The 50,869-nt window shown below is 38.5% G+C and carries 57 protein-coding genes and 4 pseudogenes; 35 read left to right on the top strand and 26 right to left on the bottom strand.

Annotated elements, in window-relative coordinates; all coding sequences use genetic code 11:
* Positions 1–184 precede the first annotated feature (184 nt).
* From LS74_RS08635 to LS74_RS08650, 4 genes are read right to left on the bottom strand one after another with little or no spacing between them, the layout of a single operon-like run.
* Positions 185–1,072 carry a hypothetical protein gene (locus LS74_RS08635; RefSeq protein ID WP_034589715.1) on the bottom strand — a complete coding sequence of 296 codons (888 nt, stop codon included), beginning with the start codon at positions 1,070–1,072 and terminating at the stop codon, positions 185–187.
* Positions 1,065–2,312, bottom strand: a complete 1,248-nt coding sequence (locus LS74_RS08640; protein WP_138129033.1) for a replication-associated recombination protein A — start codon at positions 2,310–2,312, stop codon at positions 1,065–1,067. The genes LS74_RS08635 and LS74_RS08640 overlap by 8 nt, the downstream gene beginning before the upstream one ends.
* A gap of 9 nt (positions 2,313–2,321) precedes the next feature.
* Positions 2,322–2,684, bottom strand: a complete 363-nt coding sequence (locus LS74_RS08645) for a heat shock protein transcriptional repressor HspR (protein WP_034589225.1) — start codon at positions 2,682–2,684, stop codon at positions 2,322–2,324.
* Between the two features lie 30 nt (positions 2,685–2,714).
* On the bottom strand, positions 2,715–3,611 hold the full coding sequence (locus LS74_RS08650) for a DnaJ family protein (protein ID WP_034589223.1): 897 nt from the start codon (positions 3,609–3,611) through the stop codon (positions 2,715–2,717).
* Positions 3,612–3,783: 172 nt separating this feature from the next.
* On the opposite strand from LS74_RS08650, the gene LS74_RS08655 reads away from it, so the two are divergent.
* The 9 genes from LS74_RS08655 to LS74_RS08695 all read left to right on the top strand — a co-directional run bounded on the left by LS74_RS08655 (position 3,784) and on the right by LS74_RS08695 (position 16,060).
* Complete coding sequence (locus tag LS74_RS08655) at positions 3,784–6,753, top strand: RecB-like helicase (RefSeq protein ID WP_138129035.1); 2,970 nt, start codon at positions 3,784–3,786, stop codon at positions 6,751–6,753.
* 236 nt (positions 6,754–6,989) lie between these two features.
* Positions 6,990–8,501 (top strand): Na+/H+ antiporter NhaA, encoded by a 1,512-nt coding sequence (gene nhaA / locus LS74_RS08660; RefSeq protein ID WP_034587236.1) that lies wholly within the window; start codon positions 6,990–6,992, stop codon positions 8,499–8,501.
* 28 nt (positions 8,502–8,529) lie between these two features.
* Positions 8,530–9,861, top strand: a complete 1,332-nt coding sequence (gene nhaA / locus LS74_RS08665) for a sodium/proton antiporter NhaA (protein ID WP_034587238.1) — start codon at positions 8,530–8,532, stop codon at positions 9,859–9,861.
* 64 nt (positions 9,862–9,925) lie between these two features.
* Positions 9,926–10,219, top strand: coding sequence for a preprotein translocase subunit YajC (gene yajC / locus LS74_RS08670; protein ID WP_034587239.1), 294 nt, complete (start codon positions 9,926–9,928; stop codon positions 10,217–10,219).
* Complete coding sequence (gene secD / locus LS74_RS08675; protein WP_034587241.1) at positions 10,220–11,995, top strand: protein translocase subunit SecD; 1,776 nt, start codon at positions 10,220–10,222, stop codon at positions 11,993–11,995. It begins immediately after the preceding gene.
* A gap of 2 nt (positions 11,996–11,997) precedes the next feature.
* On the top strand, positions 11,998–12,969 hold the full coding sequence (gene secF, locus LS74_RS08680) for a protein translocase subunit SecF (protein ID WP_034587243.1): 972 nt from the start codon (positions 11,998–12,000) through the stop codon (positions 12,967–12,969).
* Positions 12,970–12,991: 22 nt separating this feature from the next.
* Positions 12,992–13,333 (top strand): DUF6394 family protein, encoded by a 342-nt coding sequence (locus tag LS74_RS08685; protein WP_034587245.1) that lies wholly within the window; start codon positions 12,992–12,994, stop codon positions 13,331–13,333.
* A 9-nt stretch (positions 13,334–13,342) separates the two neighbouring features.
* Positions 13,343–14,038: a hypothetical protein gene (locus LS74_RS08690; RefSeq protein WP_034587253.1), complete on the top strand. Its 696-nt coding sequence runs from the start codon at positions 13,343–13,345 to the stop codon at positions 14,036–14,038.
* 9 nt (positions 14,039–14,047) lie between these two features.
* Positions 14,048–16,060: a hypothetical protein gene (locus LS74_RS08695; protein ID WP_034587247.1), complete on the top strand. Its 2,013-nt coding sequence runs from the start codon at positions 14,048–14,050 to the stop codon at positions 16,058–16,060.
* A 92-nt stretch (positions 16,061–16,152) separates the two neighbouring features.
* Here LS74_RS08695 and LS74_RS08700 read toward each other — a convergent pair whose 3' ends face one another.
* The gene (locus tag LS74_RS08700) at positions 16,153–16,617 is read right to left on the bottom strand and encodes an acyl-CoA thioesterase (protein ID WP_034587249.1); all 465 of its coding nucleotides are present in this window, start codon (positions 16,615–16,617) and stop codon (positions 16,153–16,155) included.
* 259 nt (positions 16,618–16,876) lie between these two features.
* On the opposite strand from LS74_RS08700, the gene LS74_RS08705 reads away from it, so the two are divergent.
* On the top strand, positions 16,877–18,397 hold the full coding sequence (locus tag LS74_RS08705; RefSeq protein ID WP_138129037.1) for a flagellin A: 1,521 nt from the start codon (positions 16,877–16,879) through the stop codon (positions 18,395–18,397).
* Between the two features lie 167 nt (positions 18,398–18,564).
* On the opposite strand, the gene LS74_RS08710 is transcribed toward LS74_RS08705, so the two are convergent.
* Positions 18,565–18,894, bottom strand: coding sequence for a c-type cytochrome (locus LS74_RS08710; protein ID WP_034587450.1), 330 nt, complete (start codon positions 18,892–18,894; stop codon positions 18,565–18,567).
* Between the two features lie 75 nt (positions 18,895–18,969).
* Between LS74_RS08710 and folD the strand changes: the two genes are divergently transcribed.
* The 13 genes and pseudogenes from folD to LS74_RS08775 all read left to right on the top strand — a co-directional run bounded on the left by folD (position 18,970) and on the right by LS74_RS08775 (position 29,598).
* Positions 18,970–19,824, top strand: a complete 855-nt coding sequence (gene folD, locus LS74_RS08715; RefSeq protein ID WP_034587448.1) for a bifunctional methylenetetrahydrofolate dehydrogenase/methenyltetrahydrofolate cyclohydrolase FolD — start codon at positions 18,970–18,972, stop codon at positions 19,822–19,824.
* 14 nt (positions 19,825–19,838) lie between these two features.
* Positions 19,839–20,699, top strand: a pseudogene (lepB, locus tag LS74_RS08720) (signal peptidase I); the annotation flags it as partial.
* Positions 20,700–20,878: 179 nt separating this feature from the next.
* A complete protein-coding gene (gene rpiB / locus LS74_RS08725; protein ID WP_034587445.1) occupies positions 20,879–21,343 on the top strand; it encodes a ribose 5-phosphate isomerase B in 465 nt (154 codons plus the stop codon).
* Positions 21,344–21,358: 15 nt separating this feature from the next.
* Positions 21,359–21,712 carry a hypothetical protein gene (locus LS74_RS08730; protein ID WP_034587442.1) on the top strand — a complete coding sequence of 118 codons (354 nt, stop codon included), beginning with the start codon at positions 21,359–21,361 and terminating at the stop codon, positions 21,710–21,712.
* Between the two features lie 36 nt (positions 21,713–21,748).
* The gene (locus LS74_RS08735) at positions 21,749–22,297 is read left to right on the top strand and encodes an adenine phosphoribosyltransferase (protein WP_034587441.1); all 549 of its coding nucleotides are present in this window, start codon (positions 21,749–21,751) and stop codon (positions 22,295–22,297) included.
* Complete coding sequence (locus LS74_RS08740; protein WP_034587439.1) at positions 22,298–23,044, top strand: DedA family protein; 747 nt, start codon at positions 22,298–22,300, stop codon at positions 23,042–23,044.
* 17 nt (positions 23,045–23,061) lie between these two features.
* A complete protein-coding gene (locus tag LS74_RS08745; RefSeq protein WP_034587437.1) occupies positions 23,062–24,480 on the top strand; it encodes a leucyl aminopeptidase in 1,419 nt (472 codons plus the stop codon).
* A gap of 2 nt (positions 24,481–24,482) precedes the next feature.
* Positions 24,483–25,583: a redox-regulated ATPase YchF gene (gene ychF, locus LS74_RS08750; protein ID WP_034587435.1), complete on the top strand. Its 1,101-nt coding sequence runs from the start codon at positions 24,483–24,485 to the stop codon at positions 25,581–25,583.
* Positions 25,584–25,791: 208 nt separating this feature from the next.
* Positions 25,792–26,226, top strand: coding sequence for a flagellar basal body rod protein FlgB (gene flgB, locus LS74_RS08755; protein ID WP_034587433.1), 435 nt, complete (start codon positions 25,792–25,794; stop codon positions 26,224–26,226).
* An 18-nt stretch (positions 26,227–26,244) separates the two neighbouring features.
* Entirely contained in the window at positions 26,245–26,736 is a 492-nt protein-coding gene (flgC, locus tag LS74_RS08760; protein ID WP_034587431.1) for a flagellar basal body rod protein FlgC, read from the top strand.
* Positions 26,737–26,745: 9 nt separating this feature from the next.
* On the top strand, positions 26,746–27,051 hold the full coding sequence (fliE, locus tag LS74_RS08765; protein WP_034587429.1) for a flagellar hook-basal body complex protein FliE: 306 nt from the start codon (positions 26,746–26,748) through the stop codon (positions 27,049–27,051).
* Between the two features lie 8 nt (positions 27,052–27,059).
* Positions 27,060–28,841: a peptidoglycan D,D-transpeptidase FtsI family protein gene (locus LS74_RS08770; RefSeq protein WP_138129039.1), complete on the top strand. Its 1,782-nt coding sequence runs from the start codon at positions 27,060–27,062 to the stop codon at positions 28,839–28,841.
* Positions 28,842–28,902: 61 nt separating this feature from the next.
* Positions 28,903–29,598 (top strand): thioredoxin domain-containing protein, encoded by a 696-nt coding sequence (locus tag LS74_RS08775; RefSeq protein WP_034588064.1) that lies wholly within the window; start codon positions 28,903–28,905, stop codon positions 29,596–29,598.
* Between the two features lie 57 nt (positions 29,599–29,655).
* On the opposite strand, the gene rmuC is transcribed toward LS74_RS08775, so the two are convergent.
* Genes rmuC through ribA form a run of 8 tightly spaced genes read right to left on the bottom strand, consistent with a single transcriptional unit; the run spans position 29,656 to position 35,221 of the window.
* Entirely contained in the window at positions 29,656–30,999 is a 1,344-nt protein-coding gene (gene rmuC / locus LS74_RS08780) for a DNA recombination protein RmuC (RefSeq protein WP_034588061.1), read from the bottom strand.
* 9 nt (positions 31,000–31,008) lie between these two features.
* Complete coding sequence (gene moaC, locus LS74_RS08785; protein WP_034588060.1) at positions 31,009–31,485, bottom strand: cyclic pyranopterin monophosphate synthase MoaC; 477 nt, start codon at positions 31,483–31,485, stop codon at positions 31,009–31,011.
* Positions 31,486–31,506: 21 nt separating this feature from the next.
* Positions 31,507–32,037, bottom strand: coding sequence for a molybdopterin adenylyltransferase (mog, locus tag LS74_RS08790; protein ID WP_034588059.1), 531 nt, complete (start codon positions 32,035–32,037; stop codon positions 31,507–31,509).
* Positions 32,025–32,603 (bottom strand): molybdopterin-guanine dinucleotide biosynthesis protein B, encoded by a 579-nt coding sequence (mobB, locus tag LS74_RS08795; RefSeq protein ID WP_034588056.1) that lies wholly within the window; start codon positions 32,601–32,603, stop codon positions 32,025–32,027. The genes mog and mobB overlap by 13 nt, the downstream gene beginning before the upstream one ends.
* Positions 32,594–33,088 carry a molybdopterin synthase catalytic subunit gene (locus tag LS74_RS08800; protein ID WP_034588053.1) on the bottom strand — a complete coding sequence of 165 codons (495 nt, stop codon included), beginning with the start codon at positions 33,086–33,088 and terminating at the stop codon, positions 32,594–32,596. Before LS74_RS08800 ends, mobB begins: the two co-directional genes overlap by 10 nt.
* A complete protein-coding gene (locus tag LS74_RS08805; RefSeq protein WP_034588051.1) occupies positions 33,088–33,312 on the bottom strand; it encodes a MoaD/ThiS family protein in 225 nt (74 codons plus the stop codon). The genes LS74_RS08800 and LS74_RS08805 overlap by 1 nt, the downstream gene beginning before the upstream one ends.
* A gap of 58 nt (positions 33,313–33,370) precedes the next feature.
* Positions 33,371–34,624: a molybdopterin molybdotransferase MoeA gene (locus LS74_RS08810; protein WP_034588050.1), complete on the bottom strand. Its 1,254-nt coding sequence runs from the start codon at positions 34,622–34,624 to the stop codon at positions 33,371–33,373.
* 12 nt (positions 34,625–34,636) lie between these two features.
* Positions 34,637–35,221 (bottom strand): GTP cyclohydrolase II, encoded by a 585-nt coding sequence (ribA, locus tag LS74_RS08815; protein WP_034588046.1) that lies wholly within the window; start codon positions 35,219–35,221, stop codon positions 34,637–34,639.
* A 210-nt stretch (positions 35,222–35,431) separates the two neighbouring features.
* Here ribA and LS74_RS08820 point away from each other — a divergent pair, with 210 nt between their 5' ends.
* Both LS74_RS08820 and LS74_RS08825 read left to right on the top strand, forming a co-directional pair.
* On the top strand, positions 35,432–36,868 hold the full coding sequence (locus LS74_RS08820; RefSeq protein WP_138129041.1) for a catalase: 1,437 nt from the start codon (positions 35,432–35,434) through the stop codon (positions 36,866–36,868).
* Positions 36,865–37,353 carry an ankyrin repeat domain-containing protein gene (locus LS74_RS08825; protein WP_034587862.1) on the top strand — a complete coding sequence of 163 codons (489 nt, stop codon included), beginning with the start codon at positions 36,865–36,867 and terminating at the stop codon, positions 37,351–37,353. The genes LS74_RS08820 and LS74_RS08825 overlap by 4 nt, the downstream gene beginning before the upstream one ends.
* A gap of 75 nt (positions 37,354–37,428) precedes the next feature.
* Here the strand turns inward: LS74_RS08825 and LS74_RS08830 are convergent, their stop codons facing one another.
* Complete coding sequence (locus LS74_RS08830) at positions 37,429–38,106, bottom strand: DedA family protein (RefSeq protein ID WP_034587864.1); 678 nt, start codon at positions 38,104–38,106, stop codon at positions 37,429–37,431.
* 147 nt (positions 38,107–38,253) lie between these two features.
* Here LS74_RS08830 and LS74_RS08835 point away from each other — a divergent pair, with 147 nt between their 5' ends.
* The 10 genes from LS74_RS08835 to LS74_RS08880 all read left to right on the top strand — a co-directional run bounded on the left by LS74_RS08835 (position 38,254) and on the right by LS74_RS08880 (position 44,539).
* Positions 38,254–38,910 carry a carbonic anhydrase gene (locus LS74_RS08835; RefSeq protein WP_034587866.1) on the top strand — a complete coding sequence of 219 codons (657 nt, stop codon included), beginning with the start codon at positions 38,254–38,256 and terminating at the stop codon, positions 38,908–38,910.
* On the top strand, positions 38,910–39,728 hold the full coding sequence (kdsA, locus tag LS74_RS08840) for a 3-deoxy-8-phosphooctulonate synthase (protein ID WP_034587869.1): 819 nt from the start codon (positions 38,910–38,912) through the stop codon (positions 39,726–39,728). Before LS74_RS08835 ends, kdsA begins: the two co-directional genes overlap by 1 nt.
* Positions 39,725–40,195 carry a 6,7-dimethyl-8-ribityllumazine synthase gene (gene ribH / locus LS74_RS08845; RefSeq protein WP_034587872.1) on the top strand — a complete coding sequence of 157 codons (471 nt, stop codon included), beginning with the start codon at positions 39,725–39,727 and terminating at the stop codon, positions 40,193–40,195. The genes kdsA and ribH overlap by 4 nt, the downstream gene beginning before the upstream one ends.
* Positions 40,196–40,200: 5 nt before the next feature.
* The gene (nusB, locus tag LS74_RS08850) at positions 40,201–40,698 is read left to right on the top strand and encodes a transcription antitermination factor NusB (RefSeq protein WP_034587886.1); all 498 of its coding nucleotides are present in this window, start codon (positions 40,201–40,203) and stop codon (positions 40,696–40,698) included.
* Positions 40,695–41,402, top strand: coding sequence for an orotidine-5'-phosphate decarboxylase (pyrF, locus tag LS74_RS08855; protein WP_034587895.1), 708 nt, complete (start codon positions 40,695–40,697; stop codon positions 41,400–41,402). The genes nusB and pyrF overlap by 4 nt, the downstream gene beginning before the upstream one ends.
* Entirely contained in the window at positions 41,389–42,216 is an 828-nt protein-coding gene (gene panC, locus LS74_RS08860; RefSeq protein WP_034587897.1) for a pantoate--beta-alanine ligase, read from the top strand. Before pyrF ends, panC begins: the two co-directional genes overlap by 14 nt.
* Before the next feature lie 7 nt (positions 42,217–42,223).
* Positions 42,224–43,480, top strand: a complete 1,257-nt coding sequence (locus LS74_RS08865; protein ID WP_034587901.1) for an Opr family porin — start codon at positions 42,224–42,226, stop codon at positions 43,478–43,480.
* Between the two features lie 6 nt (positions 43,481–43,486).
* Positions 43,487–43,732 (top strand): hypothetical protein, encoded by a 246-nt coding sequence (locus LS74_RS08870; protein ID WP_138129043.1) that lies wholly within the window; start codon positions 43,487–43,489, stop codon positions 43,730–43,732.
* Positions 43,722–43,964 (top strand): hypothetical protein, encoded by a 243-nt coding sequence (locus LS74_RS08875; RefSeq protein WP_034587902.1) that lies wholly within the window; start codon positions 43,722–43,724, stop codon positions 43,962–43,964. Before LS74_RS08870 ends, LS74_RS08875 begins: the two co-directional genes overlap by 11 nt.
* A gap of 131 nt (positions 43,965–44,095) precedes the next feature.
* Positions 44,096–44,539 (top strand): hypothetical protein, encoded by a 444-nt coding sequence (locus tag LS74_RS08880; protein WP_034587903.1) that lies wholly within the window; start codon positions 44,096–44,098, stop codon positions 44,537–44,539.
* A gap of 71 nt (positions 44,540–44,610) precedes the next feature.
* Here the strand turns inward: LS74_RS08880 and LS74_RS11450 are convergent, their stop codons facing one another.
* From LS74_RS11450 to LS74_RS11460, 11 genes and pseudogenes are all read right to left on the bottom strand, one after another.
* Entirely contained in the window at positions 44,611–45,078 is a 468-nt protein-coding gene (locus LS74_RS11450) for a hypothetical protein (protein WP_236096892.1), read from the bottom strand.
* A gap of 12 nt (positions 45,079–45,090) precedes the next feature.
* Positions 45,091–45,516 (bottom strand): annotated as a pseudogene (locus LS74_RS11730) (bacteriophage T4 gp5 trimerisation domain-containing protein); the annotation flags it as partial.
* Complete coding sequence (locus LS74_RS11700; RefSeq protein ID WP_034576387.1) at positions 45,509–45,751, bottom strand: phage baseplate assembly protein V; 243 nt, start codon at positions 45,749–45,751, stop codon at positions 45,509–45,511. The gene LS74_RS11700 and the pseudogene LS74_RS11730, both read right to left, overlap by 8 nt.
* A 31-nt stretch (positions 45,752–45,782) precedes the next feature.
* Positions 45,783–48,023 (bottom strand): N-acetylmuramoyl-L-alanine amidase family protein, encoded by a 2,241-nt coding sequence (locus LS74_RS08895; protein WP_138129047.1) that lies wholly within the window; start codon positions 48,021–48,023, stop codon positions 45,783–45,785.
* A complete protein-coding gene (locus tag LS74_RS08900; RefSeq protein ID WP_034345506.1) occupies positions 48,016–48,753 on the bottom strand; it encodes a hypothetical protein in 738 nt (245 codons plus the stop codon). The genes LS74_RS08895 and LS74_RS08900 overlap by 8 nt, the downstream gene beginning before the upstream one ends.
* A gap of 20 nt (positions 48,754–48,773) precedes the next feature.
* The gene (locus tag LS74_RS10940) at positions 48,774–48,938 is read right to left on the bottom strand and encodes a hypothetical protein (protein ID WP_004084747.1); all 165 of its coding nucleotides are present in this window, start codon (positions 48,936–48,938) and stop codon (positions 48,774–48,776) included.
* On the bottom strand, positions 48,928–49,527 hold the full coding sequence (locus LS74_RS08905) for a hypothetical protein (RefSeq protein ID WP_167480478.1): 600 nt from the start codon (positions 49,525–49,527) through the stop codon (positions 48,928–48,930). Before LS74_RS08905 ends, LS74_RS10940 begins: the two co-directional genes overlap by 11 nt.
* The gene (locus LS74_RS08910) at positions 49,470–49,778 is read right to left on the bottom strand and encodes a hypothetical protein (protein WP_034589323.1); all 309 of its coding nucleotides are present in this window, start codon (positions 49,776–49,778) and stop codon (positions 49,470–49,472) included. Before LS74_RS08910 ends, LS74_RS08905 begins: the two co-directional genes overlap by 58 nt.
* Positions 49,771–50,220, bottom strand: a complete 450-nt coding sequence (locus tag LS74_RS11455; protein WP_236096893.1) for a bacteriophage T4 gp5 trimerisation domain-containing protein — start codon at positions 50,218–50,220, stop codon at positions 49,771–49,773. The genes LS74_RS08910 and LS74_RS11455 overlap by 8 nt, the downstream gene beginning before the upstream one ends.
* A 60-nt stretch (positions 50,221–50,280) precedes the next feature.
* Positions 50,281–50,658, bottom strand: a pseudogene (locus tag LS74_RS11735) (bacteriophage T4 gp5 trimerisation domain-containing protein); the annotation flags it as partial.
* Positions 50,651–50,869, bottom strand: a pseudogene (locus tag LS74_RS11460) (bacteriophage T4 gp5 trimerisation domain-containing protein); the annotation flags it as partial. The pseudogenes LS74_RS11735 and LS74_RS11460, both read right to left, overlap by 8 nt.

Genomic DNA, 50,869 nt, shown 5'->3' on the forward strand with positions numbered 1-50,869 from the left:
TTTTTTATAAAAGGCTAGGGCAGTTTTTTCATATAAACTTCCTTTTGCAGAATCTTGCAGGATTTTGTTAAATCAATGCATAGGACTTGGGATTCTGCAGCTTGTTAAACCCCTATTTACCTACTTTGTGAGATTCTATTTTTAAAATTTGTATTGTTTTAAGATTCTGTTATTGGCTTGGGCTTTACATCGGGGTGAGTTCCTGTTTTTTTGTCGCATCAAGGAAAATATGTTCAAATGAGAATGAGAATCCAAGCAGGAGATTATCGCCTTTTGTTGGGATATTGCGTCCCTGCAGGGCATAGTATTTCACAAATGGAGCAATAGCTAGTCTTTTGTAAAATTTTGTATCCAAACGCACTTCTATTTCTAGCTGATAGAGTGGATTGTATTCCTGTGGGGCGGAGCTGTAAAGATAGTGGCGAAAGTTTGTAAAGTAGTAAAACTTTGAATCTTTATTAAATTTATATTCAAGCTTGATACCGCCCTCCCAGCCGTAGTTTTCAGATTCTGTTTTCAGTGAAAAGTCCTTTTCCCCAAAGGCGTTAAAATGTAAATCTTTGATATACACCCCATCAAAAAGTTTTACTCCCGCATTAAGTCGTGTGATTTGTCGCCTATTTTCAAAGCCGGTTTGGTAATTTGCCTTGAGAAATGGACCGATTTCAAAGCCCCCTGCAAATGTTGGGACATACCAGATTCTGTGTGTGTAATCGGTGGTAATTAAGATTCTATCTAATGTGGTGTTGCTAATTCTTTCATCATCTCGCACAAGAATGGTGCGTCCATACTCGGCAAGAGTGGAGTTAAATACGACATAACGCGGTGCATAAAAGTCAAGCCCTAAATCAAAGTAGCCTTGAGCGATAAGCTGTGAATCGCCCTTAATACGGCTATCTGAAAACTTTACATACTCATCTTGCCCTTGGATTGTAGTAGAACTTAGATTTGTTGAGAGACGCTTTAGCTCAATATGCCAGCCGCGTTTATCGGGATTGACATCAATACCCGCTCCCAAGGTATAGGATATGGCACAAAGCATAAGCAAGGCACAAAAATAGAATCTAGTCATTTTCTGTTCCTTTATCTTTGCTTGTGTTTGTGATTTTCTCTTTATTTTTAATTTTCTCTAGCCACTCATTGAGCGTTTTTTCAAAGCCTTTGGTGGTGGATTCTACAAAATGTAAATCTTGTGCAAGGTAGCTTTGCTCCACCCAGCCGCCAAAATTATGCGGATAGAGATACGAGCTAGAATCTGGCAGAATTTGACTTGGCACTTCTAGCACACAGCCTTGCTTAATGCTGTCAAGGGCGGCGTTTATGGCGTTATAGGCGGTGTTGCTTTTGGGTGAAGAGGCTAGGTAAATCACGCATTGAGATAAGATAATGCGAGATTCAGGATAACCGATTTTACTTACAGCCATCATTGTGCTAGTGGCGAGATTTAGGGCGTTTGGGTTGGCATTGCCTATATCTTCACTAGCTAGTATTACAAGTCGCCTAGCGATAAACTCCGGATTCTCATCTCCCGCAATAAGCCGTGCTAAATAATATACACTTGCATTGACATCACTGCCGCGAATAGACTTGATTAAGGCACTTATAAGCGTGTAGTGGCTTTCACTCTCACTTGCCCCGTCGTGTAGGGCATAGGGACGCAGGGCTTTTAAGCTTTGCAGTGAAATATTATGCTCTCCCGTGCTGATTATGGCATCAAGCAGGTTTAGCATAGCTCTTGCATCGCCTACACTTGAATGGATAAGATACTCTCTAGCTTGGGATTCAAGCTCTATGTAGATATGTTTGGAATCCTTTAAAAATGCGAGAGCTTTCTCTAAAATAGAATCTAAATGGGCGTTGGAATGGGGCTTTAGCTCAAAAAGGAAGCTACGAGAGCGGATAGCATTTGTAAGAGAATGAAAAGGATTATAAGTGCTAGCCCCTAGGATAATGGCACTATAAGATTCCATAATAGGCAGTAAGACTTCCTGCTGGGTGCGAGTAAGGCGATGGACTTCATCAATAAAAATAATGGGCTGGAATAGGGTGTTCTCATAGCTTTTGACAAATTGCCGCAGCTCCTCTATCTTGAAGCTTGTAGCGTTGTAACTCATAAAAGGCTTGTTAAGCTCTTTGGCAATGAGTGCAGCAAGAGTGGTCTTGCCACTGCCGGGGGGTCCATAAAAAAAGCAATGTGATAGAGCGTTGTGTTTTAGCATTTTAAAAAGAGGCGTATCAGGTGCGATGATATGCTCTTGGGCGATAAAATCTTGTAAGGATTCTGGGCGGAGTAGGGCGGCGAGATTTAGCAAATGAAAACTTTACTTTTTTTGAAACAAAATAATTTCATAGGAGCTTTGGTGCGATTGTAGGACATTTGTTTTACCTTGATGTTTAGCAAGGTCTTCGCGTAAATCTCCTGCCATTTTATCAAGCTCATCAAGCCGCTCTTTTAACCGCAGGATAATATCCACACCTGCTAGATTCACTCCCATATCGCGTGTGAGTTTGAGTATAGTTTTAATCTTATCAATATCGCGTTGTGAGTAAAGACGCATTTTGCCATCGGTGCGTCCGGGTTGGATTAGCCCTTCTTTTTCATATTGACGCAAGGTTTGGGGGTGGATTTCTAGAATCTTTGCTACCACGCTAATAAGATAAACAGGCTCATCATAGCTATACATTTTCTCGCTCCTTATTTGATTTTGCTTGGATTATGGAAGCTGGGCTTTTAGCACAACTTGAGCCTCTTTGCTTAGCTCATCTATGCGGGGTAAGATAACATTAACTTTCACATATAAATCCCCAAAAATCCCACTTTTGCGGTTTTTAATCCCTTTGCCTTTAATGCGGAATTTTTGGTTGTTTTTTGTATTTTGCGGGATTGTGAGTGTAACTTCCCCATAAAGCGTTGAAAGCGAGACTTTGCCGCCAAAAAGGGCGGTTTTTAGTGAAATGTCAATGATTTTATGTAGATCATCTTCTTCTCTTATGAATTCAGCTGAATCTAGCACCTTGACTTTAAGGAGCAAATCCCCAGAGCGTCCATTTTGTGAATTACCCTTGCCTCTTAGGCGGATTGTTTCATTATCTTTTAGCCCGACTGGAATCTTAATATCAAAGCTCCCGCTTCGCCCACTATAATGATAGCTTCCACCAAGGGCGGCATTTTCAAATGGGATTTGGATATTTTCTTGCACATCAAGATTTGGGGCATTGAAGTTTGAAAAGCCAAAATCCCCACTACCACCACTAAATCCGCTAAATCCTCCACCGAAGAATCCACTTCCATTACCCGCACCAAAGCCGCCTTGCCCAAAGATTGAAGCAAGAATGTCATCAAGGTTTGCCCCACTGCCTTGTGAGCGTGAAAAGTCGTGGAAATTCTGCCCACCAAACATTGTATCGCCAAAGCGATCATATTGTGCTTTTTTATTTTCATCGCTTAAAACTTCATACGCAGCGTTAATTTCTTTAAACTTCTCCTCCGCTCCAGAATCTTTATTAATGTCAGGGTGATATTTTCTCGCTAACTTGCGATAGGCTTTTTTAATCTCATCTTGTGAAGCATTTTCGCTTATCTCAAGCGTATCATAAAGACTTTTTGACATATATAACTCCTTAAAATTTATAGTGATTTTTATATAATTTAAGTGTTATTGTATCATAAAAGTTTAGCAAAGTGTAATCAAGGTTAAAATTTGCAAAAAGTTTGCGAGTTGGGTTATAATTTAAACTCTCTTCATAACAATGCAGAAAAAGAATCTTTATAAGGAATAGACTATGCAAGAGCAGTTTTTAGCACTTAAAGCATCAGCGGGAAGTGGCAAGACTTTTAGCCTTTCGTTGCGTTTTATATATTTGCTTTTTCAAGGGGCGAATCCACATCAGATTCTCACACTCACTTTTACAAAAAAAGCTTCAAATGAGATGTATCGTAGAATCTATGAGCATCTTAAAAGCCTTTTGCAAAGCTTTGAGACAGGCACTTTTGAAAGCAATGATATTTATAAGGCTTTGTTGCAAAAGGGGCTAAGTCATAATCAAATAAGTGAAAATATTGCTGCTTTGTATCATATTTTTATGCAAAGTAGCCCACGCATTGCGACTATTGATTCATTTTTTCATTCTGTTTTGAAAAAATTTTGCTGGTATGTGGGCGTGTCTTCAAGGTTTGAGATAGGTGAGATAGATAAGGGCGAGATGTATGAGATGTTTTTAAGCTCACTTTCAGCTAAAGAGATAAAGGAATTTGTTGGGTTTTGCTTCACCCAAGGGCTAAAATTGCAGGATTTTTTAGCTATGCTTTATAACTTTTCCTTTTTGCCGCATAATATTTTGCTAGATTCTTGTTATGATGAGATTGATACCAAGGGCTTAAGCTTGGAGCAAATCGCTCAAGAGATTACTATAAATATGGCTAAGGTGTGCGATGAGCTTAAAAGGCAGGAAGCCACGCCAAGTGCGATAAAACTTTTTTCTAAGACATTTGATTATTTCACAAATAGTAAATCTTCAGTAAAAATGCTAACAGATTGGGATAACCATTCTTATTTAAAAAAGTATGATTTATCATCTATGGAATCTGTGCGTGAAAGGATTTATGGGCTTTTTGTGATGTATTATCATCAAAAGCAAAGGCAGATTCTATTGCGGATTTTACATTATCTTACGCGGTTTAAAAACGCACAGCAACAAGTGCTAAAAAGTAAAAATGTGCTAGATTTTGAATCTGTAAGTATGAAAAATTATGAGTTACTCACACAAAACATAGACAGGGAGTTTTTTTATTTTCGTTTAGATGAAAAAATTACGCATATTTTGCTTGATGAATTTCAAGACACAAGCTGTATGCAGTATCAAATTTTGCGACCTATAATTGATGAAATACAATCTGGGAATGGACGCATAGGCGATAGAAGTGTATTTATTGTGGGCGATGAGAAGCAAAGTATTTATATGTTTCGCGGGAGTTTTTCAGGCGTTTTTGAAGAAGCTACAAAGGCTTTGACACAAGAGAATCTTGAATATAACTACCGCTCAAGCAAACGCGTGATTGACTTTAATAATGCTACTTTTTCGCGTTGTTTTGAAAATTATATTAATCAAGCATATCCGCATACTTTGAAGCAAGAGAGTAAGGAGCAAGAGATCGGCTTTGTGCGAGTTTTTGCCCCGGTGGGTGAGGGAGAAAAGGAAGTTCAAAAGGTAGATAATGTCCTTGTATCACAAGTGGTTGATGAGCTAGGGGCATTGCTAGAGCAGGGGGCAGATGAAGATGATATTGCGATTTTGGTTTTCAAAAATAATGATATTTTAACACTTAAAGAATCTATTCAAGCTCAAATGCCCCACTTAAATATCGTAACTGAAACAAACTCTAGGCTTTTTGAAAAAAAGGAAGTAAAAATTTTGCTTTATGCGTTGAAGTGTATTGTGGTAGATTCTAAACTTCACAAGCAGGAGCAATGGGAGAATGATGAGAAAAAAGCTAGTCTGTATAAGGAGCTAAAACTCTATGAAAAAAGTATTATAAAACTCCTTGGAGAATCCTATTTTGGCGATTGTGTGGGAGAATCTAGCCTCTCTCACCCTGTGTTGCATAAGCTCAAATCGCTTCATTTAGGCATTGACACGCCTCCATCGCAGGTTATACTCGCACTGATTGAAGAGCTAGATTTAGCCCAAAGTGTGAGCTGGCGATTTTTGGAGCTTAGTTGTGAATATAGGAGTATTGAAGAGTTTTTACAAGAGATACCTTCACTGCTTTGCAATGCTCCAACACAAAGCAATCAGGGTGTAAAAATAATGACTATTCACAAATCAAAGGGTTTAGAGTTTAAATATGTGATTTTATGCGATAGGCTAGGCAGAGAAAATAATAGTAGTGATAGGTTTATTACAGAGTATCGCGGGGCTAGTATGAGGCAGCTTTATTATAAAATGCCACATCGTGAAGTGTTTGACATTGCGTATAATGGGGCGTTGCAATCATATAATGTATATGCTAATCAAGAAAAGCATAATGTGTTGTATGTGGCTTTCACAAGGGCGAAATGTGGGCTAAGTGTGATGCAAAAATCTAAAGGGAAGTTTGAGATTCTAGGACTTGAAAATTCTAGGCAGTTTGATGACATTCCTAAGCTTGTTTCTAGGCCAAAAAGCCACAATATGCAAAATATGCAAAGCCTTCTTTATACAATGCCAAAGCTTGGGGAGCAAGATGACTTTGTGCGTGTGGAGCAGAGTGAGAGTAAGGGCATTTTTGATTCGCAGAGTTGGCGTAATATTATTTTTGGAAATGCTTTGCATAGCGTGTTTGAGATGCATTTGGGCTATGAAATGAGTGTGAAAGATATGCAGAGTATTTTATTTAATCGCTATGGTTTTGCGCTCACGCTTGAAAATATACAAGATTGTATGCAAAAAGCTATATCGTGTATGCAAAGTGTGGAATTTAAGAATCTGCTTGGAAGCAAGATGGCTAGGTGTGAGGTGAGCTACAAGGCGGAAAATCGTCTCTATCGTATGGATACGCTTTTATATGATGAGAAAGAGTGGATTGTGCTAGATTATAAGAGTGCAACAAGTGATGAAGATTCTCATAAACAGCAGGTGCGTGAATATATGGAGTTTCTAAGGCGGTATGGCAAAGATAAAGAATCTAAAGAGCATAAGCAAATACGAGGCTTTATTGTCTATCCCTTGAAAAAGCAAGGTGAGCAGTTATGCGAGGTATCTTTGATAGGGTAGAGACATAGGCTAGATTCTATATTACAGCTAGAATCTTTGTCTTGCAAGGCTTCAAATAGATTTTATGATTAAGTAAAAAATAAGTAAGTAGCATAAATCTTAAGAAGTGGCTTATATCCCCTTGACTAGCCTATTGCAATTAAGTATAATGCGGATTTTAAACCCCCTTATAAGTTTTCCACACTAAAACTTGGAATCTAAATCATATTTACCATATTGTCTTTGGAGGAGATTCTATGCAAGAGGCAAAATTAAAGCCTAACAAACATTCATATGTTAAAGATAAACTGCAGGAGAATCTCAACGCCTTTATCAAGCACGAATCTTTTGGTGGAATCTTGCTTGCATTTTGCGTGGTTGTGGCAATGCTTGTGGCAAATTCGCCTTATGCGGATATATATTTTGAGTTTTTTCATACGGAGTTTGGGGCTTTTTTTGGGGATTCTGATGTCAAGATCAATGTGCAGGAGTTTATTAACGATGTGCTGATGTCATTTTTCTTCTTGCTTGTGGGCTTGGAGATGAAGCGTGAAATGCTTTATGGAGAGCTTGCGGGATTTAAAAAGGTGAGCTTTTCATTTTTGGCAGCTTTTGGGGGGATTATATGTCCTGTAATGATTTATTTGTATTTTAATCTTGGCACAGCCTATGAGAGTGGCTTTGGTGTGGCGATGAGCACGGATACGGCTTTTGCTTTGGGGCTTGTTATGCTTCTTGGTCATAGGGTGCCAAAGATTCTCAAAGTGTTTCTTGTAACTTTGGCTGTGGCAGATGATTTGGGTGCTATTTCTGTGATTGCGATTTTTTATTCGGATACAATTCATTTAGAGTGGATTTATGCTTCTTTAGCACTTGTAGTTGTGCTAGTTTATCTTAATTATCGCGATACAAAGCATCTGTCTTTATACTTTTTGGTTGGAATCTTGCTGTGGATTTGTGTGCATCATAGTGGGATTCACGTAACGATTGCTGCGGTTATTTTGGCTATGGCGATTCCGGGGCGAACGCGTGTGAATAAGCGGTATTTTGTCAATATGCTCAAAGAGTTTGATAAGATGAAAAGCGCTACAAATGAGTGGAGTGATGTGATTTATACAAATGAGGCAGAAAAGCTTGGATTTTGGAAAGGGAGTTTTAAAAATATCAAAAACTTTATGTTTGGCACACAAGATGTGGAAAAAAAGATTGATATGGTAAAAACTTCGCAGCTCGTGCATATGCTTGATACCATAGGGACATATTCCAGCTATGCAAAAAATCCACTTTTGCGATTAGAACACGCCTTGCAGCCATTATGTGCGTATTTTTTTGTGCCACTTTTTGCTTTTGCAAATGCGGGAGTGTCGCTTGAAAGTGGTGTGGAGATTAGCCTTAATAGTGTGATGATTGGCACGATTTTGGGCTTAGTGGTAGGGAAGCCAATAGGTGTTGTGCTATTTTGCTTTTTAGGGGAGAGACTAAATCTTGCCGTGCGTCCAAAAGATTTAAAATACGGACATATTGTGGCTGTTGGTATGATGTCGGGTATTGGCTTTACGATGTCAATGTTTGTGGCAAATCTCGCTTACAAAGATGATATGATGAGTATTGATATGTCTAAAATTTCCATTCTTGTGGCATCATCTATTGCAGCGGTACTTGGGCTAATTGCTGTGTATCTTAGCACGATAGAAAAACAGAATCTAGCAGAAGCGACAAGTAAAGACGATGAGATTCAAAGGCTCAAAGATACGCAGAGTGTGATTTAAGTTTATGATTTAATGGTAAGGAGCAGCAATGACAAAACAGGTAAGACAAAATAAAGTTTCAGAAGCATTGAGTAATTTTATCCGTGCTGAATCTTTTAGTGGTATTTTTTTGTTTTTTTGTGCTGTGAGTGCGATGATTGTAGCAAACTCGCCTTTAGCTGATGTGTATAAACACTTTTGGGAGCAGCCCTTTGGCTTTAGCTTTGCTGGGCGTTTTTATGGCTTTAGTATTCACGATTGGATTAATGATGTATTGATGTCTGTATTTTTTCTTATGGTGGGTTTGGAGATAAAGCGTGAGTTATTATTTGGGGATTTATCGGGGTTTGCTAAGGCGGCTTTTCCTGTGATTGGGGCAATTGGTGGTATGGTTGTGCCGGGCGTGATTTATTATGTGATGAATGCTGGTACACCTTCATATCACGGCTTTGGGATTCCAATGGCGACAGATATTGCCTTTGCTTTGGGCGTGATTTTGCTTCTTGGGAAGCGTGTGCCTTTGGCATTGAAAGTATTTCTTGTAACTTTAGCTGTGGCAGATGATTTGGGAGCGATTGCTGTGATTGCAATTTTTTATCCATCACCTGAAGGACTGCATTTTAGCTATCTTTTTGCAGCATTTGGCATTGTGGCATTTTTGGTGGTTTTAAATCGCTTTGGAGTAAGGCGACTTGATGTGTATTTGGGCGTTGGAATTATTTTGTGGTTTTGTGTGCATCACGGCGGGATTCACGCGACAATCGCTGCTGTGGCATTGGCATTTTGTATCCCTGTGAAGCCTAAGATTCAAAGCAAGGACTTTATTGAAGTAGTGCGTCAGCTTATGCAGGTGTTTGTAGATAAAGAAAAGGAAAGAAAAAATATTTTGCTTGATACGGAGCAGATGAGTGCTATTAATGAGCTCTCACACGATTTTACAAAAGTGCAAAATCCGCTTTTGCGATTAGAACACGCCCTGCAGCCATTATGTGCGTATATCATTATGCCGCTTTTTGCGTTTGCAAATGCTGGAGTAAATATACAAGCCGAAGTGAATTTTAATATTGATCATATTATGCTTGGCATTATCCTTGGGCTTGTTGTTGGTAAGCCTTTGGGTATTTTGGGCTTGACTTTTGTATGTGAAAAGCTCAAAATCGCTTCGCGTCCAGAAGGCGTAACTTGGAGTCATATTTTTGGAGCAGGAATGCTTGCGGGGATTGGCTTTACAATGTCAATGTTTGTAAGTAACCTCGCCTTTGATGATCCAAGCTCGGCAGATGTAGCAAAGGTGGCAATTTTACTTGCTTCAAGTATTGCTGGGGTTGTTGGGTCTATGTTTTTGCTTGTTTATCATCAAATTAGCAAGGCTAAGTCTTAGCTATTCCAAAATTTAACTATTTTTGGATAGAATCCGCACTTTAATTTACTCTTAAAGGATCACTATGGAACAAGGTGGAATGCAAGAAACACTGATCTCATTACTCCCTATTGTCTTTTTTATTGCGATTTTTTATCTTTTGCTCATTCGTCCGGCAAATGTCAAACGCAAAAAACATCAAGAGATGATTAATGCATTGCAAAAGGGTGATAAGATTATCACTACTGGTGGGCTTATTTGCGAGGTTGTCAAAGCAGAAAAGACATTTTTTAGTGTGCGTTTAAATGACGATACGATTGTAAGGCTTTCAAGAGAGTTTATCGCATATAAACTTGATGAGAGTGAAGCTCAAGAATAAATGGCAAAGTCGTCATTGCAGCCTCAAAACACTAAAGGCTTTAATTATCGTTTATGGTCGCTTATTGTGGCAGCACTGCTTGGTATCGCCTTGTGTTTGCCTTCTTTTACGGATATTCAAGGGCGTAAGATTTCCTTAGGGCTTGATTTGCAAGGGGGGCTTAATCTCCTACTTGGCGTAAAAACTGATGAAGCGATTAAGGCAAGATTCTCTTCTCTTGCCTCGCAGATTGTCTTTGATACTAAAAAAGAAAATATTTTGATTGATAATCTTAAGGTGCTTGAAGGGAACATAAGCTTTGAGATTGTAGATACTGATGAGAAGCCAAAGATGGATAAAGTTCTTTCTTCTATTAGCGGTTTGCAGGTGAGTGAGAATAAGGGCTTTTATACTATTAGCTTTACCCAAGAATACCAAGAGGAAATCAAAGATAGTGCGTTAAAACAAGCTATTGGCACGATTCGTAGTCGTTTAGATGAGTTTGGATTAGCTGAGCCAAGTGTTACGCAGCAGGGTAAAGATAATATTTTGGTGCAACTGCCGGGCATTAAGAGTGTGGAAGAGGAGCAAAGGGCGAGAGATTTAATCGCTAAACCTGCACATTTGCAGATGATGGCGGTTGATGAGGAGAGAAACGCTCGGGTAAGTATAATGAGTGAGCTTGAAGCACAAAAATATAATGATATTATTTTGCCTTTTGCAAATTCCGCCTTGCAAACACTAGAAAATCAGCTGACTTCACTTCAAGCCCAGCTTGAGTTGTTAAACAACCCAGATTCTAAAAATTCACAAAAAAAAGAGAAACTTGTTGGCGAGATAGAGCGTCTCAATGCTGAAATAGAATCTCAAAAAGCAAGGGGCGATCAAGTTATCTTGCTTAAAGCTGTGCCTATCCTTGATGGCTCAATGCTGACAGATGCAAGGGCGGCATTTGATCAAAATAATCAACCCATTGTAAGCTTTAGCCTAGATTCAAAAGGGGCTAGAATCTTTGGGGATTTTTCGGGAGCTAATGTTGGTAAAAGAATGGCGATTGTGCTTGATGGTAAGGTGTATTCCGCACCTGTGATACGAGAGCGTATCGGCGGTGGGAGCGGACAAATTAGCGGGGGTTTTAGTGTAGAAGAAGCCACAGATTTGGCCATTGCGTTAAAAAGTGGCGCGTTACCTGCACCTATGGAAGTGCTTGAAAAACGCAGTGTGGGTCCAAGCTTGGGAGAAGATTCTATTAAAGCATCGCTGATTGCTTTGCTTAGTGGTTTTGTGCTTGTGGTGCTATTTATGATGGCATATTATTCTTTGGCTGGTGTCATTGCTGTTGTGGCGTTGTTTGTCAATATTGTGTTGATCATTGCGGTTATGGCTTGTTTTGGAGCGTCTTTGACATTGCCCGGAATGGCTGGAATCGTGCTTACCGTGGGAATGGCTGTTGATGCAAATATTATTATTAATGAGAGAATTAGAGAGGCATTGCGTGGAGGCTTTGGCATTGCTAAATCCATAGAAATGGGCTATGCAAACGCTTCAAGGGCGATTTTTGATTCAAATCTTACCACACTTATTGCAGCGATTTTGCTCTATGCTTTTGGCAGTGGTGCGATTAAGGGTTTTGCTATCACAATGGGGATTGGAATTACTGCGTCTATTTTGACTGCGATTGTCGGCACTCACGGCATTTATCAGGCGATGATGGGGCGGATTATAAAAAGTGGTAATGTCAATTTGTGGTTTGGGATTAAGCTACCAAGTGATCATACGCAAAACATAAAAGGATAGCAATGGAAGTCTTTAAAAAAGTAAAAGTCTATGATTTTGTAAAATATAGCTCCTATGGGCTTGTTATCTCGCTTGTTTTGATTCTGACTTCTTTTGTGCTTTTGGGTGTGAAAGGATTCAATCTAGGGATTGATTTTGCTGGTGGCTCTGTGGTGCAGTTGCAGTATAGCAAGGATGCTCCTTTAGCGGAGATTAGAGAGTTACTTGCCAAAGATGAGCGATTTAAAAATTCGCAAGTGAGTGAGTTTGGCTCTAAACAAGAAGTGCTACTTAAGATTCCATATATTCCAACAGGTGTAAATGAGGATATGGCACAAGATATTATCACACTTTTAAAGCCAAGTGGGGATTTTGAGCTAAGAAGGCTAGATTCTGTTGGTCCAAAGGTGGGTGATGAGCTAAAGCAAAATGGTATTATCGCACTTACTTTGGCACTTGTGGCGATGATGATTTATATTTCTTTTCGCTATGAGTGGCGATTTTCTTTAGCGGGTGTTTTGGCATTAATGCACGATGTGATTATTGTATCTGGTGTGGTGATTTTGGTAGGTGTGGATTTTAACCTTGATGTTTTAGCGGCTTTGCTGACACTCATAGGGTATTCTATTAATGACACGATTATCATTTTTGATAGAATCCGTGAGCAAATGCTTATAAAGCGTCAAAAAGATATGCGTTATGTGATTAATGAAGCAGTTTCTTGCACACTTTCACGCACTTTACTGACTTCGCTGACGGTATTTTTTGTGGTGCTGACACTTTATTTGTTTGGTGGGGAGATTATTGTAGGATTTTCACTGCCTATGCTTGTTGGCGTGATTGTAGCGACTTGTAGTTCAATCTTTGTTGCACCACGCTTGGCTATAATGTTTGGCTTTAGCCTTGAAGAGTATTACCAAAAAGAAGCAACCAAGCTGAAACGCAAAGAAGAAAAGAAGCGTTTGCGTGAGATGTATGAGAAAGGTCGCCTGTAAAGGTCGTTTATAAGGAGGAAATATGGATTGGGGCAAGGTATTTTTTGTATTTTTCAGCTTAATGAGCTTGACTTTTACTTTAGGCTTTTTGTATGAGAGTAATATTGTTATTCTTTTTATTGCAATGGCGATTAATTTTATTGCTACGACTTTGCGTATTGGTGTGAAAAATAGTCTCTCTGCTGAACTTTTTGCAAGCTCGTTGGTGGCTGATTTTCATCTCATTCCTGCGTTTGTGTTTTTGCAAGTCTTTGGTGATATTGAGATTGCTACGGCGTTGGTTGTAGGGGCAGTTGTGGCAAATCTCTTTTCGGTAATTTTACTTTGTATCGCTGGGGCTAAGGCAAAGGAGAGTGATTACTAGGATTTGGCTTTGAAGTCTTTAATCTCAACACTTAACTTCGTTTTTGTTTGTGTTTGTGCGAGTGTGTTTGTAAGTGCGTGCGCGAGTTATACCCTTGAAGTTAAAAATGTGAGCTTGTATAATGAGGGTGTAAAGATTTTAGATTCTCATAAGCAAAAAAGCAAGGTGCGACTTGAGATAGGGCAAGGCAAAGTTGGTGGCTCAAGTGCTATCCCTTTAGCTATTTTTGTCTTAGCACAAAATCTCTCTACTTCTCCTGTAATTTTTGATAGGGATAATATCCACATTTATCAAAATAATAAGGAAATTATTCCACTAAGTGAGAGTGAGTTAAAGGCGGATAACTATGACTTTGGGAGTATTGTAGAATCTTATCATTTGTATGTGCCTCCTGCTCCTATGCCTGAACTGCCTGTGGGGATACCTTTTATCTATCGTGGGTATATGGGGGGATTTTATGTGTATGATTATATGATTATCTCTGCACGAGAGAGAATGCAAAGGCAGATTCAGCTTGATGAGAATAGGGCAAAAAGGGCGATTATCTTTGCGAGTGTCTTGCGGAAAAATACCCTAGAGCCAAATGTTGCTCCAAAAGGTGGCTTTATGCTCTACGCACCAAATAGGCTAAAAAATGGGGCTATCAAGGTGGAAGTGAGTGTGGGTGAAGAGAGGCATAGCTTTGATTTGGAGCTTAGAAAATAAGGAGTAAAAATGAGAAAATCAAGAATCTTAAGCCTTGTGCTTGTAGTGTTTATGCTTTTTGCGTGTAGTGATGAAGGGGCTAAGACTGAAGCTACACAAGATTCACAGCCTTTGACACAAAAGCCTAAACTAGAGCTTGAATCTAATAATGATCATCTTACAAGCATTATGGATAAGATTCTAGCCTATGTCGTGTATGAGCCAAGCACACAAGGCAAGGAGCAAAACAACATAGAGCAAGACACTTCATCTAGCTCATCATTATCTAATCCCGCAAATGCCAAAGGCTATCTACAAAGAGCTTATGAAATGAATAAGGGCGTGGGTTCGTATCAGCAAATGCCTGAAACACTTCATTTGATAAAAAAAGATTTGCAGGAAAGGATAGCACAAAATGCCATTGCGATAGATCTTGCCTATGAGCTAGAGATTGATACTGATTTGGCTCTTTTACTCGTGAGGCAAGGCAGTATGCAGAGTCTCGCAGATCTATTACTAGGGCAGGAAAAGAGTGCTAAAGAATCTGGCTTACTTGCAGAAGTGATAGAATATCAGATTCAAATACGGCTTTTAGCTCTCTATGGATTATATCATAGTCAAATGGGCGAGACTTCACAACAGGGGAGTTTGGAGGATACTTTGCGTTTTAAGGCTGAAACTCAAAATTACCTTAAACAATATAAAGATTTTCTTCCGCCTAAGCATTATGAGCTATATGATAAGGCTTTAGAGCTGCTTGGCGATGCTTCGTTGCAGGGGCAAATACCAATAGATAGAATCTTGCAACAACTTTTAGTATATTCAACGCATATAGAAGAAGATAGCGGTGAGATTGTGGATATTGGGCGTTTGCAAAAAGCCTATGAGCTATTTCAAATAAGGGACTTTTCAAGCCCACAGGCAAAAGAGATTGTAGAAATCACACAAAATCTGCTGAAAAACACCTATGAAAACGCTCAAGTGGGGAATTATATCTATGGGCTTAACTATCTTACCCTTGCGTTTTTAAATGAAAATGTTTCACGCAACATAGAATCCGCCCTAGAATATTTGCAAAAAGATTTTCAGTTTTATCAGATTCAGCAACACACATTTTTGCTCACATATTTTCAAAACTATATCACTTCAATGTTTGTTGGGGCGTATATCTTATCGGGCTTACATCAGGATAGAGAGTATTTTGAGAATCTATTACGCAGGATTCAAACTGAACTCGCTCAATATGATGATGTCATAAATGAAGATGATATGAATCTGTATAAAGAAATGCTAGGAATGCTAGAAAAAACCGACAAAGAAGCTTTTAGTTCTATTAGCTTTGTGGAGAGTAAGCCTAAAGATGAAGATGGATTTATAAAAATCCGCCTTGATTTATCCCCACAAGAAATGCAAAAGATAAAAGAGCTTATGACAAAGGAACAGAACACCCCGCAAGGAGAAGTATTTTGCCTTGATGTTGCAGATGTGGAGTTTATGCTCTCTTTAGTGTATCAGGCGTATAAGATTCAAGGCTATGAGGGCATTGCACCGGATTTTTTCAAGATTCGTATGGAGGAGGTTTTTGGTGTGAGGGATTTCTCGCAAATGGGTAAATATTTTGTTGATTTTGATAGGTTTATGGTTGTGGGTGTGGCAGATAGGAAATGCTACAAGCAGAATCTTCTCATAGATGAGCGTTTAGGGAGATTGCAAGAAAAGCAAAGTGTGTGTGGGTATAGCCTATTTTTTGATAAGGAAAATGGCATAATGACAGATGAGATTTTGCCTTCAATCCTTTTAGAACAAGTGGCTGATGGCAATGTGTATTTTCGCTTGAAGGTGGCGGATTTGAATCTTAATAGATTTATTTTTCAAAACAATGAAACGGCATTAAAGGAATTTGAAACAATGCCCCACACAAGCACGATTTTAGCTATCCTGCTTGAATCTTTCCCTGATTTTAGCTCTTATCTCAAAGGGCGTATAGCTAAGACTGAAAATTTTCTTATGAAAGCTAAGGCGAAGGAATGTGAAAAGCCATAAAATCATTGATGAAGTTTAATGTAGAGATTGCCCCAAAGATTCCGCAACGCTGGATTGATGTTGTTTTGGGGCTAGAGAAAATTTGTCAAGGTTTAGTTAGGTTTGATTTGGATTCTAAACTCTTTGCGTTTTTTGGCTGCTTCAAAGCGTCTTTTTTCTGCTTCTGTGGTGGGGGTAAGTGGAGGGATTTTGACTTTTTTACCCTCTTTGTCAATGGCTACCATTGTAAAGTAGCAACTATTGCAATGTGTAACAAAGCGGTTTTTAATATCTTCACTAATGACTTTAATCCCCACTTCGCAGCTGCTGCTCCCTACATAATTCACAGAGGCAAGAAAAATCACAAGTGAGCCAATGGGAATGGGATTTTTAAACACCATTCCATCAACGCCAATAGTTACCACACCGCAGCCACAATATCGCGTAGCACAAGCATATGCCACTTGATCAAGTAGTTTCATCAATTCTCCGCCGTGCATTACACCGCTAAAGTTTGCCATACTTGGTGAGGCAAGCACACTCATTGTTAAGGATTTTGGATCAAATATATCTTCCATTGTAAGACTCCTAAAAGGCAATTTTATTTTAAACTTTAATTATGCACTGGCAAAGTTATTTTTATATATTATGGGCGAAAGTTTGCTCCTTTTACGCTTATAATGTCTCTAAAAGTAACTTGCTACCGCCTTAGATTCTAGGATTTCTAGCAAAAATATACAGAATCTCGCAGAATTTATTTAAAAAATTTTTACATAGCCGATATGTCTTTCAACCAAGGGCAAGGAAGCCTAAGGAAAAACAAAAAAAGGAGTTACTATGGCTTTTCAGGTTAATACTAACGTAAATGCACTCAATGCACACGCCGTTTCAACCTTCACTCAATACAACCTTAAGAATTCAATGGAAAAATTGAGTTCAGGTCTCCGCATTAATAAGGCAGCAGATGATGCTTCAGGTATGGCGATTGCGGATAGCTTACGCTCACAGGCAAGTGCTTTAGGACAAGCAATTAGAAATACAAATGATGGTATGGGGATTATCCAAATTGCGGATAAGGCGATGGATGAGCAAATCAAAATCCTTGATACAATCAAAACTAAAGCGGTTCAGGCAGCTCAAGATGGGCAATCTACTCAATCTCGCTCAATGATTCAAATGGATATTAAGCGACTTATTGAGGGGCTTGATAATATCGGTAATACCACAACTTATAATGGTATGGCGTTGCTTTCAGGGCAATTCTCAAATAAAGAATTCCAAGTGGGAGCTTACTCAAATCAGTCTATCAAGGCTTCTATTGGCTCAACGACATCTGATAAAATTGGACAGGTGCGTGTGGAGACAGGTGAGCTTGTAACAGCTTCTGGTGAAACAACCGTTGTGTTTAAAAATGTTGATGGTGTAAATGATGTTACTTTAGAATCTGTAAAGATTTCTCACTCAGCAGGAACAGGGCTTGGTGTTTTGGCGGAAGTTATTAACAAAAACTCTGATAAAACAGGTATTCGTGCTCAAGCTAATGCTATTACAACTTCTAATGAGGCTATTAAGTCTGGAAGTATGGCGGGAGTTATGATTAATGGAATCTCTATTGGAGATATCATTGGGATTAAGAAAAACGATAGCGATGGTCGTTTGGTGCAGGCTTTCAATGCTGCTACAATGCATACAGGTGTTGAGGCTTATACTGATAATTTCGGTCGCTTAATGTTAAGAAGCACAGATGGACGCGGTATTGATTTAAAAATTGATGGTGCTGTGGGTCAAGGTCCTATTTCAGTAGAGAAGGTAAATGGCACTCACGAACTGACACAAGGCTCTACAAACTATGGACGCCTTTCACTTGTAAGGACCGATGCAAGAGATATTGTTGTCTCTGGGATAAATATCAGCTCAACAGGTTATAAAGATGACACAAAGGTAGCTCAAACAACAGCAAACCTTCGTGATGTAACAGGTGTGTTTAATGCTGATGTGAAGTCTGCTTCAGGTGCAAACTACAATGCGGTTATCGCAAGTGGTGGTGCTGACCTTGGTGCTGGTGTAACAAGTTTGCGAGGTGCTATGGTAACAATGGATATTGCAGAATCTGCACAAAAAATGCTTGATAAGATTAGAGCTGACCTTGGTTCTGTTCAAGGACAAATGGTAAGCACAGTCAATAACATCACTATTACTCAAGTGAATGTTAAGGCAGCTGAATCTGGTATCCGCGAAGTGGATTTTGCAGCTGAAAGTTCAGAATTTAGCAAGCTTAATATCCTTGCTCAATCTGGTAGCTATGCGCTTTCTCAAGCAAATGCTATTCAGCAAAATATCCTAAGATTGCTTAACTAAGTTTAGCTAGTCTCTTGGCTCTTGCCACTCCTTTCCCTCTTCCTTTGAGCAAGGGGGAGGGTTAATCTCTCTTTTCTTTTTAGAATCCTTCTAGAATCTTTCCCTTTATCTTTTTAAAGTTATTTTAGAATCTTGGCTTTTTTACCGCTTTTTGTAGTCAAAAGTGCTTATGGACGATAGAGATAGATATAAATGGCTTTTATCTCTTCTTCTGTTAAATAGTATGCAGGCATAACGCCCTTTTGCTTTTTGAGTGCTTTGCTAAAGGTGCTAAACTCAAGGTTATTAATACGCGGGGCAAGAAGCGTCTTTTCTATGCCTTTATGCTTGTAATGGGCTATTATGGTAGGCTCTCCGCTCTCTCCGTGGCACTTGCTACACGTGATACCACGCGGATTTTGATACAGATTCTTGCCATATTCATCTTGTGAGAGAAACTCGCTTTGGGCGTTTATGCTCCCTAGAATCAAAGCACACAGCATTAGTTTTTTACTCATATTTCCTCGCTTAATAGTATTTCTTTAATATCTTGTATTATAATAGCGAAATGATAATCACAAAGGCTTAATACAATGACTTTACTTGATGGCAAGACTTTAAGTGCAAATATTGAAAAAAATCTCATTACTCAGGTTCAAGATCTTGCTAAACAGGGAATAACACCCGGTTTGGCGGTGATTTTAGTAGGGAATGACCCGGCAAGTTGTGCGTATGTGCAGATGAAAGCTAAGGCGTGTAAGCGTGTGGGAATCTACTCTGTAACACACGAAATGCCCCCAAGTATCACTGAAGATGAGCTGCTATCCGTCATTGAGATTCTTAATAAAAATCCAAATATTGATGGAATCTTAGTCCAACTTCCATTGCCCTCACATATCAAAACCTCCAAAGTGCTAGAAGCCATAAATCCGCAAAAAGATGTAGATGGATTCCACCCTTTTAATGTGGGGCGACTAAGTGTGAATCTTGATAGCTTTGTCCCTGCTACTCCCCTTGGTGTTATGAATCTTTTAAAACATTATAATATTGATGTAAGTGGCAAAGATGTTGTGATTGTAGGAATGAGCAATATTGTGGGTAAGCCCTTGGCTGCGTTAATGTTAAATGCAGGAGCGAGTGTGAGCTGCACACATATTCTAACACGCGATGTGAGTGCTTATACCAAAAATGCGGATATTGTGTGTGTAGGTGTAGGGAAGGCTGGGCTGATTAAGGCAGATATGATAAAAGAGGGCGCGATTGTTGTGGATATTGGCATTAATCGTTTGGAGTCTGGAGCGTTGGTGGGCGATGTGGATTTTGAAAATGTCTCTAAAAAGGTAAGTTTTATTACCCCTGTACCCGGCGGAGTAGGACCTATGACCATTGCTACGCTATTACAAAATACCTATAAAGCAGCATTGTATCGCCTGACACAAAGAGCATAAAAAAAGGATAGAGTATGAAAAGACTTTTTAGTGGATTAAAAGCATTTGTTTCAAGCTGGACGGGGACGATTATCATCGTTTTGTTTTTGATATTTTTTGTTATGCAGGCGTTTGTTATTCCTACGCGTTCAATGGTAGGCACATTGTATGAGGGCGATTTTTTATTTGTAAAAAAATTTAGTTATGGAATCCCAACACCTAGAATCCCTTGGGTTGAGGTGAATATACTGCCTGATTTTCGTGGGAATGGGCATTTGTTTGAGGGAGAGCGACCAAAAAGGGGCGATGTTGTTGTCTTTATCCCCCCGCACGAACAAAAGGTGTATTATGTCAAACGCACTTTTGCTGTGGGTGGTGATGAAGTGATTTTTGATAAGGATGGAATGTATCTGCGTCCATTTGAGGGTGATGAGTATATAAGAGAGCATTTTTCTGGCTATGTGCTTGTGGAGCGATTTGGCAAACTTTTTGTCAAAGAGCCATATATGGGGCAACACCCGGGCATTGCTTATCAAAGTGAGTATTATGAGAATCCTTATAATGAAAGTCGTTACAAAATAGATGAGCAGGGAAAACTCTATAAAAGAGTGTGTGTAGAGGGAGTAGGACACGCAAATATGGGCGATGGTGAGCTTGGCTGTGAGCTGTGGAAGAGAGAGTATATCACAGATACAAGTGGGCTTATAGAAGATAGAAATGTCGCTTTCACAGATATGTTTAATGATAGGACAATCCGCAGTATGGAAAAATATGATGATATGTTTTATATCAAAATCAAGCAAGATGAATTTTTTATGGTCGGCGACAATCGCAACAACAGCTTTGATTCACGCTTTTGGGGGAGTGTGCCATATAAAAATATTATAGGAAAGCCGTGGTTTATCTATCTTAGTCTCAATAAGGCAAATAGTGAAGAATCTGGAGCAGATGTGGATAAGAGTAAGCGTTATACAATCCGCTGGGAGAGAATGTTTAAAACAACGGAGGGCTTGGAGCAGAAAATGAGAGAGGCAATGCCAAAATAAAGCTGTAAAATAAAAATAAAAGGGAAAAGATGACGGCAGAAAACAAAAAACAAACCTATGTGATAGGCACAGACCACGCGGGAGTGAATCTCAAAGATTTTGTAATGACTTTTTTGCAAGAAAAGGGCTTTAGCGTGATTGACTTGGCTCCACAAGATAGACAAAGGGTGGATTACCCAGATTATGCTAAAAAAGTATGCGATGTTTTAAAAGAAAATCCGCAGTATAAGGGGATTTTAATCTGTGGAAGTGGAATTGGAATGAGCATTGCTGCTAATCGCTATAAACATATCCGTGCTGCATTATGCCACGATGCGTATATGGCAAAAATGGCAAGGCTACATAATGATGCTAATGTCTTATGTATGGGTGAGCGTATCAGTGGCGTGGGCGAAGTGGAGTCAATCCTTGAAGCCTTTGTAAGCAGCGAATTTGAGGGTGAGCGGCATCTTGTGCGTGTGGAAAAGCTAGGGAATCTAGGACAGATTCTATAAAGTTAAGGAGAAAGTATGGAAGGAAGTGTAGGAAATTTCATTGCAAAATGGTTTTTTTTAACAGGCTTTATTTTATTTGTATTGTATATGCTTGTGCGGACATTTTTCTATCGCTCTGTGGCACAAAAGGAGGAGAGAAACTCTGCTGCAATGAAGCTAACACTCAATGAAGCGGAGATTCTTATCCGCAAACATCAGCTGCAACTGCAAAGGGCGTTAGGGAATATTGATATTCTTACCCAGGAGATGAATGCGTTAAAAAATGAAGTCAAGGTGTTAAAATCACGAAATTCTCAATATAGAATTGAAACTGATAAATACAAGGCGAGAATCAAAGACTTGGAGCAAAAAATAGAGGCATTGCTCTAAGATTCTATCTCTCAAATCACGCAAAGGAGTTTTTGAATGAATACCATAAATAAACAAAAGATAGCAGATTCTATACGCGCTATACTTGATTACCCAAAGCCAGATGTTATTTTTCGTGATATTACCACGCTTATTGGGAATGCGGAGGTTTTTGCTGAAGTGATTGAGATTCTAAAAAATCGCTATGTGGATAAAAAAATTGATTTTGTCGCTGGTATTGAAGCAAGGGGGTTTATTTTTGGCTCGGCTTTAGCCTTTGCTATGGGCGTGGGCTTTGTGCCTATACGCAAAAAAGGTAAGCTCCCCTTTACAACCGTGAGCGAAAAATATAGCCTAGAATATGGCTTTGATGAAGTGGAAATGCATATTGATGCCTTTAGGGAAGTGAAAAATCCCAAAGTTGTGTTAGTAGATGACTTGATTGCCACAGGTGGCACGGCAGAGGCAAGTGTGAAGCTTATAAAATCTATGGGGGCAGAATGTGTGGAGGCAGCTTTTCTTATCAACCTTAAAGGTTTGCAGGGTGAGAAAAAGCTCCTTTCACATACAAAAGTATTTAGCATTTTGGAATATGAGGGAAAATAAATGAATCTTTTACAAAAATCCCTTGCTTATATTCAGCATAATCCTAAACGCGTTTTTGTGTGGGGATTGGTGTTTGCTGTTGTTGTGGGGCTTGTCGTGCTGTATAAGCAGTCTGGATTCTCGCTTGAAGAGTTTATTACACAGCTTTGGGATAGATATGTAGAGACTTGGGGGTATCTTATTTTATTTTGCTGGGGGATTTTGGAGGGTGAGCTAGGACTTATCTTTGCTGGACTTGCTGTGCATGATGGGAAAATGAATCTATTTTTAGCTATTTTTATTGCTGGACTTGGGGGCTTTGTGGGCGATCAGATTTATTTTTACATTGGGCGTTTTAATCGCAAGACGATTCAGGAGGAATTTACCTCGCAAAGACGCAAGTTTGCCCTAGCACATTTGCTTTTAAAAAAATATGGCTGGTCTATTATTTTTATACAACGCTATATGTATGGTATGCGGACAATCATTCCTATGAGTATTGGCACAACGCGTTATAGTGCATTAAAATTTGCCATTATTAATCTTTTTTCAGCGTGGGTTTGGGCGGCAATTACCATTGTGCTGACTTGGATTTTTGGTGAAGAGATTTTCATCGTGCTGGATTGGTTTAAAGATCATCCATATTTGTTGATACCGCTTGCTATTGTGATTGGTGGAGGTGTTTGGTGGTATTTTAACTCCCAAACCAAAAAGGTGGATAAAAGGATTGCTAAGATTCAAAGTGAGCTAGATTCAAAGGCTAAATAAAACAAAGGAGCGACATAATGAAAGTAAGCATTTCAAAGAGTGTAAAGAATGAAAAAAAATACGCACAATGTGTTGTAATGGCAAAAAGTGCGTTTGGCAAATCGGCTTATGCCAAGCTGTGCAAACCTTTTGGCTTTGAGGGTGAGGGGAAGTTTTTCTTACAAGAGAGCAGGATTCTTGTGGTGTGTGTAGATGAGCTAGAATCTGATTGTTTGCGAGAATCTGGAGCAAATATCGTGCGGTATTTTAAAGGCTTGCCTTATGAGGGTGTGAATGTAAGCATTGAAGGCAAGATAGATAACAAAAAGGCGTATGCCTTGCTTTTAGGGGCATTGTGTGGGGAATATGAATGTATGAGCTATAAGAGTAAAACAAAGGCAAATGCTTTAAAAGAGTTTGTTTTAGTGGAGCAAAAAACGAGTTTAGATTCTAGCATTGTTACAAAGGCTGAAATTATCGCTCAATCTGTCAATGCTACGCGTGAGCTTATTAATACTATTCCGCAGGTGGCTACGCCAAAATATCTCGCCAAATATGCTAAAGGCTTAAGCAAAGAGCTAGATAAGATTGAATGTAAGATTTTAGATGAGTCTCTTTTGGAAAAGGAAAAAATGGGTGCGTTTCTAGCGGTGAATCGTGCTTCGTGTAATCCGCCGCGTTTAATCCATCTAAGCTATAAGCCAAAGGGTGCGACAAAAAGAGTGGTGCTGGTTGGCAAGGGGCTGACTTATGATTGTGGGGGGCTGTCGCTCAAACCAGCGGATTTTATGGTAACAATGAAAGCTGATAAGAGCGGTGGCTGTGCTGTTATGGAGATTGTTAGAGCCATAGCTAGACTTGGAGCAAATGTAGAAGTGCATAGCATTGTAGGTGCGGCGGAAAATATGATAGGTGGCAATGCTTACAAGCCTGATGATGTGCTGTATTCTAGGGAGGGCAAGAGTATAGAGGTGAGAAATACCGATGCGGAGGGGCGTTTGGTATTGGCTGATTGCTTAAGCTATGCTCAAGATTTAAAGCCTGATATTTTGATTGACTTTGCGACACTCACAGGGGCTTGTGTTGTGGCGTTGGGAGAATATACAAGTGGGATTATGGGGCATAATGATAAGCTAAAGCTAGAATTTGAAAAGATTGCACTAGATTCAGGGGAGCTTATGGCGTGTCTGCCTTTTAATAGGCATTTAAAAAAGCTTATAGAATCTAAAATCGCTGATGTATGTAATGTCGGCTCAAGTCGCTATGGTGGGGCGATTAGTGCGGGGTTATTTTTGAGTGAGTTTATCCGCGATGAGTATAAGGATAAGTGGTTGCATATTGATATTGCTGGTCCTGCGTATGTGGAAAAAGAGTGGGATATTAACCCAAGCGGAGCAAGTGGAGCTGGAGTGAGAGCTGGGATTGAGTTTATCCTTACACAAGCTGTGAAAGGGTAGCTATGGGACTTTCAATAGGTATTGTTGGGCTTCCAAATGTTGGTAAATCCACGACTTTTAATGCACTCACAAAGGCACAAAACGCAGAGGCGGCAAACTATCCATTCTGCACAATTGAGCCAAATAAGGCGGTTGTGCCTGTGCCAGATTCTAGGCTAGATGAGTTGGCAAAGATAGTAAATCCTCAAAAGATTCAGCATTCAGTCGTGGAGTTTGTGGATATTGCGGGGCTTGTGCGAGGGGCGAGTAAGGGTGAGGGGCTAGGCAATCAGTTTTTAGCAAACATTAAAGAAGCGGATATGATTTTGCATATTGTGCGATGCTTTGAAGATTCTAATATTACGCACGTGGAAGGGCGGATTGATCCTATTAGCGATATTGAGATTATTGAGCTAGAGCTGCTTTTTGCCGATATGGCAAGTCTAAACAAACGCATTGAAAAGCTGCAAAAAGAGAGCAAGGCACAAAAGGGTGCAAACGCACAACTCTCCATCGCACAAGAGCTTTTAGCCCATTTAGAATCTAATAAGCCGGTCAAAACCTTTGCTAAAAAAGAGAGCGAAGAGTTTATAACGCTTAATCGTGAGCTACGATTTCTCACAAATAAGGAAGTGATGTATGGGGCAAATGTGAGTGAAGATGGGCTAGAATCTGATAACGAATATGTAAAAAAAGTGCGTGAATATGCCGAGAAAAACGGAGGCATTGCCATCAAGCTTTGTGCGAAGATTGAAGAAGAGATGGTAGGAATGGAGGATAGTGAAAGGGCAGAGTTTTTGGCAAGTCTGGGGGCAAGTGAGAGTGGGCTAGAGCAGATTATTAGGGAGGGGTTTTCACGGCTTGGGCTTATAAGCTATTTTACCGCTGGGGTCAAAGAAGTGCGTGCTTGGACGATTAGAAAAGGGGATTTAGCACCAAAGGCGGCTAGTGTGATACATAAGGATTTTGAAAAGGGCTTTATCCGCGCGGAATGTATAAGCTATGATGATTTTATCAAGTATGGCGGAGAAGCAAAGGCAAAAGAAGCGGGGGCTATGCGGATTGAAGGGAAAGAATATATCGTGCAAGATGGGGATATAATGCACTTTAGGTTTAATGTGTAGATTGGTTTGCAGGATAGATGGCAAATAAGAATTAAAAAATATTTTACTTTGTTCCAACATATTCATCGTATCAAGATTCTAGAGATTCAATTTGTGTCATCTTTTCCAATTATGTTTTTTATGTTCCTTAGCTGGTATATTTGGAATATATTTTGCTTCTTTTCTTGGAGTTATCAAGCTAGAATCTATATGATGAAAAGGGGCTAAAATGGCTATTGCAGATATTTCTAAAGCTTATTCTGTTGTGTATAAGGCACTTGATTACCGCTCAATCAGACAGGATATGATTGCTTCAAATATTGCTAATGTGAATACGCCTTTCTATCGTCCAAAAGATGTGAATTTTGAGCAGTATTTAGCGCGTGAAAATAAGCGTATTTTTGGCACGGGGGAGCGAAGCTACAAGCTTGATATTGCTAAAACTGCCAAAGGACATCTTGATAGCAGACGCAATGTGAAAGATAGTGCGACGATGTTTTGGCGTGATGGACATTTGGCAAAAAATGATGGCAATAGCGTGGATTTAGATGTAGAAACAAGTGAAGTGGGTAAAAATAGCACAATGTATCAAGCACTTACAAGTGCGTTGCGGCGGCATAAGGGGATTTTTTCCTATGCTATGGATTCTGGAAGAAATATTTAATGAAGTTAAGGAGTGAAAATGTTTTTATCAAGTTTTGATATAAGCGGATATGGGCTTTCAGCTCAAAGGGTGCGTGTCAATACAATCTCATCAAATATTGCAAATGCCAATACCACACGCACCGATGAGGGCGGACCTTATCGCAGGAGAGAGGTGGTGTTTCGTGCGTTTGATTTTAATAAAGTCTTAAATGAGAAATTGGGAAAAAATAATCAACAACTTAAATATGAAGATCCATTAAATGAGGGCGATTTGGGAAAAGAGCCAAAACCTGCTATAATGAGCGTTTATATTCAAAAGATTGCGCGTGATGATAGGGAGCCACTTATGAAATATGACCCAAGCCACCCAGATGCGAACTCTGAAGGTTATGTTGCATATCCTAATGTTAATCCTGTTGTAGAAATGGCCGATTTAATAGAGGCAACTCGTGCATATCAAGCGAATGTCGCAGCATTTCAAAGTGCAAAAAATATGGCAAGTAATGCTATTACAATGTTTCAAGCATAGGAGAAGTAAATGGCTAATCAATTTGGTGTGATTACAAACAATATTCAGCCTGTTGGTAATCAAAAAGTAGAAAACACACAAAATAGGCAAGATGGGCTTGATTTTATTAACACGCTTAAAAGCTCTATCCAAGAGGTGAATACTGAGCAGCAAATTTCAGAAAAAGCCCTAGCAGATATGGCAAGTGGGCAGGTAAAAGACTTGCATCAGGCGGCTATTGCGATTAATCGTGCGGAAAATAGTATGAAAGTAATGCTTGAAGTGAGAAACAAAGCCATTAATGCCTATAAAGAAATCCTAAGAACTCAAATCTAAGGGCATTTGTGGCGTATTATCCCAAAAAAACAGGTGTTGTTATATCTGTTTTTTTCTTACTCATCTTGTGTATCGTTGTGTTTTTAAGCATTGCGTATGTTAAGATAGTAACCCCTAGAAAACTCCCAAACCTTAGTGCTGCAAAGAGTGATACTTCAGTCCGTGGCAGTCTCTATACAAGTGATGGTTTTGAAATTGCATATAGTGATAAGCTCTACAAAGCAAGTGTGAATACCCAAAGTATTGACCCAGATAAAAAAGAGCTTTTTATTACGCTTTTTTCCATATATAGTGGGATTCCAAAAGATGAAGTGGCTAAAAAGATAAATCAAAAAGGCTATGTGGTTTTATCCTATACACTGAATTCCACAATCGCTACTCACCTTAAGAATCTTAATCTCATTCTTATCCGCTACGATGTGTTTCGTGAGTATGAGGACAAAAAGGGTAGAGTGATTCAAAAAATGGGCTTAAGTATTGAAGTGAGTGGTAATAATAGAATCTACACTTATAAAAATATCTTAGAGCCGCTTATTGGCTACACACGCAAGGTTGAAAGTCAAAATATCACGCGTGTTGATGGCGTGAAGGGAGTGGAGAAATATTACAATGATATTCTCTCCGCCAAGCAAGATGGCAGGATTATAGGCAAACGAGATGTGGGATTTAATATTATCGCTAACAAGGGAGCGAGTATCCAAAGTCGTCAAGATGGTTTTGATATTACCCTAAGCATACCATTAAGTTTGCAAAGAAAGATTGAGCTGACACTTGATGAGGCAAAAAAGCGTTATAAAGTGCGTGAGATTATTGCGGGAGTTATGGATTCTAAAACGGGTAAGATTCTAGCCCTTGCGACTTCTAATCGCTTTGATCCCAAAAGCATTCAGCAAAAAGACTATCCAAATTTGAATCTCAATGCTATTGAGTATTCCTATGAACCCGGTAGCACGATTAAACCCATTATCTATGCAATTTTGTTGCAAAAGGGTATGGTCAAGCCAAGCGATGTGGTTGAACTCAATGATGGCTACTATAAGCTTAAAAGCTACACTATCCGCGATACCCATCCGCTAAAAAGTGCAAGTGTGGAAGATATTATTGTGCGTTCAAGCAATATAGGAATGGTGAAAATCTCTCAAAATCTTAATCCAAAGGAATACCACACAGCCCTGCACGCCTTTGGTTTTGGTGAGCTAAGTGGCATTGATTTGCCTTATGAAAAAACAGGCTTAGTGCCAAGCCCAAAGACTTTTAATAATGAAGTGTATCGTGCGAGTGTGAGCTATGGCTATGGTATGAGAGCGACTTTTATGCAGCTTTTGCGTTCTTATGCGATTTTTAGCAATGGAGGCTACCTTGTAACACCCCGTGTAAGCGAGTATGTAATATCTCCAAGCGGGGAAAAATATATCCCAAAACAGCTTGAGCCAATAGCGATTTTATCACCAGATGTTGTGCAGCAAGTGTATGATACGCTTATCCGCGTTGTGCAAAAGGTGATTAAAGTAGCCCAAGTTGATGGTGTGATTACAGGTGGCAAAACAGGCACGGCTAGAATTGCAAGCGGTGGCAAGTATGATACAAAATATAATGGTTCGTTTTTTGGTTTTGCCCAAGATGAGACAAACTCCTATACAATTGGTGTTGTAGCCTTTGAATCTGATATAAAAGATGACTATTATGGCGCTAAAACAGCCGCGCCAATCTTTAAGCATATTGTGGAGCTTTTGCTTGAAAATGGCTATCTTAAACCCATAGAATCTCCACAAGAAACACCAGAGACTTAAAAGATTCTAAATCATTACAATATCATCGTTATAATGTGTCTTAAAAAATAAAAGGAGCAGTATGAAAACAAAATTTGCTTTAAGTGTGCTATGTGCTTTAAGTGTGGCGTATGGAGCAGCGGATAAGGCAGAGCTTCAAAAGACTTTGCAAGCTAATTCTGTGCAGGGGAATATTATCTCAAGTAGTGATTTGGGGAGTGGGCTAAGTATGGTAGTCATTGATGTGAATAATCAGCAAGTGCCATTTCTAGCGACAAATGATGGAAAATTTATCTTTCAGCCTGATGTGTTACTTATACAGGATAAGGCGGTGCAGACTAAGATTAAGGGATTCTATAAAGATGTTTATGAGAAAGAAAAAGCAAAGATTAATATTAAGTTGCAAGAAGTATTCAAAAAACAAAGTGCTAATGTTTTTCACTTTAAATCTCAAAAAAATGGGGCAAAGACGATTTATATCGTTTCTGATGCGAATTGCCCTTACTGCCAAAAGGAGTTTGCAAATTTGAATAAACGGCTAGAAGATGCTAATGTAGAGCTTTTAGTCGTTGGTTTTTTGGGTGAAGATTCTATGCTGAAGGCTGCTAATGCGTTGAAAAACAAAAGTGGCAATCAAGCTAAAGATATTGCGATGTTAGCCAAACTCTATGAGCCAAAAAGCAAAGCTACAAGTATGGATACAAAACTAGCCCAAGAGCTCACACAAGCTGTGGCTGACACGGGTGTGCGCTCTGTGCCTTATATTATTGAAGATTAAAATAAGCTTTACATTACTTGCATTATGGGAAGGCAGAGCAGATTCTAAAGCAAGATTCTAGGGCAGGGCGTTTTCATCTATCATCTCAACCCCTGCACCTTTAAGGAGCTTTTGGATACTCTCACTTTTACTTGCTATGCCTTGTGTGCCGTTGTATTTTATCATCACTTCATCGCTGAAAGTTTTTTGTAAAGTGTTGATGTTTTTGCCTAGTTTATCAAGTGTGTTTTCAAATCGCTCTATATAAACAAAAAGCTTTTGAATCTCATTAAAAATCTTATCAATATTCTTATTGCGATGTTCAAACTGCCATAGATTGTGGATAATGCGAAGCACTGCCATAATCGTCGTTGGCGAGACAAGCACCACACCCTTTTGATACGCCTTATCATACAAGCTCATATCATATTGCATAGCTTCTAAAAATGCCCCTTCAATTGGCACAAACATCAGCACAAAATCAAGCTTCTGCCCCTGCAAATATTGCTGATAATTTTTCCCACTCAAAGCATTAATATGGCTCTGCATAGAAAGGGTGAGCTCCTTTCTAGCTTGAATCCTGCCCTCTTCATTTTCCGCATTACATAATCGCTCATAGGCTATAAGCGAAGTTTTTGAATCCACCACAACGCACCGCTCCACTTCATTATGCTTTGGGAGCTTGATAATTGCATCTGGGCGGAGCAGGTTGGAGCTATCATCATACAAAGTTTGTTGAATCTCATATTCCCGTCCCTGTTGTAATCCGCTATTTTCTAGCACTCTTTGGAGTATCACCTCTCCCCAATTCCCCTGCGTTTTATTCTCGCCCTTTAAAGCATTTGTAAGATTATGTGCGTCAGTTGAAAGCTGAAGATTCAGTTTATGGAGCTGGTGAATCTGCGTCTCTAGACTTGCGTGTTGTTTAAGATTTGTCTCATAATTGAGTGAAAGCTGTTTTGTGAAACGCTGTATCTCTTCACGCAAGGGCTGGAGAGAGAGTATTTGGCTTTGATTAAAGCTTTGTGTATTTTGAGTTAGAATATCCGCACTCAAAGCCTTAAAGGCATTTTGCAATTCTTGCTTATTTTGTTCTTTTAGTCGCTCTTGCTCATTTTGTGTGTAAATAAACTGCTCTTTAAGATGCTCTAGCATTGTTTGGGAATGGGCTTTTTCTTCAAGTAGGGCGTTTTGATACATTTGCTGCATATCTTGTAGGCGTTGGCTTATTTGGGATTGTAAAATCTCTTGCTCGTTGTGTGCGTTTTGAAGTGCTAGATTTGCTTGTAATAACTGCTCTTTGTATTGCTCAAGTGTAAGATTATATGAAGATTCTAGCTTTTTAATGCGGCGTGTGTGCCATATATAAAGCCCAAAGCACACACATAGACTCATAATCCCAAAACTTAAGGCAAGATTCACGCTTTTCTCCTAGCTTTGTCTGTGAAAATCACCACTTTTGCCCCCACGCTTAGATTCAAGTTTAATCTCGCTTATACTCATAGATTTATCAATGGCTTTTAGCATATCATAGATGGTTAAAAGCCCGATACTCACACCTGTGAGCGCTTCCATTTCCACGCCCGTTTTGCCTTCACATTTCACAAGCACACCAAGCTTAATGGAGTAAGAGCTAGAATCTGGGCTGATATCAACATTCACCTTACTTAACATCAGCGGGTGGCACATAGGGATTAGCTCACTTGTTTTCTTACTCCCCATAATAGCGGCAATTATGGCGGTTTGTGTGATAGATCCCTTTTTGCCCGTGTGGTTGATGGCTGCTTCAAAGGCTTCTTTACTCATAGTGATAATGCCACTTGCATAAGCCTCTCTTTGACTTATTTCCTTTTGGCTGACATCTACCATTGTGGGGTTGTTATGTTCGTTTAAATGTGTGAGTTGCATAAGATTCCTTTTGTATTATCTTTAGGCTTTTGGGCGGAATATAGTGATATTCTCCGCATTTGCGTGAATGTATCCTGCCTCAATCAAATCAAGGCAGTAAGGCACAGCAGGAAAGACTGCTTCAAGGCATTCTTTTATACTTTTTGGTTTGCCCGGGAGATTGATAATTAAAGACTTCCCGCGTATCCCAGCACTTTGACGCGATAAAATCGCTGTGGGGACATACTGCAAACTCACACTTCGCATAAGCTCACCAAATCCGGGAAGCATTTTTTGACATACAGATTCTGTGGCTTCGGGCGTTACATCTCGTTTTGCAGGTCCTGTGCCACCTGTGGTTACAATCAAATCACAACCCTGCTTATCGCTTAAATCTTTGAGATAAGATTCTATAAGCCTTTGCTCATCAGCGATGATATGGTAGCAAAACTCGCAAGGATTAAGGATAAAGCTTGTCAGCACTTCTTGTATTGCTTTGCCCGATTCATCTTCGTAAATTCCTTGATAGGCTCTATCGCTTGAGACAAGCACACCGATTTTTATTGTTTGCATTGTGTATCCTTTGTTGTGGATTGTAAAATAAAGTTTGCAATTTGTGCCACATCATTAAGATTGAGTGTGGGGATATGGCTTGGCACGATGTTGGCATTACTCACACTCTCATCTATGGCAAAAGCGTCCGCATAGGGAATATAAGTAGATTCTACACTCTCCCTTGCAACAACAATGCGTTTAAAAGGCAGCGTTTTCAGCCCTTCAATAAAGATAAAATCATAATCTCTAAAAAGCTCCATAGTTTCATAAAAGGCTTGAATGTCAGCGGAATTTTGAGAATCTTTAGAATCTTGAAAATTTTTAGAATCTGCACCTGCATTTTTTACCTGTAAAACACTGCGTGTAGGCGAGATAAGAGCCACCGCATCAGCAGTTTGAAAGAATTTGTATGAATCTTTGCCCTGTGTGTCAAAGACTGCCTTATCCTTTGGGTCGTGTTTGAAAATGGCTACCCTTGCCCCCCTTGCCTTAAAATACTCACTTAGCTTACAAATCAGTGTCGTCTTGCCACTATTGCTTTTCCCGCTAAAAGCAAAAATAATGGGCTTAGAATCTACTTGCATAAGATTCCACTTCCTTTGAGGGCTTTGCTTCTCTCTTTGGCATAGATTCTTTTGTGATTGATAACATCATATTTCCAAATGGGTGCATTCGCCTTAAAATCATCTATCAGCTCCGCATACAGACTAAGAGCTACCTTACGATGAGATGAGATAATGCCACACATAAAAGAGCTTTTACCACAAGGCACATCGCCTATGCTGTGAGCCATACATATATAAGCCCCCATATTATGGGCTTTTTCCTGCCACGAGTTAAACCATTTCTCTAGCAATGGCTTATAAATATCAAAACTGAGTGCCTCGACACAATTATCCTCAAATACTTCCGCAGTCGGCGTTTTTGGGTTTTGAGATTTTAGATGTTGCTCTTTTCGCACAATACCACTAAAAATACTCACCGCCCCGCAATTTTTGCTTTGAGCTATTGCCTCCCATTGTGTGTAAAGCTCACCTGTTGGCAATACTCCGTGATATAAACTTAGCATTATCCACCACACACTGGAGGGAGCAAAGCTATTCTATCGCCATTATGCAATGGGTGAGATAAAGATTCAATAATCTCATCATTAACCGCCACCGCACTAATCTCAAGCCACTGCTGCAAGGCAGAATCTTTACTTAAAATCTCTTTTAGCTCTTGTAATGTGTTTGCTTCTAGCTCAACAGGGGGGATATGGCTCATCGGTCCCAAAAATTCAACTTTCACCATTAATAAACACTCCTTTTGCTTGGGATTTTACACAAGATTCTATATAAGATGCAAGTTTCTATATAAGATGATGAAGAAACATCACTTGCACCACCGCACCTTTGGGTAAATCACTGCCATTTTCTTCTAAAATCGCAAGGGCAGTGTTGTGGGTGAGATTATTCACCATTGAGCTTTGCAGGGATTTTTTCTTTGCAAAACTCACACTGAGTTTGCCATTATGTGAAAACACTTCACACGCACGAAATTCTAATCTGGAATCGCTGCGTTTGCACTCTTCAAGCAAAGTCGCTTCAAATGTTGCTTCAGTATGTGGGGGCTTGTGGATTCTATTTTGCAAACGAGCAAGCAAAGATGTGCCAAAAAGTAAAAAAGTTACAGCACAGGAATTTGGAAAGCCCGGCAGCCCTAGAATCAGCGTTTTATTAGCCACACCAAAGGCAACAGGCTTGCCCGGCTTCAATCTCACACCTTTAAAATGAATCTGGCTAAGTTCTTGCATTATCTCTTGTGTGTAGTCATAATCACCAGCACTCATACCGCCGGTGGTAAGGAACATATCGCATTCCTTTAACGCCTGAATGTAAGCAGTTTTTATCATCTCTTTATCATCTTTGATGATGGGATAGATGATAGGCTCTTGCCCCATTTGCAAAAGCAGAGATTCTAAAAGATGCGTATTCACACTCCGCACAACATTTTGATGTGGGCTATCCTGCCCCACTTCAATGATTTCATCGCCCACGCATAAGATTCCAACTTTTGCCTTTTGATACACTTGCACAAAGCTTTGATTAAGCTCTGCTAACAAGCCTACTTCAAATGCACCGATTTTATCGCCCTTATGGAGCAAAATCTCATTTTCTTTGTAATTATCGCCAACTTGGCGTATCCATTGGGATTTGCGAATAGAATCTAGCGGGGCATTGAGAAATATTTTATCATCTTTATGCGTGATATGCTCTACAATGACAAGTGTATCAGCATTAAGTGGCATTACAGAGCCGGTGAATGTTTTTATCGCGTGGGCTTTTTGGAGCGTTGGGCGGGTAGGATTCCCAGCTTTATTTGGTGGCAGGATAGTAAGTCCTTGCGTGGAGAGTAGCTCTAAGTCTTCAAACATAATCGCATAGCCGTCCATCGCAGCGGTAGGGTAGGCTGGGACATTGCAAGGGGCTTTTACATCTTGGGCTAAGATTCTATTTAGGGCATTTTTAAAATGCACTTGCTGTGTGCCAAGCGGTTCTATGGGGATTGAATCTAGGATATGCAAGGCTTCTTTGTAGCTGATAAGTTTAGGATAGTTTGCCATTTTCCATAATCCTTAGAGTAGATGTCCAAGCTTTTGTTTTTTAACTTCAAGGTAAGCTTTATTATGCGGATTACAAGGGGTGATAATGCTATGTCGCACAACCTTTGCATAAGGCTCTAAGGCGTGAATCTTGCGTGGATTGTTGGTAAGAAGATTAATCTCTGTAATGTTAAAATGCTTAAAAATCTCGCCTACAATCTCATAGCTTCGCATATCGCCTTCAAAGCCAAGCTTTTGATTTGCCTCCACTGTGTCATAGCCCATATCTTGCAAGGCGTAAGCATTAATCTTATTGAATAGCCCTATCCCTCGCCCCTCTTGACGCAAGTAAATCAGCATACCGCCCTCTTCACTTTGAGCGATTTTCTCCATTGCTAAAGCTAATTCATTACCACAATCGCATTTTTGTGAGCCAAAGACATCACCAGTTAGGCATTCAGAGTGGATTCTCACTAGGGGAGTTTTGCTAAGATTCTGTGTAAAAACGACAAGATGTTCTTTTATCGTAGAATCTGCAAGATATTCGCGAAAACTGATTGTGAGAAAATCCCCAAAACGCGTTGGGAGCTTAGCTTGATTGGAAATATCATATTTCATTATTTATTATCCTTTTTTATTCTTTGTATTGATAGAATTGTAACACTTTCATATTTTACAAAAAGTAGGGCTGGATTGTAGAATAAATTGTTAAATTTGCAAAGAAATAAGGAATGAAATATAAAAATAAATAATAATTATTATCCATTAGTAATCCATTGTTAGAATGCAAATTCGTAAGTTTTTACAATCACAAAAAAGGAGAACACAATGAGCAAAAAACTCACAACAGCCACAGGCACGCCAATAGGCGATAATCAAAATTCCATCACAGCAGGCAGCAGAGGTCCTACACTCTTGCAAGACACTTGGCTTTTAGAGAAGTTAGCGCATTTTGATAGAGAGAGGATTCCAGAGCGTGTGGTGCATGCTAAAGGTAGTGCGGCGTATGGCGAGCTTACAATCACTAATGATATAAGCGCGTATTCAAAGGCAGATATTTTTAGCCAAGTAGGCAAGAAAACAAAGGCGTTTTTGCGGTTTTCTACCGTTGCAGGTGAGAGGGGTGCAGCAGATGCGGAGCGAGATGTGCGTGGATTTGCCCTAAAGTTTTACACAAATGGAGGGAATTGGGATATTGTAGGCAACAATACGCCTGTGTTTTTTATCAAAGATGCGGTGAAATTCCCAGACTTTATCCATACGCAAAAACGAGATCCTAAGACAAACTTGCGTTCTGCCACAGCGGCGTGGGACTTTTGGAGCTTGCATCCTGAATCATTGCATCAAGTAACAATCCTTATGAGTGATAGAGGGATTCCACGCAGTTATCGCGAAATGCACGGGTTTGGCAGCCATACTTATAGCTTTATCAATAGCAAAAATGAGCGATTTTGGGTGAAATTCCACTTTAAATCTATGCAAGGCATTCACAATCTCACAAATGCAGAAGCTGAAGCGATTGTGGCAAAAGATAGAGAATCACACCAAAAAGACTTGTTTGAAAACATTGAAAAAGGCAATTTCCCTAAGTGGAGATTCTGTGTGCAGATAATGCCAGAGAAAGACGCAGCAACTTATAAGGTCAATCCCTTTGATTTGACAAAAGTGTGGAGTCATAAGGACTATCCGCTCATTGAAGTAGGCATTTTAGAGCTTAATAAAAATCCAGAAAACTACTTTGCTGAAGTGGAGCAAGCCGCCTTTAACCCAGCAAATATTGTCCCGGGCGTTGGGTATAGCCCTGATAAAATGCTACAAGGCAGACTCTTTAGCTATGGTGATACGCAGCGATATAGACTAGGGATTAACCACTCTCAACTTCCTGTCAATGCACCTATCGCCCCTGTGAGCAACACACATAGAGATGGTTATATGCAAAGGGGGAGCTTTGGCGGGGAGCGAAACTACAATCCAAGTGCGTTTAATGACTATGCAGAAGATTGTAATGCCATTGAGCCGCCACTACATATCCAAGAAGGCAGCGTAATGGATAGATACAATCACAGAGATGATGATAGCGACTATTACAGCCAAGCAGGGGATTTGTATCGGTTAATGAATGCCGAGCAAAAAGAAGCGTTGTGTCAAAATATCAAAGAAGCAATGGAAGGCGTGCCAGTAGAGATACAAAAACGCCAAGTTGAGCATTTCACAAAGGCAGATCCAGTATATGGAAAAAGAGTAGCGGAGCTTTTGGGGCTATGAAAAACATTATGATAAGCATTGAAGAAGAGCAGAAATTAGAAGAATTATGTCAATATGCTTTTGAGTGTGCAAGGAGTGATGATACGCACACTCTTAAGATATTGCTAGATTCTGGTTTAAATGTGAATCTTGCTAATCAAGATGGCAACACTCTACTTATGTTAGCGGCATATAATGGTAACCTTAACGCTACACGCCTTTTGCTACAAAGGGGTGCAGATGCCAATAAGCTCAATGATAAGGCATTAAGCCCATTAGCGGGTGTGTGCTTTAAGGGGTATTATGAGATTGCTACTTTGCTTGTAGAATATGGTGCAGATGTGCAAAGCAAAAATGCTATGGGTTTAAGCCCTATGAATTGTGCTTTGATGTTTGGGAGAAAGGAATTTGTTAAACTTTTTGCTAAGCATACAGGGGGCAAACTCAAACTCAATGGATGGCAAAAGTTTTGTGCGTGGCTGTATGGGGTTAGGTTTGCAAAGTGAGCCTATCCCTATTAGAATCCCAAAGCAAAGCTCAAAGCCCATACATATAACCTTCACTATCTCACACAAGCACAATCATTTTCTTTTTGCTTTCCAATACAATATATATCCGCCCACACAGATAATCACAAAGCCTAGTGTGTAAAGCCCTGCTTGTTTGACAAGCCCTTTAAGCTCTAGCTCTTGTGGGCTTGGTGTGCGTGAAGTAAAGGCGTGGATAATAGAATCTACACTTATGCCTGTGTCAAAAAGCACTCCAGCATAATAGCCGATGATGGTTAGGATAATCACCCAAATACCCGCACCCAAAGAGGTGTAAAGGCAAAATTTTGCCAGATTCATTTTGGCTAGTCCAGCGGGTAAGGAGATGTATTGTCTTACAACGGTGATTAATCGCCCTATAAATGTGCTGATAGGTCCGTGCTTTGTGAAAAAATCTTCCATTTTCTGCATAGTAGATTCAGTGAAAAAGAAATATTTGCCATAGCGGATAAGAAAATCTCTTCCAAATTTTAACGCCAAGTAGTAGTTAAACAACGCTCCAGCTAAAGAGCCTAAAATCCCGCAAAGCACAGCGATGATAGCATTCATCTCGCCTGTATAAACCAAATATCCAGCAGGTATCATCACCACTTCGGAGGGGAAGGGAAAGAAGCTAGATTCTAAAAACATCATAAGGAAAATCCCAACATACCCAAGTGTGCCTACAATCTCAACAATACCGCCTATAATACTGCCAAGTATCTCGCCCATTTTTGCTCCCTTAAATTAAAGTTATCAAATCAAATTGCATTGTGATTATTTTAGTTTGATATAATGCCATAATTTTTTTACAGAATCTAGCCAATGCTAAGTGTTTATTAAGACTAGGCACAAGAAGTGTAATGCTAAAGGAGAGGAATGAAGGAGCTGTTTCAAGGGGCGGTGAAGTTTAGAGAGGAGGATTTCAACGAGCATAAAGAGCTGTATGAGAGCCTTAAAAAACACCAAGAGCCACATACGCTTCTTATCACCTGCACAGATTCACGCGTTGTGCCAAATTTGATTACAAACTCTTTGCCCGGGGATTTATTCGTTATACGCAATATGGGGAATCTTGTGCCACCATATTTGGGGAAAAACAAAGGCATACGCGATGGGTATTTAGCAACAACTTCTGCCATAGAATATGCTTTGGTGGTTTTGGGTATTAAGAATGTCATTATTTGCGGACATAGTGATTGTGGGGCTTGTTCGGCGATTTATGAGCCACCAGAGAAGCTTGAGAATGCACCCTATGTTCAAAAATGGATAGAGCTTTTAGAGCCGGTAAAACAAAAGGTAGATGCCCTAAAGCCAAATTCCAAAGCAAAACGCACTTGGCTTATGGAGCAGATGAATATAGAGCATCAGCTTGAAAACTTAATGACCTATCCTTTCGTGGAGGAGCGGTTTGATAGGGGGGATTTAAATGTGTATGGGTGGTATTACATTATAGAAACAGGTGAAATTTTAAACTATAATATGATAAAGCGAGAGTTTAAGACAATAAATCAAATTAAAAAGGAGAGTGTATAATGGAGCGTATGATAATAATGAGCGGACCTTGTGTGATTGAAAGCGTTGAGGGGCTAAATGCCGTGGCTGAAGCTTTAAAGCCTTTAGCGGAGAATCCACAGATTGACTTTTATTTCAAAGCGAGTTTTGATAAGGCAAATCGCACGAGTTTAGAATCTTATCGCGGACCGGGCTTAGAAAAGGGATTGGCGATGCTAGAAGAGATTAAAACTAAGTTTGGCTACAAGATTCTTACAGATATACACGAGAGCTATCAAGCAGAGGCGATTGCTGAAGTAGCGGATATTATACAGATTCCAGCGTTTTTGTGTCGGCAGACGGATTTGATTGTAGCGGTTGCAAAGACGGATTGTATTGTGAATATCAAAAAAGGGCAGTTTATGAATCCTGCAGATATGCAACATAGTGTGCTAAAAGCCATTAAAACGCGTGGAGGCTCACAAGCGACTTATGAACAAGCAAAGGAATATGGAATCTGGCTCACAGAGCGGGGCAGTAGCTTTGGCTATGGGAATCTCGTGGTAGATATGCGTTCATTAGTGATTATGCGGACTTTTGCACCTGTGATTTTTGATGCGACACATAGTGTGCAAATGCCCGGGGCAGCTGGTGGCAAAAGTGGTGGGGATAGCTCATTTGTGCCTTATCTTGCTAGGGCGGCTGCGGCAGTTGGCGTTGATGGCTTTTTTATGGAGACACATCTCAACCCCAAAGAAGCATTAAGTGATGGACCAAATATGGTGCAGACAAATGCCTTGCTTCCGCTCATAGATGAGCTACAAAAGATTACTAATCTCACACAAAAGGAGTGCAAATGAATGTGATAGAGGGCAAACTACAACTTATGGGGAGTGAAAAAATCGCCATTATCAGCTCTAGATTCAATCATCTTATTACCGATAGGCTAGTTGAGGGGGCAAAGGACTGCTTTTTACGACACGGAGGCAAGGAAGATTTACTTGATTTAATCCTTGTGCCCGGGGCGTATGAGATTCCGTTTGCATTACAAAAGGTGCTTTCCCAAGGTGAATATGATGGAATCTGCTGTCTTGGTGCGGTGATTCGCGGCTCAACACCACATTTTGATTATGTTTCGGCTGAAGCGACAAAGGGCATTGCTAATGTTACGCTTAAATATGGAGCACCTGTAACCTTTGGCGTTTTAACCACAGATAGCATTGAGCAAGCCATTGAACGAGCAGGGACTAAGGCAGGAAATAAAGGCTTTGAATCTATGGCAGGGCTTATTGAGCTTGTGAATCTGTATAGAAAAATCGGGGCTTAAGACTTATGGCTACTCGCACGCAGGCACGAGAGGCGGTTATTGGAATGCTGTATGCCTATGACTTGGGGAATAAGGATATTTTAGACATTGCGCGTTCTATGTTTGAAGAGAAAAAGATTAAAAATAAGCAACAGGATTTTGCGTTTTTGCTTTTGCAAGGTGCGATTACAAATCTACAAAGCATTGATGAAGCGATTATCCCTTATCTTAAGGAGTGGGATTTCTCTAGGCTTGGTGGAATGGAAAAGGCAGTCTTGCGACTTGGGGCGTATGAGATTCTCTATACTGACACAGATTCTCCCGTGGTGATTAATGAAGCTATTGAGCTTGGCAAGATGTATGGTGGAGAGGATAATACACCGCGTTTTTTAAATGGTGTGCTTGATGCGTTGAGTAAGGCTCATAGGCAAACGAGCAAGGAAGCACAAGATTCTAAAATAGAATCTACAAGTTTAGATTCTCTCTCACAAAATGTGAATAAAGATAAAGGCAGGGATAAATGAAGCTCTGTATCGCCCTTGATAATGAAAATTTGCAAGAAAATCTTTGCTTGTTAGAATCTTTAAATACCCTTTCATCATCACAAAAGCAAGATATTTGGCTAAAAGTTGGGCTAAGAAGCTTTATCCGCGATGGGATAGGCGGGATAGAATCTATTAAAAAATATGGTGCGTATAAAATCTTTTTAGATTTGAAGCTCTATGATATTCCAAACACAATGCTTGATGCGATTATTGAAGTCCAAAAGCTTGGCGTTGATATGCTGACAATCCACACAAGCTGTGGGTTAAGGGCTATGAAAGAAATCGCTAGATTAAAAGAAAAGTATCAAATGCCCCTTATCATTGGTGTAAGTGCTTTGACAAGCTTTGATAATGATGAGTTTATGGAGGTGTATAATGCCCCTGTATTTTCTCATACACTTAAACTTGCGAGTTTAGCCTACAAGGCGGGGATTGATGGTGTGGTGTGTTCTACTTATGAAAGTTTAGCTATTAAGCAACGCACAGATTCTAGCTTCCTTACTATCACACCAGCAATCCGCCCATTTGGGGAAAATGCGGGGGATCAAAAGCGTGTGGCAACATTGCGTGATGCGTTAGATTGCAAAAGTGATTTTGCCGTGATTGGACGCCCTATTTATAAGGCAGATAAGCCCATAGAAGTGGTGCAAGATATTTTAAAGGCGATGAATGGAAGTGTGTAGAGATAGGCAGTCTTTGCGGGAGTTTCGCAGTAGGCTAGAGGGTAGTGTAGGCTTTGTGGCGACTATGGGGGCATTGCATAAAGGACATTCAAGCTTGATTGAAAAGTCATTACAGGAAAATAAGCATACAATCGTATCTATATTTGTAAATCCTACGCAATTTGGGGAGAATGAAGACTTTGGGAGCTACCCTCGCACTTTGGAAGCTGACTTGGCATTATGTGAAAAAGCAGGGGTGAGTGCGGTATTTGCTCCAAGTGTGGAAGATATGTATAGCACAGATGAAATTACTTTTAATCCCCCAAGAAATATGGGCTATATTTTAGAGGGCTTTGATAGACCGACACATTTTGCTGGGGTTATTGCTGTGGTGCTAAAGCTTTTTATGTTGGTTCAGCCACATAAAGCATATTTTGGGCAAAAGGACGCACAGCAGGTGCTGATTTTACAAAAAATGGTGCGAGATTTGTTTTTGAATCTTGAGATTGTGCCTTGTGAGATTGTGCGTGATGATGATGGCTTGGCTCTAAGCTCACGCAATATTTATTTGAGCCAAAAGGAGCGAGAGACTGCTCTGTGTATCCCACGCACGATTGCTTTAGTGAAAAATGAAATTGACAATGGCGAAGTAAAAGTGGATAAGCTTAAAGCCCTTGCGTTAGAATCTTTAACACAGAGTGGAACTACACTTTTTTATGCGGATTTTTTCAATAGAGAGCTTAAACCCATTGCAATGATAGAAAAGCAAAAAAGTATTTTTTTAATCGCACTTAGAGTTGGCAAAACGCGTTTATTAGATAACCTTTGGATATAGGAAAAATATGAAAAAAATAGTTTTAGCTGCAATGCTTTGCGGTAGTGTATGGGGGTATGCGTGGGGGTATGATAGTATTGATGAAGCCTTAGAAAATGGAGTTTCAAGCGGTGATATTACCCTATATGGCAATTACACAAATGGCACAAAAAATCAAGGTGGCAATAAAGGCAAAAATGACTTTAGTGAATCTGGCTATATGGTAGGCAGTGTGGGCTTAGCCTATCACTCGGCATTTTATAAATATTTGCGTGTGGCGGTGAGCTTTAGGGCAGTTGGTGTTTTATATGAACACGATGAAGATTCTATCTGGGGAGCTGGGAATCTTACAAATAATCCAAATCGCTATGGCAAGGGCGATGCGTCTAGGGATTTTTATATGAATGATCGCACGATGCTAGGGCAAAGCTATCTAGAATATTTTGATGGTAATACGAGCATTAAGGCTGGGCGTATTTTTGCAGATTCTGAATGGGCAGATAGGCTTGTAGATGGGCTGTGGCTGCGGAATCGCTCCTTGCCAAATGCACTGATTGAAGGCTTGTGGGTAAAAAATAGTGGCTATGTGCAGTATAATAAAATGACAGGCTTTTATGATGTGAATCCACACAATAGCCTTGGGCTGACACAGGCGAGTTTTAAATACCATATCGGCGAAGTAATGAGTGTGAAATTCTATGGCATTGCTAATCCAAGTATGTTTTATGCCACAGGTGTGAAAGCCTCTGCACGATATGAAGCTTCAAAGTCTTATATCGGTTTGAGCGGACATTTTGCCACGAGCTTTGAGCAAACCTATGGCGTGCAAAAAGGCAAGGAGGGCAATGGCTACAACACGGATGTGAAAGTTTATGTAGGTGTGAAAGATATGGCAGAAGTGAGCGGAGGCTATATCGGCAGTGGAAGCAATATCGGCTGGGGGTCTCTCAATACGCTTGGCAATAGTGTCAGTCCATTTTTTATGTGGGGTGGGAGAGCCTTGCTTGAAGGCGTAGATGCGAATGTATGGTATGGCAAGGTGATGTTTGCTATTGATAGAGTGAGTTTTGCGGTGGTGTATGGTAGCACGAAGTTTAGGGGAATGTCTATGGTAAATGAGCCGCTAAAGCCTTATGATAGGGTGAATGAAGTGAATTTCTTGCTTGATTTTGGATTTACAGAGCATTTTAGCGGGATTATTAATGTCCTTAATACCCACGGTGGCTCACAGCGATATTATCCACATATGACAAATGTGAATCTGGGTATGAAATTGGCATTTTAGAATCTAGTGTTTGATGTTTTACCTATGTTTGAGAAAAAAGTTTTTTTAGATTCTGCTTTAATCTTACTAAAACAAACAAAGGAGCAACCAAATATGTGGATAGTATTTTTTGCAATAGCAGTCTTTGGATTAGTTATAGGCTCTTATATCTATGGCTATTATCAAACTCGTGACACCTATGTAAGAAAACATAGAGATCTTACAGAAGCTGAAAAGTTAGCTATTAGAGAAATGGAGAGAAATGGTAGGTAAAGCTACATCGTGTTTTAATATCATATATCAGCAAGATATACAAAAGCAACACAAACGAGTTAAAGAAGGTTCATATCAGTTTGGCTCTCTACTTTTTATGGTTTATGAGAGTATGGAAATTCAAGCAAAAGATAGACTTGCTAAGATGATTACTGAAAGAGATAATACATACAAGGAAATCTTTGCAGAGTTTTTAAAGCAATATCAGCAAAGAGCTGTTACGCATTCTTAGTTAGTAGTGCTTATACATACAGAGTTGTTTGTGGATGAGAGCAAAGACATCTTAAAGCTTATTTGAAAAGGGTTTTAGGATTCTGCTATAATCCCCCTAAATAAAATAAAAAACATAGAAAGGAGCTAAAAATGGGTTTTGGAGATTTTGCAATGGGATACTTAGTAGGACAGGGTTTTAGTGGTCCAAATCATATTCCAGATGGTAATACACCTTATAGTGAATGGAGTAGCCAAGCTAAAAAGGATTGGGACAAGAAGTGTGATGAGGCATATTGGAGAGCGTGGGATAAGACGTGTAAGGAGGGAACAATAAACGAATTGAAAAATGTCCAAACAGCAGGTATCCAAACAGCAAAGGTTTTGGGAACGACAAAAGAGAGATTAATTTCTGCTATTGAAAGTGGAGAAATAAAAATAGTCTCAATTATTGAACCTAATGTTGTTGCGGAAATACCAACAAAAATAATTTGGACTGATGCTAGTAGAGAAGAAGCACAAAGGGATGAGTATAAACAATATCTAAATGAGGTTATGGATTTAATCGGTAAATATCAACATCGCGTTATACCCTAAGTTATCTTGCTAATTTTTTGGTGCAAAGCAAAAGTATTTCCTCAAATTCATAGCAACCACTTTGGTAGCTGTTATGGTGTGCTTTGTAGCCCCTTTGTTACTTCCCCGCCTTTTACTACAAGTCCATTAGAATCTATAACTACTTCTATGCCACCAGCTTTAAGGATTATTGTATCACTTGTAGCAGAAATAGAAGTTTCATTAATTTGTAAATTAATAGTGTTGCCCGCATTGATAGCATAATCACTTGTTGTTTCTAGTGAAATATTATCGGCTATAAATGTGGCATTAGAATCTGTTTCAAATCCCATAGAGGCATTAGAAGTAAAGAGTAGATTTCCTTTAGCTCTTAGTGTAGCTTCATTAGTAGATTCTATATTGATAGAATCTTGGACTTGTAAGTTGTATTGTTTTTCTACCACTTCCACACTATTCCCCTTTACATTCTTACTAGAATCCCCCTGTATAGATTCTGTATAATTGCCCTGTATCTCCACCCTCTTATCCCCCCCAATAGATTCACTACTATCCTTAGCCACTCTTAGTTTATTACTAGCTCCTACATTTAGAGTATTACTTAATCCTACTATGGTATCTTTACTTAGTGCTACATTAGTAAGATATTCTGCTCCAACTCTTACATCTTTTAAACCTAATACTTCTTGCTTATGATATTTAGTAATAGATTCTGTGTAACTTCCTTTTACTTTAGAATCTTTATTGTTTTGTATAGTTTGAGAGAAATTATGTTTTATATATTCATTATAGTCTTTTTGTGCTCTTACATAGATTTCTTCATTATCTTTTATATTTGATAGGGTAAGTTCATTATAACCTTGTTCAATGATGTTTGCTGTGTTTGAATGCTCTGTTTGTGATGAATCTGCTTGGTTTAGTGAATCTATTGGTACAATTTTATTAATTATGTTATGCTTAATAAATTTGTTAATGCTTATAAATCTGATATGTTCAAGAATTTGTTGTAGCTGTTGTTTGTGTTAAGCTTGTTGGTTTTGATGAATTTGTTTGGCTTATTAAGCTTCTTATATTTGTTAAGTTTATTGTTCTACTTGATAAGGAAGTCTTATGGGAATCTAGGGGATTATGTATTAGGCTAGGATTAGTTGTATTATATAAACTTCCAGATATAAATGGCTTATCTATATCATTATCTAAGAAAGAGATTATGACTTCATCTCCAATTCTAGGCAATGCAAAAAACCACTGCTATTACTTGCGAATATTATTTATTGTTTTTACGGAGATAGTTACTAATAGCTAAGAATAATTTATTAGCTATTGCTTTTCTTTGAGTTTTATTATTTAATCTCGCTTTGTCGTCATCATTGCTTATAAAGCCAAGTGTTACAAGCACTGAAGCCACATTGACAAATTTTGTAAGATAGAGATTAGATTTGTTTTCAAAGTAAGTATTATTTGTTACAGGATATATTTCTTTTAGGTGCTTAATAAATCTTTTTTCTTGTTCTGCATATGCTTTATCATTGTAAAAACACCGCATTCCACTAGCACTCTTTGTCGCTTCACTATCAATATGAAGTGATAGAAAGAGTAAATTCTTACTTTGTGTGTTTTGTTTTATGGCATTAACTTTCCTTACCCTCTCATCCAAACCTATTATCTCATCACTATTTTTTTGTAATTTTATAAGAGTTGCTATATTTTTTAGTCTAGCCTCTATCATTTGGATAATATCATAAACTATATCCACCCTTTTCATACTATTTTGTTCGTATTCTAATGGTATTGCACCACTATTACCTAAGTCTAAAATCACAATAGGTTTATGAATAAATAATGCCTTAAAGAAAGGTGTTTTTTCTTGTTTATCAAAGTAAGCAAAGAATATAACTATTTTCTCTCGCCAACTCTCTCTTATCTCATACTTATTATTCCCACTATTCCCCAGATTCTTTAGTCCTAGCATTGCTCTGTTTGCAATAGTGATATTGCTTGTTTTCTCATCTATATTGCTATCAGTTATATCAAATACCATATAAGCATATTTGATATATTGTCTAAACCTTGTATCCTTGAGATTATGTGTAGGGATTAGTTCTATAGTATCTTTGTAGATATTTGCTTTGAGATTAGATACCTCATATTCATATTCAAGGCTTAGTTTTGAACCATTAAAGCTAAAATAAGCTTGTAAGAGTTTTAATTCTTTTGTGCTTTTATGTTTCTTTTGTATATTTGTAAAGCTTTCATATTGACTAAGACTTAATTCAAAGTTACTTTCATCAAAGTTATCTCTATCAGTAATAAAGCTTAATTTATCTATAGTATCTTCTTTCCCTACATAGACATTATGCACTATAAGCTTTCCGTTATTATCACTTTTGCCTTTAGCTACCACTCTTTTAAATCTATGATTATAAATATATATTGTTGTATTTCCTAGGAGATTCCCACTTATACCATTATGGCATTTCTCTATCTCTATAGTAAGAGGTATAGAATCTGCTATGGGTTTTATGTGTAATTGTTTAGATTCTATCTTATTTGTTTCTTTAGATTCTGCTTCTTTAGAATATCTGTCTTTAAAATCTTTATCTTTCAAATCTTGCTTGGAATCTAACTCTTTAACCTGCAATGTGTCATAGAACTCTTTATCTCTATCCAAGTAATTAGGAAAGCTTTGCATAAGCATAATAGTTTTAAAATAACTACTCTTAAGATTACTTGCTTCTTTACAGAGTTCTTCAGATTCTGCTTCTGTAAGTTCTCTTAGCTCTATATAGTGATTGCGTATAAGATAATCATTGATTCTATCAATCTTTAGTTTGTATTCTTTTTCTAATCTCTCTATCTCTGCATTATGGGCTTTATCCTTTTCTAGTTGTTTGTCTTCGTCTGCAAACATATAATCATTAACCATTCCAGCTATTAATGCTCCTGCTACTGCACCTATTATTGTGCCTACAATAGGTGCAGTAGAACCAACTGCTGCACCTGTGGCTGCTCCTGTGGCAATGCGAGTTAGGAGAGATACGCCTGTTTTGACTGCAATATTTGAAGCTACCCTTGAAGTAGCAAGTCTAGTGGCACTGCTTGAGGCGAGTTTGCTAGTTTGGTTAAGGGTGTGTTTTGTAGCATTTTCAATTATTTTGTTGCCTAGTTTGTTGTCAATAATCTTGTCTGCAAAGATTCCGCTTGCAACACTAATTCCTGCTTCTTTTAATCCTCTCTCACCAGATTTCCCCTCTATTATTGCTTGTAAAAAACTTAATAATCCTCCATTCATTTTAATATTTATTCTTGCTGATTTTTGCCCCCATTGTCCTATATTCTCTTGTTTGGCATATTGATTAAATTTATAGATTGTATAACCCTCTCCTATTGCAAAAGCATAAGGTGCTATATCTCCAGCTATTCCTAAATCTCTCCTATCAATAGGAATCTTTTCAAAGTGATTGCAATAACATTCTAAACCTTTATAAATATTTTTATTTTCAATCATTGTTTCTTTTTTCCTCTCTTAGTTTGTCTATCTCTTTGAAGTATGAAATTTCATTTTTGATGAAGGTATCATTTTTAATCTTTGAATATTGTTTTTCATCTAAGTTTAGTAGATATTGTGTTATGTATGGCTCAAAGATTACATTTAATTTATTAGCTAATTCATCTGTAGTATTATCATAGGATAAATTTGATTCATCAATTCGAAATTCGTTATTTTGTAAAAAAAATGTAAGACATAAATCTTTTGTTAATTTTGGGCTTGAAGGATTAGTGGGAAGTCTCGAGGAATGAGCGTAAAAACTTCCTAGCTGAAGCATTGCTTTTTTGCCAATATATTTTTCAATAATAAGATAATTGTTAGTAATATATAGTCTTTTAAAATTAAATAGTCCTAAGATTTCTGATAAAAAAACATAATATATAGCCAGCACGAATAAAATTAAAAATAGTCCTCGAAATCCATTAAGTGGAGATGCTGTCCAAAATATTGTATAGGTGATAATAGAACATACTATAATGCTAATTATAAGGAAATAGATACGATATATTTTATTCCCAATATGAAAACTTCTCTTCATCTCCCACACAATCTCATCACCATTAGAATCTAGTTTTCTATTTTCTTGAGTTTTAGAATCTAACTTCTTAGATTCTGTGTTATTGTTGTTTGCTGTATTATTGCTTACTGCATTGTTATAAAATTGTGTATTGCTATGAATTTCACCCATATTATTTTTCCTTACTCACTTTATTCTAAATATTTATCAAGTTTATAACTTGTATAACTTTCTCCTATTGCCACTCCATAGGTCGCTGTAACTCCAGCCATTCCTAACTTTCTCCTATAAATTGGAATCTTTTCAAACTCATTGCAATAACATTCTAAGCCTTTATAGATATTTTTATTTTCCATTGCCTTTTTCCTTTCTCATCTTATCTATCCTATCAAAATCAATCTTTGAGCCTATAATCTCTGGGTGTTCTTGTATTGATATTTTTTCATAGTCATCTTGGCCTATATTGGCAAGATATAATTCAATTTTTGGAATCATTATTTGTTCTAGTAAATTAAAATTCGTGGATTTTAGCGGATTTATGCTCGGTAATATAAAATTATACAATTCTTTTTGCTGTTGAAAATTGATAATAGAAACAAAGCTAAAACAACCAACACTGTCCAAAATAATCGGAGATGGTTCACCTGTCAATCTTATATAAAAACTTCCAAGTGGAATCATTATATTTTTGTTGAACAATCTTTCAATGACAAGATAGTCCTTGGTAGCATATATTTTTTTAATATTAAGTGTTTTATAAAAAAAATCACAAAATATCCCAATAATTGCTAACACACCAATGACAAATATCAGAAAAGTTGCAAATCCCAAACTATATTTTAAGGGAAGCAATGTGAAAACAAAAAGCACTGCCAATAAAACAATAATCAAGATTCCCCAACTCCATAGAGCATTGAATATATTAATTTTTTTTCCAACTCCCAAATCATCTCATCACCATTAGAATCTAGCTTTATGTTATCTTTGTTTTTGGTTTCGTTGTTTTTAGTGTCGTTGGGTTTTTTAGATTCTAAATAATTAGATTTTAGTGTGCTAGATTCTAGCATTGTAGATTCTATGTTTATAGAAGTTTGTTTTATAGAATCTCGCTTTATAGATTCTGTGGGTTTTGCCTCATTGTTATATTTTAACATTGTGGGATTTATATTTTCTTGGTTGTTGGATTCTCTACTCACTCTTAACCTCTCCACCTTTTACTACTAAACCATTGGAATTTATAACTACTTCAACTCCACCTGCTTTTAAGATTATTTTATCACCCGAAATCGTTATAGTGGTTTCACCTACTTTGCATGTAATTTCATTTCCTGCCTGTATGGAGCAATCGCTTTGTAATTCTAGTGTAGTATTGTCGGCTTGAAGTGAATATTGTTCTTCTATATTATGTTGCATCGATTTGGCATTAGTGGCAAGATTTTCTTTGACATTGGTAGAGAAGTTTTGCTGAATATGAAGAAACATTTCTCGTTGAATATTCTGTGTCAAACTTCCCTCAATATGCTCTTGCTTCTCTCCTTTCACAATTTGATGTAAATCCCTACCAACACTACTAGAAAAATTATTATTTATCTCTATTGTTTTATCTCCCCCAACATACTCACTACTATCCTTAGCCACTCTTAGTTTATTACTAGCTCCTACATTTAGAGTATTACTTAATCCTACTATGGTATCTTTACTTAGTGCTACATTAGTAAGATATTCTCCTCCAACTCTTACATCTTTTAAACCTAATACTTCTTGCTTATGATATTTAGTAATAGATTCTGTGTAACTTCCTTTTACTTTAGAATCTTTATTGTTTTGTATAGTTTGAGAGAAATTATGTTTTATATATTCATTATAGTCTTTTTGTGCTCTTACATAGATTTCTTCATTATCTTTTATATTTGATAGGGTAAGTTCATTATAACCTTGTTCAATGATGTTTGCTGTGTTTGAATGCTCTGTTTGTGATGAATCTGCTTGGTTTAGTGAATCTATTGGTACAATTTTATTAATTATGTTATGCTTAATAAATTTGTTAATGCTTATAAATCTGATATGTTCAAGAATTTGTTGTAGCTGTTGTTTGTGTTAAGCTTGTTGGTTTTGATGAATTTGTTTGGCTTATTAAGCTTCTTATATTTGTTAAGTTTATTGTTCTACTTGATAAGGAAGTCTTATGGGAATCTAGGGGATTATGTATTAGGCTAGGATTAGTTGTATTATATAAACTTCCAGATATAAATGGCTTATCTATATCATTATCTAAGAAAGAGATTAT

This window comes from Helicobacter magdeburgensis (genome assembly GCF_000765825.2).
Lineage (GTDB): Bacteria > Campylobacterota > Campylobacteria > Campylobacterales > Helicobacteraceae > Helicobacter_C > Helicobacter_C magdeburgensis.

What these genes read in the sequence shown, in the direction of transcription:
- LS74_RS08635 (WP_034589715.1), bottom strand. Translation starts at nt 1,072, where the DNA reads ATGACTAGATTCTATTTTTGTGCCTTGCTTATGCTTTGTGCCATATCC.
- LS74_RS08645 (WP_034589225.1), bottom strand. Translation starts at nt 2,684, where the DNA reads ATGTATAGCTATGATGAGCCTGTTTATCTTATTAGCGTGGTAGCAAAG.
- LS74_RS08650 (WP_034589223.1), bottom strand. Translation starts at nt 3,611, where the DNA reads ATGTCAAAAAGTCTTTATGATACGCTTGAGATAAGCGAAAATGCTTCA.
- LS74_RS08655 (WP_138129035.1), top strand. Translation starts at nt 3,784, where the DNA reads ATGCAAGAGCAGTTTTTAGCACTTAAAGCATCAGCGGGAAGTGGCAAG.
- nhaA (WP_034587236.1), top strand. Translation starts at nt 6,990, where the DNA reads ATGCAAGAGGCAAAATTAAAGCCTAACAAACATTCATATGTTAAAGAT.
- nhaA (WP_034587238.1), top strand. Translation starts at nt 8,530, where the DNA reads ATGACAAAACAGGTAAGACAAAATAAAGTTTCAGAAGCATTGAGTAAT.
- yajC (WP_034587239.1), top strand. Translation starts at nt 9,926, where the DNA reads ATGGAACAAGGTGGAATGCAAGAAACACTGATCTCATTACTCCCTATT.
- secD (WP_034587241.1), top strand. Translation starts at nt 10,220, where the DNA reads ATGGCAAAGTCGTCATTGCAGCCTCAAAACACTAAAGGCTTTAATTAT.
- secF (WP_034587243.1), top strand. Translation starts at nt 11,998, where the DNA reads ATGGAAGTCTTTAAAAAAGTAAAAGTCTATGATTTTGTAAAATATAGC.
- LS74_RS08685 (WP_034587245.1), top strand. Translation starts at nt 12,992, where the DNA reads ATGGATTGGGGCAAGGTATTTTTTGTATTTTTCAGCTTAATGAGCTTG.
- LS74_RS08695 (WP_034587247.1), top strand. Translation starts at nt 14,048, where the DNA reads ATGAGAAAATCAAGAATCTTAAGCCTTGTGCTTGTAGTGTTTATGCTT.
- LS74_RS08700 (WP_034587249.1), bottom strand. Translation starts at nt 16,617, where the DNA reads ATGGAAGATATATTTGATCCAAAATCCTTAACAATGAGTGTGCTTGCC.
- LS74_RS08705 (WP_138129037.1), top strand. Translation starts at nt 16,877, where the DNA reads ATGGCTTTTCAGGTTAATACTAACGTAAATGCACTCAATGCACACGCC.
- LS74_RS08710 (WP_034587450.1), bottom strand. Translation starts at nt 18,894, where the DNA reads ATGAGTAAAAAACTAATGCTGTGTGCTTTGATTCTAGGGAGCATAAAC.
- folD (WP_034587448.1), top strand. Translation starts at nt 18,970, where the DNA reads ATGACTTTACTTGATGGCAAGACTTTAAGTGCAAATATTGAAAAAAAT.
- rpiB (WP_034587445.1), top strand. Translation starts at nt 20,879, where the DNA reads ATGACGGCAGAAAACAAAAAACAAACCTATGTGATAGGCACAGACCAC.
- LS74_RS08730 (WP_034587442.1), top strand. Translation starts at nt 21,359, where the DNA reads ATGGAAGGAAGTGTAGGAAATTTCATTGCAAAATGGTTTTTTTTAACA.
- LS74_RS08735 (WP_034587441.1), top strand. Translation starts at nt 21,749, where the DNA reads ATGAATACCATAAATAAACAAAAGATAGCAGATTCTATACGCGCTATA.
- LS74_RS08740 (WP_034587439.1), top strand. Translation starts at nt 22,298, where the DNA reads ATGAATCTTTTACAAAAATCCCTTGCTTATATTCAGCATAATCCTAAA.
- LS74_RS08745 (WP_034587437.1), top strand. Translation starts at nt 23,062, where the DNA reads ATGAAAGTAAGCATTTCAAAGAGTGTAAAGAATGAAAAAAAATACGCA.
- ychF (WP_034587435.1), top strand. Translation starts at nt 24,483, where the DNA reads ATGGGACTTTCAATAGGTATTGTTGGGCTTCCAAATGTTGGTAAATCC.
- flgB (WP_034587433.1), top strand. Translation starts at nt 25,792, where the DNA reads ATGGCTATTGCAGATATTTCTAAAGCTTATTCTGTTGTGTATAAGGCA.
- flgC (WP_034587431.1), top strand. Translation starts at nt 26,245, where the DNA reads ATGTTTTTATCAAGTTTTGATATAAGCGGATATGGGCTTTCAGCTCAA.
- fliE (WP_034587429.1), top strand. Translation starts at nt 26,746, where the DNA reads ATGGCTAATCAATTTGGTGTGATTACAAACAATATTCAGCCTGTTGGT.
- LS74_RS08775 (WP_034588064.1), top strand. Translation starts at nt 28,903, where the DNA reads ATGAAAACAAAATTTGCTTTAAGTGTGCTATGTGCTTTAAGTGTGGCG.
- moaC (WP_034588060.1), bottom strand. Translation starts at nt 31,485, where the DNA reads ATGCAACTCACACATTTAAACGAACATAACAACCCCACAATGGTAGAT.
- mog (WP_034588059.1), bottom strand. Translation starts at nt 32,037, where the DNA reads ATGCAAACAATAAAAATCGGTGTGCTTGTCTCAAGCGATAGAGCCTAT.
- mobB (WP_034588056.1), bottom strand. Translation starts at nt 32,603, where the DNA reads ATGCAAGTAGATTCTAAGCCCATTATTTTTGCTTTTAGCGGGAAAAGC.
- LS74_RS08800 (WP_034588053.1), bottom strand. Translation starts at nt 33,088, where the DNA reads ATGCTAAGTTTATATCACGGAGTATTGCCAACAGGTGAGCTTTACACA.
- LS74_RS08805 (WP_034588051.1), bottom strand. Translation starts at nt 33,312, where the DNA reads ATGGTGAAAGTTGAATTTTTGGGACCGATGAGCCATATCCCCCCTGTT.
- LS74_RS08810 (WP_034588050.1), bottom strand. Translation starts at nt 34,624, where the DNA reads ATGGCAAACTATCCTAAACTTATCAGCTACAAAGAAGCCTTGCATATC.
- ribA (WP_034588046.1), bottom strand. Translation starts at nt 35,221, where the DNA reads ATGAAATATGATATTTCCAATCAAGCTAAGCTCCCAACGCGTTTTGGG.
- LS74_RS08820 (WP_138129041.1), top strand. Translation starts at nt 35,432, where the DNA reads ATGAGCAAAAAACTCACAACAGCCACAGGCACGCCAATAGGCGATAAT.
- LS74_RS08825 (WP_034587862.1), top strand. Translation starts at nt 36,865, where the DNA reads ATGAAAAACATTATGATAAGCATTGAAGAAGAGCAGAAATTAGAAGAA.
- LS74_RS08830 (WP_034587864.1), bottom strand. Translation starts at nt 38,106, where the DNA reads ATGGGCGAGATACTTGGCAGTATTATAGGCGGTATTGTTGAGATTGTA.
- LS74_RS08835 (WP_034587866.1), top strand. Translation starts at nt 38,254, where the DNA reads ATGAAGGAGCTGTTTCAAGGGGCGGTGAAGTTTAGAGAGGAGGATTTC.
- kdsA (WP_034587869.1), top strand. Translation starts at nt 38,910, where the DNA reads ATGGAGCGTATGATAATAATGAGCGGACCTTGTGTGATTGAAAGCGTT.
- ribH (WP_034587872.1), top strand. Translation starts at nt 39,725, where the DNA reads ATGAATGTGATAGAGGGCAAACTACAACTTATGGGGAGTGAAAAAATC.
- nusB (WP_034587886.1), top strand. Translation starts at nt 40,201, where the DNA reads ATGGCTACTCGCACGCAGGCACGAGAGGCGGTTATTGGAATGCTGTAT.
- pyrF (WP_034587895.1), top strand. Translation starts at nt 40,695, where the DNA reads ATGAAGCTCTGTATCGCCCTTGATAATGAAAATTTGCAAGAAAATCTT.
- panC (WP_034587897.1), top strand. Translation starts at nt 41,389, where the DNA reads ATGGAAGTGTGTAGAGATAGGCAGTCTTTGCGGGAGTTTCGCAGTAGG.
- LS74_RS08865 (WP_034587901.1), top strand. Translation starts at nt 42,224, where the DNA reads ATGAAAAAAATAGTTTTAGCTGCAATGCTTTGCGGTAGTGTATGGGGG.
- LS74_RS08875 (WP_034587902.1), top strand. Translation starts at nt 43,722, where the DNA reads ATGGTAGGTAAAGCTACATCGTGTTTTAATATCATATATCAGCAAGAT.
- LS74_RS08880 (WP_034587903.1), top strand. Translation starts at nt 44,096, where the DNA reads ATGGGTTTTGGAGATTTTGCAATGGGATACTTAGTAGGACAGGGTTTT.
- LS74_RS08895 (WP_138129047.1), bottom strand. Translation starts at nt 48,023, where the DNA reads ATGATTGAAAATAAAAATATTTATAAAGGTTTAGAATGTTATTGCAAT.
- LS74_RS08900 (WP_034345506.1), bottom strand. Translation starts at nt 48,753, where the DNA reads ATGGGTGAAATTCATAGCAATACACAATTTTATAACAATGCAGTAAGC.
- LS74_RS10940 (WP_004084747.1), bottom strand. Translation starts at nt 48,938, where the DNA reads ATGGAAAATAAAAATATCTATAAAGGCTTAGAATGTTATTGCAATGAG.